Here is a 57671-nt window from a genome sequence, read left to right as displayed (position 1 = left end):
AACAGGATAAAAGAAAAAGGTTTAGCAATCGGCTAAATCTTTTTCTTTTTGTAGCTTAGATTGTATGCTAAACTGCATTAAGGAAAAGAACAATTTATTTCTGTGATATAATATTTTTTATAGAAATTAAGCAAGATTGGAAGGAGCGACATAAATGAGTGATATACAGGGGAAAGTAGATCGTTTCCAGATTTTGCTGCAACAATTGCAATTAACGGATGATTCATATATTTCCCATTTTCGCAACGCAAGTATAGAAAAAATTGTTGTCGAAAAACGGTCCAAAAAGTGGCATTTTCATTTTTTGTTTGATGATATCATTCCATTTCAAGTCTATCAATTATTTACTGCCAAGTTAAAAAGTAGTTTTTCTCATATTGCTACTATTACGTATGATATTCGAGTAAGAAATGGAATTGTTACAGATGTATTAATTCGAGACTATTGGTCTGCGTGTATAGAGGAGATGCAAGGAATTTCTCCACCGTTATTAAAACTATTAAATGAACAAGTGCCGCAATTAAATGGCAATAAGCTGACAATTCAGGTTAGAAATGAAATGGAAGGCTTAGCGATTAAGCGTAAATACGCGAACTTAATTACAGACGCTTATCAATATTTTGGTTTTCCTGCAATGAGTTTAGACACAGAGATAGCAGCAGAAAAATCAAATTCAGATTATGAGCAATTCTTGCTTGCGAAGCAAAAAGAGGATGAGGAAAGAGGAAAACAAGCTTTATTAGATATTCAGAAGATGGAAGCTGAAAAAGAAGCTGGTGATTCGCCAATCCCAAGTGGTCCATTAACAATTGGCTTAACGATCAAGGATGATAGCGATTATCGTCGTATGGAAGAGATTGTCGATGAAGAAAGACGTGTTACGATTCAAGGATATGTCTTCTTTGCAGAAACAAAAGAGCTGCGCAGTGGACGAACGCTATTAACCTTTAAAATAACAGATTATACAAGCTCTATCCTTGTCAAAATGTTCTCTCGTGACAAAGAGGATGCAGCTCTTTTTCAATTGGTAAAAAAAGGTATGTGGCTTAGAGCGCGCGGAAGCATTCAAAATGATACATTCGTTCGCGATTTAGTGATGATAGGAAATGACTTAAATGAAATTAAGCCTGTTGAGCGGAAGGATACCGCTAAAGAGGATGAAAAACGAGTTGAGTTGCATCTTCATACACCAATGAGTCAAATGGATGCAGTTTCATCTGTCGCAACTCTTGTCGGCCAAGCGAAAAAATGGGGACATAAAGCAATTGCTATCACGGATCATGCTGTTGCGCAATCATTCCCGGAAGCTTTTGGTGCTGGAAAGAAAAATGACGTTAAAATTCTTTACGGCGTAGAAATGAATCTAGTAGATGACGGTGTACCAATAGCTTATAATCCAAAGGATATCGATTTAGAGGATGCGACTTATGTAGTATTCGACGTAGAAACAACTGGACTTTCGGCTGTATATAACACGATTATTGAACTGGCGGCAGTGAAAATCCATAATGGAGAAATTATCGATCGATTTGAATCTTTTGCCAATCCACATCATCGTCTTTCTGCGACAACCATTAATTTAACAGGTATTACTGATGATATGGTAGAAAGCGCACCAGAAATTGATATTGTCTTACGCAAGTTTGCGGATTGGACAGGCGATAGTATTTTAGTTGCTCATAATGCATCCTTTGATGTCGGCTTTTTGAATGTCGGCTATCAGAAGGCAGGACTGCCTAAATCGACAAATGCGGTCATTGATACATTGGAACTGGGTAGATTTTTATATCCAGAAATGAAAAATCATCGTTTAAATACACTCGCGAAAAAATTTGATATCGAATTAACTCAGCATCACCGCGCCATTTATGATGCTGAGGCGACTGGATATCTCGCTTTAAAAATGTTGAAAGATGCTGCTGAAAGGGGCATCACCAATCATAATCAATTAAATGATAATATGGGACAAGGAAATGCCTATCAAAGGGCAAGACCATATCATTGTACAGTGCTAGCGCAAAATGAGGTAGGGCTTAAAAATCTCTTTAAACTCGTTTCGATTGCACATATTAATTATTTCTATCGGGTTCCTCGTATTCCGAGATCAGTCTTGCAAAAATACCGGGAAGGTTTGTTAGTAGGATCAGCTTGTGATAAAGGGGAAGTCTTTGAAGCAATGATGCAGAAGGCTCCAGAAGAAGTAGAAGATATTGCGCCATTTTATGATTATTTAGAAGTAATGCCAAAAGAGGTGTACGCTCATTTAATTGAAATGGAGTTAGTACAAGATGAAAAAGCCTTAGAAGAAATAATTGGTAATATCGTAAAACTTGGGGATAAATTAGATATACCAGTGGTTGCGACCGGGAATGTTCATTATCTGAATCCTAACGATAAAATCTATCGAGAAATTCTAGTCGGTTCACAAGGTGGAGCGAATCCGCTTAATCGCCATAAGCTTCCAGATGTCCATTTCCGTACAACAAATGAAATGCTGGACTGCTTCGGCTTCCTTGGAAAAGAAAAGGCAAAAGAGATAGTTGTAACAAATACTAATAAAATTGCCGATATGATTGATGTTATTAAACCAATCAAAGATGATCTTTATACACCGAAAATTGAAGGATCGGAAGAAGAGATGCGGGAAATGAGCTATGGCATGGCTAGACGTATTTATGGTGATGAATTACCTGAAATCGTAGAAGCACGCTTAGAAAAGGAACTAAAAAGTATCATCGGTCATGGATTTGCCGTAATTTATTTGATTTCCCATAAGCTCGTGAAAAAGTCGTTAGATGATGGATACCTAGTAGGTTCGCGTGGATCTGTTGGTTCTTCCTTTGTTGCTACTATGACAGAGATAACCGAGGTTAATCCATTGCCGCCACATTATATTTGTGCGGAATGTAAATACTCGGAGTTTTTTAACGATGGTTCGGTTGGATCTGGCTTTGACTTGCCAGATAAAAATTGTCCTAACTGTGGGGCTCGCTTGAAGAAAGATGGTCACGATATTCCATTTGAAACTTTCCTAGGATTTAAAGGAGATAAGGTTCCCGATATTGATTTGAACTTTTCTGGTGAATATCAGCCAAAAGCGCATAACTATACAAAAGTGCTCTTTGGTGAAGAGTATGTGTATCGCGCAGGTACAATTGGTACAGTTGCGGATAAAACAGCATACGGCTATGTAAAGGCATATCAAAATGATAATAATTTACAAATTCGCGGAGCAGAAATTGATCGATTAGCATCTGGATGTACTGGGGTTAAACGTACAACCGGGCAGCATCCAGGGGGAATCATTGTAATACCAGACTATATGGATGTCTACGATTTTACGCCAATTCAATTTCCGGCAGATGATCGGAATTCTGAATGGAAAACAACCCATTTTGATTTCCATTCCATCCATGACAATGTTCTAAAGCTTGATATTCTAGGGCACGATGATCCAACTGTTATTAGAATGCTTCAAGATTTAAGTGGAATTGATCCAAAGACCATTCCAACAGATGATCCTGAAGTAATGAAAATATTCAGTGGTACCGAGTCCCTTGGAGTAACACCAGAACAAATTTATTGCAAAACGGGAACATTTGGTATCCCTGAATTTGGAACAAAATTTGTTCGACAAATGTTAGAAGATACAAAGCCGACAACTTTTTCTGAATTAGTACAGATTTCTGGTTTGTCCCATGGTACAGATGTATGGCTAGGAAATGCACAAGAACTTATTCATAATAATATTTGTAACTTAAGTGAAGTAATCGGATGTCGTGATGATATTATGGTTTATTTGATATATCAAGGCCTTGATCCAAGTTTCGCTTTCAAGATTATGGAAAGCGTGCGTAAAGGAAAAGGCCTTACAGATGAAATGGAAGAGGAAATGAGAAAGAATGAAGTACCAGAATGGTATATTGATTCTTGTAAAAAAATAAAATACATGTTTCCTAAAGCCCATGCTGCGGCATACGTCTTAATGGCAGTAAGAATTGCCTATTTTAAAGTGCATCATGCCCTATTATATTATGCAGCTTATTTTACCGTTCGCGCCGATGATTTTGATATTGATGCAATGGTAAAAGGATCCCATAGTATTAAAGCGGTAATCGATGATATTACGGCAAAAGGGTTAGATGCATCAACGAAAGAGAAAAACTTATTAACGGTAATGGAGCTTGCTTTTGAAATGGTAGAAAGAGGATACACATTTAAGAAAGTGGACTTATATAAATCAAGTGCTACTGAATTTATTATTGAAGGAAACTCTCTTATCCCGCCATTTAACAGTATTCCTGGACTTGGGACAAATGCTGCCATTAATATTGTAGAAGCAAGAAAAGATGGTGAATTCTTATCAAAAGAGGATTTACAGCAACGTGGAAAAGTATCAAAAACAATTATGCAATATCTAGAGAATCATGGTTGCTTAGCTGATATGCCAGATCAAAACCAGCTTTCTTTATTCTAAAACTCTTTCTTAATAAGAGAAGAAACCTTGAAACTACGGACTTTCATTTGCATAAATGAAGTGGTTATGGTATAGTTTATTTGGAAATACTAAGGATAACTTTCGCGAATGGAGAGTGGGGCAACCCACTCTTTCCTGTTTGTATTAGGGTTTTTTTCCTAAAATCAAAGGAAAGGGTATCGCTGATTTGATGGATGAGCAACAAAGAGTACATATTTCAGGCTGCTAAGTTGACTCTAAAAACATAATAAGGTTCCTTGCTTAAGGAGGGAAAAATTTTGAGCAAAGTAACAGAAATAGTCGAAGAAATGGTACATCCTATTTTAGATGAACTACACTTAGAATTAGTAGATGTCGAATATGTAAAAGAGGGACCAAACTGGTTTTTACGGGTATATATTGACAAAGATACAGGTGTAGATATTGATGAATGTGCAGTCGTTAGTGAAAAACTTAGTGAGAAGTTAGATGAAGTCGATCCGATTTCAGAAAACTATTTTCTTGAGGTTTCTTCACCTGGAGCAGAGCGACCATTAAAAAAAGACAAAGACTTCGAAAAAGCGATTGGGAAAAATGTCTATATTAAAACATATGAACCGATTGAAAAGGAAAAAACATTCGAAGGAGTTTTAACAGCTTTTGATGGTAAAACAGTAACAGTTGAAGTGAAAATTAAAACTAGAAAGAAAACAATTGTGATACCGTACGAAAAAGTGGCAAAAGCAAGACTCGCAGTTAGTTTTTCATAATGTATAAAGAATCGATGAAATGTCTTTTGTAATCGATCATTATAATTTTTCATAAAAGAGAATAAAGGGGGATACACGCTCATGAGCAGTGAATTAGTTGATGCTCTAGTGTTACTTGAAAAAGAAAAAGGAATATCACGTGAAGTGATCATGGATGCCATGGAAGCAGCTTTGATTTCTGCTTACCGTCGTAATTTTAACCAAGCACAAAATGTACGAATTGATTTGAATCTAGGTGCTGGGTCTATGCGTGTATTTGCTAGAAAAGAAGTAGTAGATGAGGTGTTTGACCCACGTCTTGAAATTTCTTTAGAAGATGCACAAAGAATTAATCCGAACTATGAAGTGGAAGATGTAGTAGAGTTGGAAGTAACGCCAAAAGACTTTGGCAGAATTGCGGCACAAACTGCTAAACAAGTAGTAACACAAAGAGTTCGCGAAGCAGAAAGAGGAATTATTTATTCTGAATTTATTGATCGCGAAGAAGATATCATGACAGGCATTGTTCAACGCCAAGACAGTAAATTTATTTACGTCAGCTTAGGCAAAATTGAAGCGATTTTACCTACAAATGAACAAATGCCGAATGAGCATTATAAACCGCATGATCGCATCAAAGTTTTCCTGACAAAAGTGGAAAAGACAACAAAAGGTCCCCAAATCTTTGTGTCTAGAACACATCCTGGGCTACTTAAAAGATTATTCGAGATGGAAGTACCGGAAATTTATGATGGTACAGTTGAAATAAAATCAGTTGCCCGTGAAGCGGGAGATCGTTCTAAGATTTCCGTTCATTCTGAGAACGAAGAGGTAGATCCAGTAGGTTCATGTGTAGGGCCAAAAGGAACTCGTGTACAGACGATTGTTAATGAGCTAAAAGGGGAAAAGATTGATATTGTTAAGTGGTCAAGTGACCCTACTGTTTTCGTTGCAAATGCTCTTAGTCCTTCAAAGGTCTTAGAAGTTATTGTAAACGAAGAAGATAAAGCAACAACGGTTATTGTTCCTGATTATCAGTTGTCGCTGGCTATCGGAAAGCGAGGTCAAAATGCACGTCTGGCAGCAAAGCTGACAGGCTGGAAAATTGATATCAAATCCGAGTCAGAAGCAAGAGAAGCTGGAATTTATCCTACTGAAAATTCATTGATTAAGTTTGATGATGAAGTAGAAGAAGAGGATGATTTCCGCTTAAACACAGAAGATTTCGAGTGATAGAGGTGAATGTGTGTGAACAAACCAAGAAAAGTACCAATGCGTAAGTGTGTTGCTACTGGTGAAATGAAGCCGAAGAAAGAACTAGTTCGCATCGTTCGTTCCAAAGAAGGGGTTGTATCCGTCGATTTAACAGGAAAAAAATCTGGTCGAGGAGCATATCTCTCATTGGATAAAGAAGCAGTACTATTAGCCAAGAAGAAGAATATTCTTTCTAGCCAGCTTGAAGTTACTGTAGATGATACAGTTTATGACGAGCTGTTAGAACTAATAGATAAGGAGCAAAGACAATCCAAATGAACGATAACAAGTGGATGTCATTACTTGGCTTAGCAAATCGAGCACGGAAAATAACCTCAGGTGAGGAATTGACCGTTAAAGAAATTAGAAGCGGTAATGCAAAGCTAATATTATTGTCGGAAGATGCGTCACAAAACACGACAAAGAAAATCACTGATAAATGTCGTTCCTATAAAGTACCAGTGAAGCTTGTTTCAAATCGGGAAATCCTAGGTAAAGCAATAGGGAAAGAACAACGAGTGGTTGTCGCTGTTTTGGATAATGGATTTGCAAAAAAACTTTTAACGCTGCTCGATTAATTCTAGCGGGGGTGAAATGATGAGTAAAGTGCGAGTATACGAATACGCAAAAAAATATAACATTTCAAGCAAGGATGTTATTGCAAAATTAAAAGAGATGAACATAGAAGTCTCAAACCATATGACTACACTGGAAGAGGACGCAGTAAAAAAATTAGATAGCATATATAATAAAAAGAACGAAGAAAATAAGCCAAAAGCGCCAGCTGCAAAAGTGGCTGCTAAAAATATCGCGGACGAGTATGAAAAAGAAAGCGATGAAATGGCTGAAAAGGGGAAAGTAAATCAATCTGTGAAAAATACTAAAGATAATAAGCCAGGTTTTAACAAACCAAAAAATAATAATAATAATAACAACAATAAAAATAGAAACAACAATCGTAAAGGGAAGCAGAATACTGCTCCAGCTGCACCGCCAGCTCCGAAAAAGGAAAAAGAATTACCAGAGAAAATTACATTCAGTGAGTCTTTAACCGTTGCTGAATTAGCAAAGAAATTGCATCGTGAACCATCTGAAATCATCAAAAAATTATTCCTTCTTGGTGTGATGGCAACAATCAACCAAGAATTAGATAAAGATGCAATTGAATTAATCTGTACAGATTATGGTGTAGAGGTCGAAGAGGAAATCCAAATCGATACGACAGACCTAGAAGTATACTTTGCAGATGAAGAAGGCGCAGAATTAGTAGAGCGTCCATCTGTTGTGACCATTATGGGACACGTTGACCACGGGAAAACAACATTGCTTGACAGCATACGTAATACGAAAGTAACAGCAGGAGAAGCTGGTGGTATTACCCAGCATATTGGTGCATACCAAATTGAGGAGAATGGCAAGAAAATTACTTTCCTTGATACACCTGGACACGCAGCTTTTACTACAATGCGTGCACGTGGTGCGAAAATCACTGATATCACTATCCTTGTTGTTGCTGCTGATGATGGTGTTATGCCACAAACAATTGAAGCAATCAACCATGCCAAAGCAGCTGAGGTTCCAATTATCGTTGCTGTTAATAAAATGGATAAACCAACCGCTAATCCAGATCGCGTAATGCAAGAATTAACAGAACATGGATTAGTACCTGAAGCTTGGGGTGGGGATACTATCTTTGTTCCACTTTCCGCTTTAACAGGTGAAGGTATTGACTCTCTGCTTGAAATGATTCTTTTAGTAGGAGAAGTAGAAGAGTATAAAGCAAATCCAGACCGTAATGCAGTTGGTACTGTTATTGAAGCACAATTAGATAAAGGAAAAGGTTCGGTAGCAACATTGCTTGTACAAAATGGTACATTGCATATTTGGGATCCGATTGTAGTTGGGAACACATTTGGTCGTGTTCGTGCAATGGTTAATGATCTTGGCCGCCGAGTTAAAACAGCAGGACCATCAACACCAGTTGAAATCACTGGGTTAAACGATGTTCCTCAAGCTGGTGATCGTTTTGTTGTTTTCAAAGACGAGAAAACCGCAAGACAAATCGGGGAAGCTCGTTCCACGCAAGCGATTCAAGCGCAAAGATCTGAAAAAACAAGAATTAGCTTAGACAACCTGTTTGAACATATGAAACAAGGGGAAATGAAAGATATTAATATCGTTCTTAAAGCCGATGTTCAAGGTTCAGCAGAAGCGTTAGCAGCTGCTCTTTATAAAATCGAAGTAGAAGGCGTAAACGTAAAAATCATCCATACAGGTGTAGGGGCGATTAACGAATCCGATATTACCCTTGCTGCAGCATCAAATGCGATTGTAATTGGATTTAACGTACGTCCAGACGTAAACGCAAAAAGAGCCGCAGATGCTGAAGAAGTAGATGTACGCTTACACCGTATTATCTATAAGGTTATTGAAGAAATTGAAGCAGCGATGAAAGGGATGCTTGATCCTGAGTTCCAAGAAAAGATTATTGGTCAAGCGGAAATTCGTCAAACATTCAAGGTTTCTAAAATCGGTACCATTGCAGGTTCTTATGTAACGGACGGGAAAATTACAAGAGACAGCGGTATTCGTTTGATTCGTGATGGTGTTGTTATTTTCGAAGGGGAAATCGATGCATTAAAACGTTTCAAGGACGATGCAAAAGAAGTGGCTCAAGGTTACGAATGTGGTATTACCATCAAAAACTTTAACGATGTTAAAGAAGGCGATATTATCGAAGCATATGTAATGGAAGAAATTGAGCGTAAATGATTGTTGGATTAATGTCAGTGGAATGCATTATTTATGATGCCCACTCATTAAAAGAAAAGCGGGCGGTTCTGCAAAGAATTATGACCCGCTTAAAGCAAAGATTTAATATCTCTATTTCAGAAGTCGGGTATCAAGATACTTGGCAAAGAACAAAAATTGCTGTTGTTACCGTTGCTTCTGCGCGAGTTTCAGCTGAAGGTGTACTGCAGCAGACACAGCAGTTTATTGATTCTTTTCCTGAAATAGAGAGAACCATAACAGATATAGAATGGCTTTAAAAAAAATGAGGTGAATTGCGCGATGAGTCTAAGACCAAATCGTGTTGGTGAACAAATGAAGAAGGAACTAGGCGAGATTATTAGCCGTAAGATAAAGGATCCTCGCATTGGTTTCGTAACAGTTACAGATGTTAATGTTACTGGTGACCTTCAACAAGCAACTGTGTATATTTCTGTACTTGGCGACCAAGAGCAACGGGAAAATACACTAAAAGGGCTGGCAAAAGCGAAAGGATTTATCCGTTCTGAAATTGGACAAAGAATTCGTTTACGCAAAACGCCTGAAATTACGTTTGAATTTGATGAGTCGATAGATTACGGAAATAGAATTGATACATTATTGCATCAAATCGCAAAAGAAAATCCGTCCAGTGATGACGAAAGATAATGATGTAACATAAACTTGCTCCTATCGGACTTTTTCCATGATACTTATGGATGGGCGATAGGAGTTTTTTTATAAGCGGTGGAAATGGAGCCCGTTGAATTCCGCTCCAGGAACTTGCTTTTCTGCTGGACAGATAGGAGTCTCCTCGGCTATGCCTGTGGATTTCCCTCAATTCCAGCAGGAGTCAAAAGACTTTTAAATTATATTACAATTGAGGACTCAAGATTAAGCGTTTTTTTCCATAAAATGAATAAAGGATGAGGTATATGGAAGGGATTTTACCGTTATGGAAGCCTAAGGGGCTTACTTCCCATGATTGTGTTTTTCGTTTGCGGAAGATTTTACATATGAAACGAGTCGGTCATACTGGAACATTGGATCCGGATGTAACGGGTGTATTACCAATTTGTTTAGGAAGAGCAACAAAAGTAGCTGAATATATAACAGACGCAGGAAAAGAATATGTAGGAGAGGTAACGATAGGGTACTCTACAACAACAGAAGATCGTTCTGGCGAAAAGGTCGAGGAGAAAAAAGTAGCGGAAATTATTACGCGAGATAGAATAGAAGCGATTTTACGAGAGCTAACAGGAGAAATCACACAAACACCACCCATGTATTCTGCTGTTAAAGTAAATGGGAAAAGGCTTTATGAATATGCTAGACAAGGGATTGTGATTGACCGTCCTTCTAGGCAAGTAAACATTTACTCCTTAGAATTAATCGAAGAATGGCAAGTGTTACAGGGAGATACCGTATCTTTTCGTTTTAAAGTAAGCTGTAGTAAAGGTACCTATATTCGCACACTTGCTGTTATGATTGGAGAAAAATTAGGGTATCCTGCCCATATGTCAGACTTGTGCCGGACACGTTCTGCAGCCTTTACGAAACAAGAGTGTGTAACATTTGAAGAACTAGAGGAATATGTAGAAAATGGGAAGCTGAAAAACTTTATTTATCCGCTTGAAGACGCGCTTTTACATTTGCCGAAATATGAAATAAATGATACATTAGCAATGAAGGTACGAAACGGAACGGTATTAGAAACTCCTGCTCATCTACTAAATGAACAGGAACCAATTGTCATTCAAACAACAACAGGTGAAGCGTTAGCTATATATGTTCAGCATCCAGCAAAACAAGGATTAATCAAACCGTCCAAAATATTAAAAATCTTGGAGTAACCATTGATGCTCTCGTTCACCTTGAAAGAAAGTTTAACGACAAATGAGAAAAAAAGAAATTTGTTAGAAAAGGTGAGTAGCACAGTGAAGATAGTAAGAATAAACCATTCAGAACGAAATAAAGAGCATGATAATCCGCCAATTTCTATAGCATTAGGTTCCTTTGACGGAGTTCATCTTGGCCATCAAAAGGTCATTGGCGAAGCGAAAAGAGTGGCAGATGAAAATGGATGGAGCAGTGCGGTGATGACATTTGACCCCCATCCTTCTATCGTATTAGGTGGAAAAACAAAAAAAGTAGATTACTTAACATCTTTTGAAGCGAAAGTAGAACAATTAGCAAACTTGGGAATCGATTATTTATTTATTGTCGATTTTACGATTGAGTTTGCTAGCTTACCTCCTCAAGAATTCGTTGATTTGTATTTAATTGGTTTAAATGTGAAACATGTAGTAGCTGGTTTTGATTACACTTATGGAAAGAAAGCTCAAGGAACAGCTGAGACTCTTTCTATACATTCACGAGGTAAATACAAAACAACAATTATTGGGAAAGAGACCTTTGGAGGTGAGAAAGTAAGTTCTACTTTAATTCGCTCTCTTATAAATAATGGCGAAATGGAAAAGGTACCTGCTCTTTTAGGTAGATACTATTCAGTAAATGGTACGGTCATCCATGGCGACAAACGTGGTAGAACGATTGGTTTTCCTACTGCAAATGTGAAATCAACTAGCGATGTCATTTTGCCGCCGTTAGGTGTATATGCAGTACGATTCTTTGTCAATGATCAATGGTATGAGGGTGTATGTAACCTCGGTACAAAACCAACCTTCCAGCCTGATGAAAAAAAAATTAGTATCGAAGTCCATATTTTTGACTTTCATCAAGATATTTATGGTCATTCCGTAATCGTTGAATGGCATAAACGAATTAGAAGCGAACAAAAATTCAATGGCATAGATGAACTAGTAGCCCAAATTGAAAAAGACAAGCAAACCGCCTTAGAATATTTTTATGAAAAGGCACGATAAGAAAAAAGAAAAGTAACCTGAATATTTCTAAAAAGATTAGGATATACTAAAAAATATATCCTAATAAAAAATGGAAAGAAACTAATGAATAGCAGGACTGGCTAGAAATACAATAAGATGAAGTTTTTTCAGATTCTATTTTTATGTTCTTTGTTTATAAAAAAATAAAAGGTTATGTCTTGATTTTTCCAAAGAAAACAGTTATTCTTAAAGACGTACTAAAAACAACCTTTGCTTGGCAAAATCGAATCACCAACGTTTTGCTCGGTAATTGGGGATTAGTGTAATAGAATTAGGAGGTGAAACAGGATGGCAATCACTCAAGAACGTAAAAACGAACTTATCAATGAGTACAAAACGCATGAGAACGATACTGGATCTCCAGAAGTTCAAATCGCTGTCCTTACTGAGTCAATCAATAATTTGAATGAACATTTACGTACACATAAAAAGGATCATCACTCACGTCGTGGTCTTTTGAAAATGGTAGGTAGACGTCGTAATCTTTTAACTTACCTACGTAATAAAGACGTTCAACGTTACCGTGTTTTAATTAACAAACTTGGTCTACGTAGATAGTTAAAAAAAGCGGGATATTTTTCCCGCTTTTTTATTGTAAATAAATGCGAATTTAACATATGATTAGTATAGATTACATAAATTAATTTCGTTTTTTAGTTATATAAAATGTGTATACTAGTAGAAGAGAAATTTAAGGATAATATTTTTTATTTTATAAAATAACGCAGGTTTTAGGTAGTTCTTAACCGGAAACCTCCATGAAGTGAATGAGTAGAGAGGGGTTTATGAATGGGACAAGATAAGCATGTCTATTCCATTGACTGGGCTGGAAGAAAGCTCACAGTTGAAATTGGACAATTAGCAAAACAGGCAAATGGTGCAGTACTTGTACGATACGGTGATACGGCTGTATTAAGCACAGCAACTGCTTCAAAAGAACCAAAGAACTTAGACTTCTTTCCATTAACAGTAAATTATGAAGAGCGTCTATATGCGGTTGGTAAAATTCCCGGCGGTTTCATTAAAAGAGAAGGCCGCCCAAGTGAAAGAGCAATCCTTGCAAGCCGCTTAATCGATCGACCAATTCGACCATTATTTGCAGATGGCTTCCGTAATGAAGTGCAGGTAGTCAGCTTAGTAATGAGCGTGGATCAAGATTGTACATCAGAAATGGCCGCAATGTTTGGATCGTCATTAGCATTATCTGTTTCTGATATTCCATTTGGGGGACCAATTGCTGGTGTTTATGTTGGAAGAATCGATGGAGAATTTGTCATCAATCCAACGGTTGAGCAAGCAGAAAAAAGTGATATTAACCTTGCTGTTGCAGGTACAAAAGATGCAATCAACATGGTTGAAGCTGGTGCCGATGAAGTTCCAGAAGAAGTAATGCTTGAAGCAATTATGTTTGGACATGATGAGATTAAACGCCTAATTGCATTCCAAGAAAAAATTGCAGAAGAGATTGGCAAAGAAAAAATGGAAGTTGTACTATACGAATTAAATAAAGACATCGAAGCAGATGTGCGCGCATTATGTGAAAGCGAAATGCTAGATGCTATTCGTGTACAAGAAAAGCATGCTCGTGAAGCAGCTATTAAAGAAGTAAAAGATTCTGTCATTGCAAAATATGAAGCAGAAGAAACAGAAGAAGAAGATTTAAAACAAGTGAAAGCTATTTTAGATAAATTAGTGAAAAATGAAGTTCGTCGTCTTATTACAGAAGACAAGGTTCGTCCAGATGGACGTGGCTTGGAAGAAATTCGTCCACTATCTTCTGAAGTGCATTTATTACCGAGAACACACGGTTCAGGTCTATTTACTCGTGGACAAACTCAAGCATTAAGTATTTGTACATTAGGTGCTTTAGGAGATGTGCAAATACTGGATGGTCTTGGGGTAGAAGAAGAAAAAAGATTCATGCATCACTATAATTTCCCTAATTTTAGTGTTGGTGAAACAGGACCAATGCGTGGACCTGGACGAAGAGAAATCGGTCATGGTGCACTAGGGGAAAGAGCATTAGAACCAATTATCCCTTCTGAAAAAGATTTCCCATATACGATTCGCCTTGTATCAGAAGTATTAGAATCCAATGGTTCAACTTCACAGGCTAGTATTTGTGCAAGTACCCTTGCTATGATGGATGCTGGGGTGCCAATTAAAGCACCGGTTGCTGGTATTGCAATGGGACTGATTAAATCTGGTGAACATTACAGTATTTTAACAGATATTCAAGGGATGGAAGATCATCTAGGAGATATGGACTTTAAAGTAGCTGGTACTTCTAAAGGGGTAACGGCACTTCAAATGGATATTAAAATTGATGGATTGTCTCGTGAAATTTTAGAAGAAGCATTACAGCAAGCTAAGATTGGCCGCATGCAAATTCTTGAATCGATGCTGGCAACAATCAATACACCTAGAGAATCACTATCTTCTTATGCGCCAAAAATCTTAATGATGTCCATCAACCCAGACAAAATTCGTGATGTTATTGGACCAAGTGGTAAACAAATCAATAAAATTATTGAAGAAACTGGCGTTAAAATTGATATTGAGCAAGATGGCACAGTATTCATTTCTTCTGTCGATGATGAAATGAATAACAAAGCAAAACAAATTATCGAAGATATCGTTCGTGAAGTTGTTGTTGGACAAATGTATCTTGGTAAAGTAAAACGAATCGAGAAATTCGGTGCGTTCGTTGAAATCTTCAATGGAAAAGATGGACTTGTTCATATTTCAGAGCTTGCTGAAGAAAGAATTGGCAAAGTAGAAGATGTAGTAGCAATCGGTGATGAAATCCTTGTGAAAGTAACAGAAATTGATAAACAAGGAAGAGTAAATTTATCTCGTAAAGCTGTTTTGAAAGAACAAAAAGAACAAGCTGAGAATGCAAAAAACTAATAAAAGTATAATAAAGGGTACCCGCCAAAAAAGACTCATGTTTTTTAGCGGGTATTTTTTTATGGAATGAAAAGGAACATTTTGAACAAAATAATAGGGGAAAAGGATAAGCTAACTCCGTCATTCGGCGTTCTACCTTGTCCTTTCCTATCATATGGTAGTAACTAGGGAGGGAAAGGTGATGAAAAAAACAGTTTCACTTATAGGAATTCTGGTCATCTCTTGGTTTTTAGTTAATAATCCGTTGGCTGATACATATGTTAGTACTTTACAAGAAAACGCTGTCTCAGTGACAGCAAATAACTCTTTATATACGACGATAAGCGAGAAAGCAAAAGACTACGAAAAGAAGCCGATTGATGCCAAGCTAGATCCTGTATGGAAAGCTATTCCTGGATTAAATGGGCTGACTGTGGATATTGATGCTTCTTACAAGAATATGAAAAAAGAGAAGAAATTCAATGAACAAAAACTAATTTTTAAGCAAGTGAAACCAGAAGTTACACTAAATGATTTGCCACCTGCTCCTATTTATAAAGGAAATCCAGATAAAGAAATGGTAAGCTTTATTATAAATGTAGCATGGGGAAATGAATTTTTACCTGACATACTAGCAACCTTAAAAAAGCATCATGTCAAGGCGAGTTTTTTCTTGGAAGGCAGATGGGTTCAGAAAAATCCAGATCTTGCTAAAATGATTGCAGAAGCAGGACATGAACTCGGAAATCATTCCTATACCCATCCAGATATGAGTAAAATTAGCCGTAGTAAAATTCATGAGGAAATCGTAAAAACAAATGATGTCATTGAAGCTACAACTGGTAAGCAAATCACATTATTAGCACCGCCAAGTGGATATTTTAATAATGAAGTAGTGAAAATTGCCGCTCAACAAAAGCTTAAAACAGTAATATGGTCTGTGGATACGATTGATTGGCAAAAACCAAGTCCTGATACATTGCTTAAAAGAGTTACAGGAAAGGTCCATAATGGGGCTCTAATCCTTATGCATCCAACGGAAGTTACTACAAATAGCCTTGAACGTTTAATTACCGAAATCAAAAATAAAGGATATAAAATCGATACAGTTAGCGACATGCTTAGTGAAGAGCGAGAAAGCATAAAAACAAAAAAATAGTAGTTCGGTTCATCTTATAGTATTCTATAAGGAGAAAACGTTTTATTAGATGCTACTTCTTATAGAAGAAAAACAACATCTACATGAAAGAAAATGGAAAATAAAGGCTGTCCGTCCTTTTAAAAGGAACTATTCGCTATTTCATTTTTAAAACGGAGATATGTTATCATTATATTAAAACAATATTTTGGAAAAAATAAGAGGAATAAGATATACTAGCAGTCGCAGCTATTTTTTGCAACTTGGTAGAAGAACAGGAGGAACATAATTGATCAAAAGATATACTTGCCAAAATGGAGTAAGAATTGTATTGGAAAATATTCCAACAGTACGTTCCGTTGCTATTGGCGTATGGATTGGTACAGGATCTCGCAAAGAAGATGAAAAAAACAATGGGGTATCTCACTTTTTAGAGCATATGTTTTTTAAAGGAACAAAAACACGTAGTGCGAGAGAAATAGCAGAATCATTTGATAGTATTGGCGGCCAGGTAAATGCTTTTACTTCAAAAGAATATACTTGTTATTACGCAAAGGTGTTAGATACACATGCTGATATGGCGTTAGAAGTGTTAGCAGATATGTATTTTAACTCGACATTTGATGAGGAAGAATTAAAGAAAGAGAAAAATGTTGTCTGTGAAGAGATTAAAATGTATGATGATACACCTGATGATATTGTTCATGATTTATTGAGTCAGGCAATTTATGATAAACATCCACTTGGCTATCCGATTTTAGGAACAGAAGAGACACTTGCTACGTTTAATGGAGATACGCTAAGAGAGTATATGTTTAATCATTATACACCAGAGAATACGGTTATTTCGATTGCAGGGAATATTACCGAATCGTTTATTTCAGAAGTAGAAAAATACTTTGGGGCATATGAAGCCGGTAAATCCGAAGTAGAATTAGTAAAGCCTTCTTTCCATGCCAATAATTTTTCACGCAAAAAGGAAACAGAGCAAGCACATCTATGCTTAGGTTTTAATGGGTTGCAGGTGGGGCATGAGAAAATGTATACACTTGTTTCTTTGAATAATATTCTTGGGGGCAGTATGAGTAGTCGATTATTCCAAGATGTACGTGAACAAAAAGGTTTAGCTTATTCTGTATTTTCTTATCATTCCGCATACCAAGACAGTGGAATAGTAACAATTTATGGAGGTACAGGAGCTAAGCAGCTAGATGAATTATTTGATACCATTCAAAATACGCTTGCTATCTTGAAAAAAGAAGGAATTACCGAAAAGGAACTTCTTAATAGTAAAGAGCAGTTAAAAGGCAGCTTGATGCTAAGCTTAGAGAGCACTAATAGCCGCATGAGCAGAAATGGTAAAAATGAACTTTTATTAGGTAAACACCGTTCCTTAGATGATATCATTGCCGATATCGATCGTGTCACAAAAGAAGAAGTTGATCAAATGGCAAATGATATATTCACTGACACCTTTTCTGTCTCTTTAATCAGCCCAGACGGACAATTACCAAAAGCACTGCAATAAAAAGCTACATATTATATAAATAAAGAACTAGGAAACAGAATTCCCTTCTGAATCCTAGTTTTTTTATGTATGACCACTAACAAAATCATTTTTTTGCTACTCCCATTATAAAGGAGTTGCAATAACTCCCTTCTTAAAATACCTGTCCCCTAAAAGGAGATACCAACCAAATCATTCATTCTCATCGTTATCTATAATAGATAAGGAAAGTAACCATCTTTTTAAGGAATTGCGGTAAACAACTCACCTAATATTAGATAATCACATAAGATGTTGAAGTAGCGAGCTATGAAAAACAGGATCTTTAAAAAAGAAGGTGAAATATTCATGCTGAAAGGGATGAAAATCGCGGTTATCGGCGGTGATGCAAGGCAGCTTGAAATTGTTCGCAAATTAACAGAACTACAAGCAATCCTTTCATTAATTGGCTTCGAGCAATTGGACCATGCATTCACTGGTGCTACAAAAGAAAAAATCGATAACGTAGATTTTTCGAAAATAGATGCTATTATCTTACCCGTTCGAGGAACAGACCTAAATGGGCAAGTTGATACAATCTTTTCGAATGAGAAGGTTTTTTTAACGAAAAAAATAGTAGAAAAAACCCCTGAGCATTGCATCATATATTCAGGAATAACGAATGATTATTTAAATTTGCTTATTAAAGAAACGAATCGATCATTAGTTCAATTATTTAACCGAGATGATGTAGCAATTTTAAATTCTATTCCAACTGTCGAAGGTACAATAATGATGGCAATTCAACATACAGACACAACGATTCATGGCTCGAATGTTATTGTTCTCGGGCTAGGTCGTGTAGGCATGAGTGTTGCACGTGCTTTTCATGCCCTAGGAGCGAAAGTAAAGGTCGCAGCAAGTCAAAGTGAACATATTGCTCGCATTATCGAAATGGGATTAACCCCAGTACATTTAGATGATTTACAGATTGCGGTTGATGATATTGATATTTGTATAAATACAATTCCCCATCTTGTCGTAACTTCTGATGTCATTGAAAAAATGCCATTGCATACATTGGTGATTGATTTGGCATCTAAACCAGGCGGAACAGATTTTCAATACGCAGAAAAAAGAGGGGTTAAGGCATTACTTGCACCGAGCTTACCAGGTATTGTAGCTCCGAAAACAGCGGGAAATATATTGGCAGATGTCTTAGCTCAATTACTGGATGAACAATAGCAGGCAATGAGAGGAGAATAGAATCATGAGTTTACAAGGAAAAAGAATAGGGTTTGGAATTTCAGGTTCTCACTGTACGTATGAGGAAGTAGTACCACAAGTAGAAAAGTTAGTGGCACAAGGTGCTGAAGTTGTACCAGTTGTAACAGGAAATGTAAAAAATACGGATACTCGTTTTGGAAAAGGGAAAGATTGGGTTAGTAAAATAGAAGAAATAACAGGACAGAAAATAATCGATAGTATTGTAGCAGCAGAGCCGCTAGGACCGAAAGCACCTCTTGATTGTATGGTAATTGCCCCATTAACTGGAAATAGTATGAGTAAATTTGCAAATGCGATGACAGATAATGCAGTTTTGATGGCAGCAAAAGCGACATTAAGAAACCAAAAGCCTGTGGTATTGGGAATCTCTACTAATGATGCGTTAGGATTAAATGGGATTAATCTGATGCGATTAATGGCAACGAAGAATATTTTCTTTATTCCATTCGGTCAAGATGATCCTGAGAAAAAGCCAAATTCTATGGTTGCAAGAATGTCTATGCTTGCAGAAACTATTGAAGCAGCATTAGAATATAAACAGATTCAACCAGTAATAGTGGAAAAATATTTAGATTAACAGGAAAGTACATGATTATTTAAAAAAGGCATATAAATCACGTTCTTTGAAAAAGAATGGTAGACTGATAATAAGACGTACCGTAAAAGGCGCTTGTCGACTTCCACAAGGAACTTTATAGCGCCAATCGGTGTTTTTTGAAAGAATCTGATAAAAGTTTCTTTTATTGCTGCTTGAATATGTTAAAATAGATAATATTATTTAAGGCGGAGCGTAATGCTTGCCTATTATTATTAAGAGAAAGCCTTTGGAAGGAGAACCTTAAATGGAGCAATTAAAAGGATTTAACGTAGCAGTAGTGGGAGCAACAGGGGCTGTTGGTCAACAAATGATTAAAACATTAGAGAGCAGAGATTTTCCGATTTCGACTTTAACACTTTTGTCCTCTAAACGTTCAGCAGGAACAAAGGTTCAGTATAAAGATAAAGAAATTATCGTACAAGAAGCAACACCAGATAGCTTTAAAGGAATTGATATCGCACTATTCAGCGCTGGAGGTGGTGTATCGAAAGAACTTGCACCACATGCAGTAAGACATGGGGCAATTGTTGTTGATAATACAAGCGCATTCCGTATGGACAAAGACGTGCCATTAGTAGTTCCTGAAGTAAACGAAGAAGATCTTCGCAAGCACAATGGAATTATTGCAAATCCAAACTGCTCTACGATTCAAATGGTCGTAGCCTTACAGCCGTTAAAAGAAAAATTTGGTCTTTCGAAAGTATTAGTATCCACTTACCAAGCTGTATCTGGATCAGGTGCTGCTGCTGTCGAAGAGTTGAACAGCCAGACACAAGCAATTCTTAATAAAGAAGCGTTTGAGCCGAAGATTCTACCAGTTAAGAGTGATAAAAAGCACTACCAAATCGCATTCAATGCAGTACCGCAAATTGATGTATTTACTGATAATGGATTCACATATGAAGAAATGAAAATGATCAATGAAACAAAGAAAATAATGCATGCAGATGACTTAAAGGTTGCAGCAACATGTGTCCGCATTCCAGTAGCAACAGGTCATTCTGAATCTGTTTACTTTGAATTAGACAATGATCAAGTAACAGTAGAAGAAATTAAATCCTTGTTAGCTGATGCTCCTGGCATCGTGCTTCAAGACGATCCAAGTAATCAAGTATATCCGATGCCTGCAGATTGCGTAGGAAGCAATGATGTATTTGTCGGTCGTATTCGCCAAGATTTAGATGTGAAAAACGGTTTCCATATGTGGGTTGTTTCCGATAATCTATTAAAAGGTGCCGCATGGAACTCTGTACAAATTGCTGAAAGTCTAATTAAATTAGGGCTAGTTTAATGGACTAGTGAAGAAAGACAAGGCTGTAGAGGTTTAGTATGCAGGAAAATTACCTGTAAGTAGATTTCTATTTTATTCTACATACAGGAAGTACAAGTTTGGACACAAGCCTAAAGAATGGTGCCAAAATCTTGTCTTTCTTATTATTAAATGATTCCTTAAATAGAATCCTATTTAGGGAATCATTTAAATAAGTGTGCTCATTTTGGATGGAAAAAAATCATCAAAGTTAAAACAACAAGGGATCCTCCTAGTAAAATGATGGAAGGGGAAATCTTTTTAAAAGTAGATTCCCCAAATTTGTTTTAGAAAAGGCACCCTTATATTACACTCTTTAAGAAAGTGTTCAGAGGTGTTTATTGTGAAAATCATGGTTCAAAAATTTGGCGGAACATCCGTTAGAGATGAAAAAAGCCGAATTCAAGCAAAAGATCATATTAAGGATGCATTAAATGAAGGATATAAAGTAGTAGTAATTGTTTCTGCGATGGGACGAAAAGGAGAACCTTATGCAACAGATACATTGTTGTCTTTAGTCGGCGGATCAGAATCAAGTATCAGCAGAAGAGAAAACGACTTATTAATGTCATGCGGCGAAATTATTTCAAGTGTTGTGTTTACACAACTATTACTAGAAAATCAAATTTCGGCAACTGCATTAACAGGTGCTCAAGCTGGATTTAAGACAAATAATGATTTTACGAATGCAAGAATTATGGAAATGGATTGCAGCCGTGTTCTTGAAGAATTAAAAAATCATGATGTTGTAGTAGTAGCTGGTTTCCAAGGGGCAGCGCCAAATGGGGATACAACTACTTTAGGCAGAGGCGGAAGTGATACATCTGCGGCTGCTTTAGGATCAGCACTTCAAGCAGAATATATTGACATTTTTACAGATGTAGAAGGTATTATGACTGCAGATCCAAGAATTGCAGAAAATGCTCGTCCGCTATCTGTTGTTACCTATTCGGAAGTTTGCAATATGGCTTATCAAGGAGCAAAAGTTATTCACCCACGAGCAGTGGAAATAGCAATGCAAGCAAAAGTACCGATTAGAATACGGTCCACGTATTCAAAGGGGACTGGTACACTTGTCACCTCTAGTAATGCGGAGAGTCGAGGCAGTGACATAAAGGAAAGACCAGTCACAGGAATTGCTCATGTGGCAAACGTAACCCAAATTAAAGTTTTTGCAAAAAAAGATCAGTATGACTTACAATCGCAAGTCTTTAAAGCAATGGCAAATGAAGAAATCAGCGTAGACTTTATCAATATTTCACCTAACAGTGTCGTATATACTGTAACAAACGAAATGACAAACAAAGCAATTGCCGTTCTTGAAAATATGGGATATGAACCAGTTATCGAAAAAGAATGTGCAAAAGTATCAGTGGTTGGTGCTGGAATGGCCGGTGTACCTGGGGTGACATTTAAAATTGTTACTGCACTTTCAAATAAGGGAATTCGCATCCTCCAATCAGCGGATAGCCATGCAACGATTTGGGTGCTTGTGAAGCAGGATGATTTAGTAAGTGCAGTTAATGTATTACATGATGCGTTTGAGTTAGAAAAAGAAATAGAATAGAAAATAATAGATACAACGAGATCGAAATGAGAATAGGAGTGGAACGATGGGTTTATTTGGTAGGGTGTCAACGGCCATGATTACACCATTTGATGCCAAGGGACATATAGATTTTCCAAAAACAACACAGTTAATTAATCATTTACTTGAAAACGGAACAGATTCTTTAGTGGTAGCTGGTACTACTGGAGAATCGCCCACATTATCCAAACAAGAGAAGATTGCTTTATTTAAACATGTGGTAAAGGTAGTGGAAAAGAGAGTTCCAATCATTGCAGGAACAGGTAGTTATAACACATATGAGTCCATCGAATTAACGAAACAAGCAGAACTCGCAGGTGTGGACGCTGTTATGGTAGTTGGACCATACTATAACAAGCCGAACCAAGAGGGGTTGTATCAACATATTAAAGCAGTTGCAGAATCTACAAAACTACCCGTTATGATATATAATATTCCAGGTCGTTCTGTTGTTAATATTGAACCAGAAACTATTATTCGTTTGTCAGAAATTGATAATATTGTAGCTGTAAAAGAGGCTAGTGGAAATCTAAATAATATCACAAAAATTATTGCATCAACACCAGCTGATTTTAATGTATACAGTGGTGATGACAGCTTAACTTTACCAATTTTATCTGTAGGAGGAACGGGAGTAATTTCTGTAGCTTCGCATATTATTGGCAAAGAAATGAAAGAAATGGTGACTTCCTTTTTAGATGGAAAGGTAGAGGAAGCATCTAAAATGCATCAACAATTACTTCCTCTTATGTTAGTTTTATTTAAAGCACCTAACCCTGTTCCAGTAAAAACAGCATTACAATTAAAAGGATTTGATGTGGGTTCTGTTCGTTTACCTTTAGTGCCATTAACAGAGGAAGAACGAATCGAATTAGCGAAATTTATTTAAGGAATTAGAAGGATATCGTATATTTACGAGGACTATTGATAACAGTTTATTTGATTCTTTTTTGCTAGTTTTATAAATGTTTACGTGTCAGAAGAGCTTAGCTATCTCTTATTACGACGGATAAACCAAAGCAAAAATGGTTTATTCCTCCTGAGATAACTAGCTCTTCTGTCTTTTTTATTAGATATCTTTATTAAGAAAGACTTGTTTCTAAACTAGTTTTTGATTATGATTGGATACATCATCATATTTTTAAATAGCGCAATCATAAGTTTCTCATATATAAGAAACTAGAAGTTTGTGAAGTAGATGAGTGTTTAGCTATATTGTCTTGCGAATTTTTTGTTTGGCGGAAGTCCACATGTGAAGACGCAAACTGTCTTCTTAGTTTCCTCTATCGAAAAAACTGCGGTTTGGACAACGGCTAGTAAGAACACAAGAGTATTTAGATAAGGTTATATATAAGGAGGAGAAGTCATGGCGAATAATCAGTTGCAAAAAAACTTACTGCCAAGACATATAAGTTTAATGGCCATGGGAGGAGCTATTGGGACAGGGATATTTAAAGGTAGTGGAGAAACAGTTTCAATCGCAGGTCCAGGTGTTATTTTTACATACATATTTGCAGGACTTTTATTACTAGTAGTGATGGGCAGTATTGCGGAAATGGCTATTATTTATCCAAATACAAACATGAAGGGCTTTATTGGGAAGGCCTTTGGCAACCAGACGGCATTCGTTATTGGCTGGATGTACTGCATTTTATGGCTTGCTGTATGTGTGATTGAGGTAGTTGTAGCAGGAAGCTTTCTGCAGTTTTGGCTGCCAGATGTGCCGCTGTGGATATTAAGCATTCTTTGCGCAATAGGTTTAATTGTCGTTAATACAATGAATGTGAAAAATTATGGGGAATTTGAATTTTGGTTTGCTGGAATTAAAATTGGCATGATTATTATATTTATTATATTAGGAGCCGCTGTTTTATTTGGGCTTATTCCATCTGGGCAAACAAACTATCTGCAAAATTATACAGAGCATGGCGGCTTTTTCCCAAATGGATGGACATCTGTTTTTTCTGCTCTTTTAATTGTTATGTTTTCTTATGGAGGCTCCGAGCTCATTGGCGTAACCGTAACGGAAGCGAAAGATGCAGAAAAAGTACTGCCAAAAGTTATTAAAAGCTTTATTCTTCGCATTGTTTTATTTTACACATTGCCTATTTTAATTATTTGTGGACTAATTCCTTGGAATGAGTTAACAGAAGAATCCAGCCCTTTTGTACAAGTACTTTCGATTTCTGGATTATCTGGTGCAGCCCACATTATGAATTTTGTCTTAATTATTGCTGTGTTATCTGCAGCAAATTCGGGTATATATGGATGTACAAGAATGATGTACTCTCTTTCAACGGAGGGAGAAGGACCGAAAGCCTTTAGCAAAGTAAACCACAATGGAGTGCCGACTTATAGTTTAATGGTTACAGGTATTATCTTAATTGCTGGATCAATGATTGCTTTATTTAAACAAGATCAAGTATTTTCTTTACTTATGGCATTCCCAGGCTTTGTTGTATCGATTGTTTGGATTATGATTTGTCTAGCGCAGTTAAAGCTTAGAAAACAATATCCATTTCAGCCAAGTTTTAAAATATGGGGATATCCGTATATTCCGATATTTACTGTAATCTGCTTAGGCATCATAAGCATTAGTTTCTTATTTGATGAGGCGAATCGAATTAGTATACTAGCATGTTTAATTTGTTTTTTTGCTGTGACAGCTATTTCTATATTTAAGTTTAAATTGAATAAACGGTAAAAAAATTTATTATAGGAAAAAGCGTTGGAATGCTAGGCGAACTATAGAAAAATACCTCCTGATATTGTTATGAAATGAACCTGAAAAAGGAAGATTTCATAAAATTGGTTGTAAACAATTTTAAACATCAAGTATAATAATCATAACTGATCAATGGTCGGCTTAACTCAACATAGGAGGAAACAAAAATTGATGAAAAATGAAAAAATAAAGCTTGTCGCACTCGGCGGAGTGGGCGAGAACGGTAAAAATATGTTTGTAGTCGAAGTAGACGAAGATATATTTGTAATTGATGCTGGCTTAATGTACCCGCAAAATGAAATGCTCGGGATCGATATTGTTATTCCAGATATCGCGTATTTAAAGCAAAATAAAGAAAAAGTAAAAGGAATTTTCTTAACACATGCACATGAAGATCATATCGGAGGCTTATCTTATATTTTAAGAGATTTAGATGTACCGGTTTATACGACTTTATTAACAGCTGAACTAACAAAGGAAAAGATGAAAGAGCAAGATTTCAAAGGACAAGCACAATTTGAAATTGTGACATCGAAAACTGTTCTAACATTTGCTTCCTCAAAAGTGTCATTCTTTAAAACGAATCATAGTATCCCTGATAGCATTGGGATTGTTATTCATACATCAGAAGGTGCAATCGTACATACTGGTGATTTCAAATTCGATCAAACAGCAAGTGATCTTTACAAGCCAGATTATGGCGAGATGGCCAAAATAGGAGAAGAGGGAGTATTAGCTTTATTATCTGATAGTACGAATGCAGATAAACCAGGCTATTCCACAACAGATTTTGTTGTAACTCAAAGCTTAATTGAGTCATTTTTACACACAAATGGTCGGATTATTGCAGCTTGTTTTGCAACTGACTTAAATAGAATTCAACATATTATTGATGCAGCTGAAAAAACAAATCGAAAAGTTGCGATTATCGGCAAGAATTTACAAAGAGTGTTGCAAATTGCTTTAAAACACAACTATTTAGTAGTAGATGAAGAAACGATCGTTACCTATAACGAGCTTCAAGGATATACACAAGACCAAATGGTAATCATCACTACTGGTACAAAAGGGGAACCAATTGAAGCACTGCAAAAAATGATTAAGAAAAATCATAAGCAGGTAAGCATCATGGAAGGGGATACCGTTTTATTTGCAGCATCCTCTTTCCTAGGCAGTGAAGTATTTGTCGGAAAAACAATCGATAAATTATACAGAGCAGGTGCAACACTTCTTGCAGGCTACAAAACATTTAACAGCTCTAATCATGGCAGCCAAGAAGAATTAAAATTTATGATTAATATGATGAAGCCTAAATTCTTTTTGCCTATCCATGGGGAGTATCGCGTATTAAAGGCACATGAAAAAATTGCGATTGAATGTGGTGTACCACCGCAAAATATTTACCTTCCGGAACAAGGAGAGGTGCTTGAATTTAAAGAAGATACTCTTCGTGTAGGCGGAAAAATTCCAGCTGGAAATGTATTAATTGATGGCAGCGGTGTTGGCGATGTTGGGAATATTGTTTTAAGAGACCGCAAGCTGTTATCACAAGACGGAATTTTAACGGTTGTTGTAACTTTAAATAAAGCGGAAAGAAAAATCTCTGCTGGTCCTGAAATCATTACAAGAGGTTTTGTGTATGTTCGCGAATCAGAGAAGTTGCTAGAAGAAGCAGCAGACCGTGTAAGAGATATTGTAGAAAAAAGTATTAGTAAGGACAGCTTCGACTGGACTGGAATTAAGCAAGATATTAGAGATACGCTAAACCAGTTCTTATATGAAAAAACAAGACGTAGACCAATGATTTTGCCAATTATTATGGAAGTTAAGCCAGTTAGAAGATAAAAGTGAGAGCCTCCTTAAGATAAGGGGGCTTTTAGTTTGTTTGGGACTAGCCGTGCTTAAATCTAAGAAGAGTTTGAATTGAAAAAGGAGAAGCTTCCTTGGGATTTAGATGAACCGTGGGGACCGCTGCTTAGCCAAAGGTCGGAAGAGACTTCTAACAAGAATTTTTCTGAAAAGCTTTTAATTAGAATTTATTCCAGAAGTAAAAGCGACTTATTGACTTTTCGATTTCGCCCGCATGAAATAGTGTTTCTCGCTTCATACTAAGATTATTATGGTTTTAGGAAGGGAGAACTTTATGGTTTCAGTTAACAATAATAATCAGCCTGATGAAAAGCCAAATGAGGATAAACCATCAAGCTTAATGGAAAAAATTCAACAGCTGGGACAAACTAATGTACCACAGCTTTCTCAAGATTCAAAAATACATTGTTTAACCATTGTTGGTCAAATCGAAGGCCATTTACAATTACCGCCTCAAAATAAAACAACGAAATATGAGCATCTGATTCCACAAATTGTAGCAATCGAACAAAATCCTAAGATTGAAGGGGTTCTTGTCATTTTGAATACAGTAGGAGGGGATGTAGAAGCAGGATTAGCTATTTCTGAAATGCTTGCTTCTCTGTCTAAACCAACTGTTTCCCTTGTTTTAGGAGGTGGGCACTCAATTGGTGTTCCAATTGCTGTTTCCTGTGATTATTCCTATATTGCAGAAACAGCAACGATGACAATCCATCCTATTCGTTTAACAGGTCTGGTTATTGGAGTACCACAGACCTTTGAATACTTAGATAAAATGCAAGAGAGAGTGGTTAATTTTGTGACCAAGCATTCTAAAATTACAGAAGAAAATTTTAAAGACCTGATGTTTGCAAAAGGAAATTTAACAAGAGATATTGGAACAAATGTAATTGGAAATGATGCTGTTACTTCTGGACTTATTGACTCTGTTGGCGGAGTCGGGGATGCGATGAAAAAGCTCAATGAGTTGATTGATGTCAATAAAGAACAGAATGAAGGGATTATCCAATGATTATGTATACAATGATGCCAGAAGAATTGATTTTTCCAATGAGCCAAGATATCTATGAAAAACACCAAGTTATTCATTATAATGGCATTCCTTTATTAGTAGCTAGAAATGAGTCAAATGAATATGAAGTCATAAGAATACTTAGCACCGATCCCAATCATTTTCTGCAGACAGAAATGCAGCCAGGAGCAAAAATTCCAACCATTTAATTGCTTTTTTATTAAAAAAGTTGATAATAGGGAATGATAGGGGGAAAAACTTATCTAGTATTTTGCTTTTTTAGCTAGAGTTGGCAGGATATCAGCTGAAGCAGGCGGCAAATCAGCCAAATGAGCAAAATATCAGCCAAAACAGGCAGCAAATCAGCCAAACGAGCAAAATATCAGCCAAAACAGGCAGCAAATCAGCCAAACGAGCAAAATATCAGCCAAAACAGGCAGCAAATCAGCCAAACGAGCAAAATATCAGCCAAAACAGGCAGCAAATCAGCCAAACGAGCAAAATATCAGCCAAAGCACACAACAAATCAGCCAAACCAAAAAGCATGAGCAAACATACTTTTTTCTATAAGACAGCAAAGGATAAAAAAACTTCGGAAAGAAGTTTCCCTTTATAAACTATGTTATAATATAGGAACAACAAAGAAGCAGCCTAAGGCTGCTTCTTTACTACAAAAGAGAAAGATACTTTTTAAATATTAGGTGATCAAATGGCAAAAAGGAAAAAAAGAAAAACAAGAAAAAAACAACATCTTAAATTAACGATACAATATGAACTTGCAGCCCTGCTTCTTATGGCGTTGAGTTTTATCTCTATTTTACAACTCGGTGCGGTTGGGAAAACAATGGTTTCTTTTTTCCGTTTCTTTTTTGGAGAGTGGTATATGCTTTGCCTAATAGGCCTTATCGTATACAGTGGTTATTTAATGTGGAAAAGAGAAAAGCCTTATATGTTTCATACGAAATTAAATGGAATTTATTTAATTGTCAGTGCAATTTTATTACTTAGCCATGTAACACTATTTAAGTTGCTAGCAAGCCAAGGCGCTTTTCAAAACCCAAGTGTTATATTCAATACATGGGAATTATTTTGGATGGAAGTGAATAAAGAGGCTACTAATGTCGATTTAGGCGGTGGTATGATTGGTGCCGTTTTATTTGCATTATTTCATTATTTATTCGACACGGTAGGTACTCAGATTATCAGCTTTATCGTGATTGTGATCGGTTTTATCCTGCTTACTGGTAAAACGTTAAGTGGTGCTTTTAAAAAAGTTATATCAAGTATCTGGAATTTTTTCCAAGATCAATGGGAAGCGTTTAAGCAAGATATGAAAGACTGGAAAGAATCGATTCAAAAAAATAAAGAAAAGCGGAAGGCAGAAAAACAAGCAAGACGCGAAAATCAGCAGTCTAAGGAAAATACGAATGCTTCTATTATTGTGAACACTCCGCCTCAAGAGGAAGAGCCATACATACAAGAGCCAATTATTAATACCTTTGCCGAAAGAGCCTATCAGGAAGAAGTCATTCAGGAAGACTTGTTGGCAGATTCGCCAGAAGAACAAACCGATATAGGTGATGTCGTACCAATAACTTTTACAGAAGTAGAAAATAAGGATTATGAACTCCCGCCTTTAAAACTATTAACGTTGCCGAGAAAGGCAGATCAGAGTGGGGAATATGAGCAAATTCACGCAAACGCTGCTAAATTAGAAAGAACCTTTCATAGCTTTGGCGTAAAAGCTAGAGTAACAGAGGTTCACTTAGGACCTGCGGTAACGAAGTATGAAGTTCATCCAAGCGAAGGGGTAAAAGTAAGTAAAATTGTTAATTTAAGCGATGATTTAGCTTTAGCTCTTGCAGCAAAGGATATTCGCATTGAAGCACCTATTCCTGGAAAATCAGCAATCGGGATTGAAGTGCCCAACTCTGAAGTTGCTGTTGTGTCACTAAGAGAAGTATTGGAATCAAGTAAAAATGATAAGCCTGATTCGAAGCTGATGATTGCTTTTGGACGAGATATCACAGGGGAAGCCGTATGCGCGGAATTAAATAAAATGCCCCATTTACTTGTTGCCGGAGCAACAGGAAGTGGTAAATCTGTCTGTATTAACGGGATTATTACAAGTATATTGATGAGAGCAAAACCTCATGAAGTAAAGCTAATGATGATTGATCCGAAAATGGTTGAATTAAATGTATATAATGGAGTCCCTCATTTGCTTGCCCCTGTTGTGACAAATCCAAAAAAGGCATCACAGGCATTAATGAAGGTTGTTAGTGAAATGGAGAGAAGATACGACTTATTCTCCCATACAGGGACAAGAAATATAGAAGGCTATAATGAGTATATTAAACGAATAAATGCAGAGGAACAAGAAAAGCAGCCACTATTGCCATTTATCGTGGTGATTGTAGACGAGCTTGCTGACTTAATGATGGTAGCATCATCTGATGTAGAGGATGCCATTACACGACTTGCACAAATGGCCCGTGCAGCCGGAATTCATCTAATTATTGCCACTCAGCGACCTTCAGTTGATGTTATTACAGGAGTTATTAAAGCAAATATTCCATCACGAATTGCGTTCGCTGTTTCCTCTCAGACGGATTCTCGTACCATATTAGATATGGGAGGAGCCGAAAAGCTATTAGGAAGAGGAGATATGCTATTCTTCCCTTATGGGGCAAGCAAACCTGTGCGAGTACAAGGAGCGTTCTTGTCCGATGAAGAGGTGGAAGAAGTGGTTGATTTTGTGATTGGTCAGCAAAAAGCACAATATCAAGAGGAAATGATTCCAGATGAAATTGTGGAAGTTACAGGAGCTGTAGAAGACGAACTATATCATGAAGCAGTTGAACTAATTGTTGAAATGCAAACAGCTTCTGTTAGTATGTTACAAAGAAGGTTCCGGATTGGCTATACGAGAGCAGCTAGATTAATCGATGAAATGGAAGCCCGTGGGGTAGTTGGACCATATGAGGGCAGTAAACCAAGAACAGTTCTTGTGCCTAAAAGTTCCGAAGAAATAAATATGCAGTAATAATAGCAGATGAATTGAATTCAACCAACATATAGGACAAAAAATGAACCGGTTATGAGAGAAACAATCATATTTTTTAGAAAAGGACTTGAAATAGTATAACCTATTTCAAGTCCTTTTTTAGCGTATATTCTGAACATTCATTCAAGATATGTAAGAAAAAATAACAAAACAATGCATTATTTTTACAATAATATACAAAAGAAAACGGTTGATTTCCGAACAATTACTCATTTCTGTATTTTTTCGACGAAATTCTTAAAAGTCTATTTATTTATTAGGAAAAAAGTGTTATAGTATTTTCGATTAGTAGGAATGATTGAACATCAGAGGTCTGATGTCTTAGAAATGTTTGGAGGAACATCATATGCTAATTAAATCGGATACGAGACATTTATATTTGCAAGTAGTAGATCGTCTAAAAAAAGATATTGAGTTAGGAATTTATAAAGAAAAAGAAAAATTCCCCTCAGAATTCGAGCTTGCAAAAACTTTAGGTGTGAGCCGGGCCACTTTAAGAGAGGCACTGCGTACATTGGAAGAAGAAAATGTCATTGTCAGAAGACATGGTGTTGGCACTTTTGTTAACTGTAAACCATTGTTTAATTCTGGCATAGAACAATTGAATAGTGTCACGAATATGATTAAGCAGGCAGGTATGAATCCAGGCACTATATTTCTAAGCTCAAACACGATGTTCGCTACTGAAGAAGACTCGACACGCTTCTCTGCATTACAAGGGGATGAACTGCTCGTTATCGAAAGAGTTCGAACAGCTAATGGCGAACCGGTTGTTTATTGTATAGATAAATTGCCACAGAAATTTTTGCCTGAGCGATTTTCATACGATCAAGAATCGATTTTTCAGTTCTTGGAATCGGATAGTCAAAGACATATTACATACGCTGTTGCACAAATCGAGCCGATAGGATATCACGATAAGGTATCTCCCATTCTGCAATGTGAACCAGAAACTGCACTGCTTGTATTAAAACAGATGCATTATGATGAGAAGGATGAACCGATTCTTTATTCAGTAAATTATTTTCGATCCGATAAGTTTAGCTTTCAAGTATTAAGAAAACGAATATACTCGTAGAAGCTGAACAGACTAATCGTATAAAATTTGACTAAATAACAATAAAAAGTCTAGGGGGTACAAGCTTTGAAGAAGCGTAAATTTGGCTTAGCACTATCTTTAGTACTAGCTGCTGGAACTGTATTAAGTGCTTGCGGAAGTAATGACAAAGGTAACGATAAAGCAGCAGATGGGGATAAAGAGAAAGACTCATTTAAAGTTGCAATGGTAACAGATGTCGGTGGTGTTGATGATAAATCATTTAACCAATCAGCTTGGGAAGGTTTACAAGCATTTGGTAAAGAGAATGGCTTATCAAAAGGTAATGGTATTGATTACCAACAATCACAGTCAGATTCAGATTATGCTACTAATTTAAATAATTTATCTCGTCAAGGCTATAATTTGGTATTTGGAATCGGATTTTTAATGGAAGGTGCAATTTCAGAAATTTCTCAACAACAAAAAGATGCACATTTTGCAATTGTTGATGCTGTAGTTAACCAACCTAATGTAGCAAGCATTACTTTTAAAGAACAAGAAGCTTCTTTCTTAGCTGGTGTTGCAGCAGCTCATGCAACCGAATCTAAAAAGATTGGATTTATTGGCGGGGTAGAAGGAGATGTAATTGGACGCTTCGAAGCTGGATTCGTTGATGGCGTTAAAGCAGTAGACCCTAATATTAAGGTAGACGTACAATATGCTGGTGCATTTGATAAACCTGAACTTGGTAAAACAATTGCAAGTAAGATGTACTCTTCAGGCGCAGATGTAGTATTCCATGCTTCTGGTGGTACTGGTGCTGGATTATTCTCTGAAGCTCGTGATTTAAAAGAAAAAGACCCTTCAAAATATATTTGGGCAATCGGTGTTGACTCTGATCAAGCAGCAGAAGGTGTTGTAGGAGACCACAACATTGTGTTAACTTCTGCATTAAAAGGTGTTTCCACAGCGGTACAAGATATTTCAACTAAAGCAAAAGACGGTAAATTCCCAGGTGGCGAAACTACTGTTTATGGCTTAAAAGAAGATGGTGTTGGTCTTGCACCAATTAATGAAGAAGTTAAAAAGAAAGCTGAAATTGATGCTGCTGTTGAAGAATGGACTGCTAAAATTAAAAACGGTGAGTACACTGTTCCTGATACTGTTAAGTAAATAGCAATTGCTAATTTTCCAGGAATAAGTGGTTTGCATGGCAAACACTTATTCCTTTTTTACGACAAAAAATAGAATTTTAACTAAAGAGTAGAAGTTTAATTCTAGTCTTTATTAAAAATTTTATATGTCGAAATTATCGTAATATAAAAATTACATAATTTCCTTTGTGGATTGTTTTAGAAAATAAAATTCTTTGACATCATACGTGTATTTTAAGCTTTATAACATTTATCTTGTAAGGTAAGTAAGAAGGAGTGGATTAGATGGAATATGTAATCGAGATGTTAAATATTCGTAAAGAATTCCCTGGTATTGTTGCAAACAACAATATTACCCTTCAAGTAAAAAAAGGTGAGATTCACGCACTTTTAGGGGAAAATGGTGCAGGAAAATCTACGCTAATGAATGTTCTTTTTGGTCTATATCAGCCAGAAAAAGGGGAAATTCGTGCGCGTGGGAAAGTCGTAAATATTTCTAATCCAAATATTGCGAATGATTTAGGAATCGGAATGGTTCATCAGCATTTTATGTTGATTGACACCTTTACGGTGACGGAAAATATTATTTTAGGAAAAGAAACAGTCAGCAAAGGAAAAATCGATTTAAAAAAAGCAGAAAGAGAAGTACAGGAAATTTCAGAGCGTTATGGATTGGCAGTTGATCCGAAAGCGAAGATTGCTAATATTTCTGTTGGAATGCAACAAAGAGTAGAAATCTTAAAAACGTTATATCGCGGAGCAGAAATTTTGATTTTTGATGAGCCGACAGCTGTTTTAACTCCGCAGGAAATTGCCGAATTAATTGGTATCTTCCGTAAGTTAATTCAAGAGGGCAAGTCCATTATCCTCATTACCCATAAATTAAAAGAAATTATGGAAGTATGTGACCGTGTTACGGTTATCAGAAAAGGGGAAGGCATTGGCACTTATAATGTAAAAGATACAAACCAAAATGAGCTTGCAAACTTAATGGTTGGCCGTGAAGTTTCCTTTAAAACAGAAAAAAAAGCACCAAATCCGAAAGAAACAGTATTAAAAATTTCTGATTTAACTGTAAAAGATAGTCGTGGTGTCCATGTAGTCAACTCTCTTAACCTAGATGTTAAAGCAGGTGAGATTGTGGGGATTGCTGGGGTAGATGGCAATGGTCAATCAGAGTTGATTGAGGCGATTACTGGCTTAATGAAGAAAAACAGTGGAAGTATTACCCTTAACGGCAAAGAAATCAGTGTACTTTCTCCACGGAAAATTACAGAAAGTGGGATTGGTCATATTCCGCAGGATCGACATAAACACGGTTTAGTACTTGACTTTTCGATTGGACAAAATATGGCTTTACAGACCTATTACAAAAGCCCATTTTCTAAATATGGCTTTTTAAATCAAGGTGAAATCGAGAAAAAAGCGAGCAAGTTAATTGAAGAATTTGATGTCCGTACACCAAGTATACACACACCAGCGAGAGCTCTCTCTGGGGGTAACCAGCAGAAGGCAATCATTGGTAGAGAAGTAGATCGTGACCCTGATTTGCTTATTGCTGCCCAGCCAACTAGGGGACTGGATGTAGGTGCAATTGAATTTATTCATCGACGATTAATCGAACAAAGAGATAAAGGAAAAGCGGTATTATTAATATCCTTTGAATTAGATGAAATTTTAAATGTCAGTGACCGCATTGCTGTTATTTTTGATGGAGAAATTATTGCAACAGTGGATCCAAAAACAACAACAGAACAAGAGCTAGGTTTATTAATGGCAGGATCGAAAGCTAAAAAAGTGGGTGTGGAGAATAATGTCTAATACAATAAAGAAAATTAGTATTCCAATTATTGCCGTATTGTTAGGGGTTATTGTTGGGACGATTATCATGTTTGCAACAGGTTATAATCCTGCGGATGCATATACAGCCCTTTGGAATGGAGCGTTTGGAGATATTTATTTCACTGGAGAAGTAGTGCGCCAAATCACTCCGTTGATTCTTGCAGGTCTTGCAGTTGCCTTCGCTTTTCGCACCGGATTATTCAATATTGGGGTTGAAGGGCAATTAATTGTTGGCTGGCTTGCTGCAGTTTGGGTAGGGATTTCCTTTGATTTACCAAAAATTATTCATTTACCACTTGCTGTATTAGCTGCTGCTGCTGCTGGTGCGCTGTGGGCATTTGTACCAGGCTTTTTAAAGGCACGATTTAGAGTTCATGAAGTTATCGTAAGTATTATGATGAACTATGTCGCATTACATGTATCCAACTATTTAATCCGAAACGTGCTTACAGATAAAGCAGACCGTACAGAAAATATTGCGCCAACTGCTAGTCTGCGTTCTGGGTTCTTAGAAAGCTTAACAGACTATTCCCGTATGCACTGGGGAATTTTAATTGCGGTTGGATGCGCTATACTTATGTGGATTATCTTAGAGAAAACAGTAAAAGGATATGAATTAAAGTCTGTTGGTTTTAATCAGAATGCCTCCCAATATGCTGGTATGAATGTTAACCGTAATATCATTCTTTCTATGGTCATTTCTGGTGCTTTTGCAGGTCTTGCAGGAGCAATGGAAGGTTTAGGAACATTTGAATATGTGAGTAATAAAGGTGGATTTACAGGGGTTGGATTTGATGGGATTGCCGTTGCTTTACTTGGAGCAAATGGCCCAGTCGGAATCTTGCTTGCTGCATGCTTGTTCGGTTTCTTAAAAGTAGGGGCGCTAAATATGCCGCTTGAAGCTGGAGTACCGAATGAGATGGTTGATATCATTATTGCTTTAATCGTTTTCTTTGTTGCTTCAAGCTATATGATTCGCTTATTCTTAGAACGATTGAGTAAAAATAAAAGTAAAAAGGGGGAGAAGTAAATGGGATTAATGGACGTATTATTAATTGTCATACCTTCTTCGCTATTGTTTGCTGCTCCACTAATTTTTACTGCGCTTGGCGGGAATTTTTCTGAAAGAGCAGGGGTAGTTAATATTGGACTAGAGGGTTTAATGGTAATGGGAGCTTTCTCCTCCATTGTTTTTAATTTAACATTTGCTGATAGTCTTGGCGCTTGGACACCATGGGTTTCTTTGCTTGTCGCAATGGTTGTCGGTGCTCTATTCTCGATACTTCATGCAGTGGCAAGTATTACATTCCGTGCCGACCAAACGGTTTCTGGTGTAGCGATTAATCTACTAGCAGCTGGTCTTGCTATGTTCTTAGTAAAATTAATCTATGATGGAAAGGGACAAACAGGTACCATTCGTTATAGCTTTAAGAAAATTGATATTCCGCTATTAAAGGACATCCCTGTGATTGGAGACTTATTTTTCTCTAATACATATTGGACTTCTTACTTAGCAATTGTTGTTGCTGTTATTGTTTGGTTCGTTATGTATAAAACGCCATTCGGCTTGCGTCTTCGTTCTGTTGGAGAGCATCCGATGGCTGCAGATACAATGGGCATTAACGTAACCAAAATGCGTTATATTGCGGTTATTCTTTCTGGTGCATTTGGTGGAATCGGCGGCGGCGTATTTGCCCAGTCGATTACAAATGATTTTACCCATGCGACCATTAGCGGACAAGGATTCATGGCACTTGCCGCCCTGATCTTCGGAAAATGGAATCCGCTTGGAGCAATGGGAGCTGCGATTTTCTTTGGTTTTGCTCAAAGCTTAAGTATTGTTGGAAGCAGCTTACCGTTCTTAGAAAACATCCCGAGCGTTTACTTGTTAATTGCACCATATGTATTAACTATTATTGCATTAACAGGCTTTATCGGTCGTGCAGATGCACCAAAAGCTTCTGGTGTTCCTTATATTAAAGGTAGCAGATAATCCTTTGGGAAAATAAAAAAGAGACTTCTAATGATGTGCACCCCAAAAGTTAGACGAACCAATTCTAACTTTTGGGGTGTTTTTTATTCCTCATGTGTATTAATTGCCTTCGTTTTAATTTCTTTATCCAATAAATCAATTGGAATATGTTTAGGAATCACATCGGCAGGAACTTCGCCGTTCATATCTAAATAATAATGGCGAATAGGTTTTAAGGAATTATCATCTAATTCATATACTAATGGAATGCTTGTTGGAATGTTTAAAGACGCAATTCCGTCAGGTGAAACATTATCTAAATACTGAATAATAGCGCGAATTGTATTACCATGAGCTGCAATTATTACTTTTTTATTATTGTGTAGCATGGGTGCAATTTCTTGATCCCAGAAAGTTAGGACTCTTTTCTCCGTATCGGCAAGACTTTCTGTTAAAGGAAATTCGCCTTCTTCGAGCTGTTGATACCTTGGATCGTCGATATTGTAGCGGGGATCATCTTTATTTAAAGCTGGTGGTCTGATATCCATGGATCTTCTCCATTTTTGAACTTGGTCAAGCCCATATTGATCAGCTGTTTCTTTTTTATTTAATCCTTGCAAAGCACCATAATGCCGTTCATTTAATTTCCACGTTTTATGTATAGGAATCCACATGCTATCCATTTCATCGAGAATAATCCATAATGTCCGAATAGCTCTTTTTAAATAGGATGTATATGCAATATCAAATGTGTATCCGTTATGATTGAGAATAATTCCAGCTTCCCTTGCTTCTGTTAACCCTTTTTCTGATAGTTCAATATCTGTCCAACCAGTAAAGCGATTTTCCACATTCCAAAGACTTTCTCCATGGCGAATCAAAACAAGCTTTGGCATTGTGCATCTCTCCCTTTCTTCTTTTCTTTATTTTTTTCCTGTTTTCATGGAAATAATCGTCCTTTTAAAGGAAAAAGTATAATTTAGAATTATTTTCTTCGCTATTATTGAATAAACTTTTTTTTGATTGATAATTGATTTAATTAATTTTTTATAAAGTTAGGAAAATATATGAGCGTAAAAAATCTATTATTTTTATTTAGTAGTATATTGCTTATCCTTGTAATCGGACTATTATGGAATGGACCAATTTATGGTAATGATGAAGTTCTATTAAGAAGGTTGATTAAGGAACTAATCTGAAATTTATTGATATTTTCGATACAGAAAAGACTAGAATCGCTGGTTTTACAAATGGGGAGGGCTAGGGAGCTATTAAGTTTGAAAAACATTCCAAAGGCAACTATACCTAGCTTGGTAAGAGCTTTGATAGAGAGCTGAGTAAAGGAGTAACTAGCTACACGATTTCAATCGAGGGTGAACGAACACCACTCTTTCTTTTTATTATCAGATGGGGTGGGGCAAGTGTTCGTTCGATTGACTTAATCATTCATAATGAGTGGAAGGAGAGAAAAAGGTATCTTTAGGCAATTTTTCAATGGGAACGTCGATGAAAGACTTTCAGAAATAGAGGCAAAATCCTATTATTATAAGTTTAAGCTATATGATAAAGAAGGAATAGAAATAAGCAAAGGAGAAAGATATAAGTTTAGAGGAAAATCATCCTAATCTAGACTTTATGAGAATAACCATATAAATAGAGTTAATACTAGTAAGTAGTGTATGATTAGTGTAAGTATATGAGGAGGTATGTTATGAGCATAGCAACGGAAAAAATTACAAAATATAGCGGCTTTCAATTACATACAGTCAAGACTGAAAAATTTAAAACGAATACGATTGTGGTGAAATGGCGGACCCCTATTACAAAAGAAAATTCCACACACAGGGCCCTTCTTCCTTATGTGATGCAAAATAGTACAAAGAAATATCCGACAACGGCAAAGCTTCGTTCCTTTATAGAAGAATTGTACGGAGCTACTTTTTTTATCGATCTTGCTAAAAAAGGGGAATACCACATTGTTTCTTTCTCCTTAGAAATTGCAAATGAAAAGTTTCTCTCAGACCCAGCTCCTTTATTAAAAAAAGGCTTGGAATTTTTATCTGAGGTAATCTTTCAGCCAAATGTATCAGAAAGTGGTTTTGACCAAAATGTTATAGAGAATGAAAAACGTGCATTAAAGCAAAGAATTCAATCCATCTATGACGATAAAATGCGATATTCGAATCAACGGGTAATTGATGTTATGTGTGAAAACGAGCCTTATGCACTAAGTGTGTACGGTGAAAAGGATGAGGTTGACAGCATTACCCCACAATCCCTTTACGCCTATTATACAAAAGCGTTAGCAGAGGATCAGATTGATTTGTATATGGTCGGCGATATTAAAGAAGAAGAGATAGGAGCATATATTGAGGATTTATTTCCATTTAAAGAAAGAACTGCACAATCAATTGATCGTAGAAAAACGTATGAAACTAGGGAAGTAAAAGAGGTTCGTGAAGTTCAAGATATTAAACAAGGAAAACTAAATATGGGATTCCGCACAAATATAGTTTATGGAGATCCTGAATATTTTGCCCTTCAAGTACTTAATGGTATTTATGGCGGGTTCTCGCATTCTAAGCTATTTATTAATGTCAGGGAAAAAGAAAGTCTTGCCTATTATGCAGCAAGTCGTTTAGAGAGTCATAAAGGATTGCTTTTAGTAATGTCAGGAATAGATAATAACAATTATGATAAGGCAGTAAAGATTATTAAGGAACAAATGGAGTTAATGAAAAAAGGCGAATTTTCCGATCAAGAAATAATGCAGACAAAAGCGGTGATTCATAATCAAATGCTGGAAACATTGGATACATCCCGTGGCATGATTGAACTGTTCTACCATAATAGCGTAAGTGATAATTATGTAGAGATGGGTGATTGGCTTCAATATATGAGTAAAGTTTCCAGAGAGGAAATCATTGCTGCCGCTAAAAAGATCGAACTAGACACCATTTATTTCTTAACGGGATCGGAGGGAAATGCATAATGGAAAAAATAGAATTTGCTCAATTGCAAGAAGAGCTATATTATGAAAAATTAGCAAATGGCTTAAAGGTATATATTTTGCCGAAAAAAGGGTTTAATAAGACGTTTTGTACATTCACAACAAACTATGGTTCTGTAGATAACACCTTTATTCCTCTTGAGGGATCCGAATTCACTCAAGTTCCTGATGGAATTGCTCATTTCTTAGAGCATAAGCTTTTTGAAAAAGAAGAAGGTGACGTTTTTCAAGATTTTAGTAAACAGGGGGCAAGTGCTAACGCTTTTACGTCTTTTACAAGAACAGCCTATTTGTTTTCTAGTACCTCTAATGTAGCGAAAAATCTGGAAACGCTTATTAATTTTGTACAGGAGCCATACTTTACGGAGAAAACGGTAGAAAAAGAAAAAGGAATTATCGGACAAGAAATTACGATGTATGATGATAATCCAGATTGGCGCCTTTATTTTGGATTAATTGAAAATATGTATGTCCATCATCCTGTGAAAATTGATATTGCTGGAACGATTGAATCCATCTCACATATCACAAAAGATATGTTGTATGAGTGCTATAATACGTTCTACCACCCAAGCAATATGCTTCTTTTCATTGTAGGACCTGTTGATCCAGAGGAATATATGGCTCAGATAAGAGAAAATCAAAGTAAAAAAGACTATACAAATCATAGTGAAATTCAACGTAAATTTAAAGAAGAGCCTGCACATGTTAATAAGGACAAGCAAGTTTTAAAAATGAACGTCCACACTTCTAAATGTCTTGTTGGGATAAAAGGAATCAATGTAGAGCAGTCCGGAAAAGAAATGATGAAACAAGAGTGGAGCATCAATTTATTATTAGATTTCCTATTTAGTGAAAGCTCTGAAAACTACCAAAATCTTTTCCAAGAAGGCTTAATTGATGATACTTTTTCTTATGATTACACACAGGAGCACGGATTTGGATTTGCGATGATTGGTGGGGATACGAGTGATCCTGATCGGTTAGAAGCTGCAATTAAAGAAATTTTAATGAAAGCTAAAACAATGGATTTCGCCAGCGAGACGTTAGAAAGAACGAAGAAAAAGAAAATTGGCGCTTTCTTACGTGCGATTAATTCACCAGAATATATCGCTAACCAATTTACACGCTATGCTTTCAATGAAATGAATTTATTTGATGTGGTGCCTGCTGTCGAAGAAATAACAGTAGAGGATATAAAAAATGCGGCTAATAAATTTTTAGCAGAAGAAAGACTAACATCTTGCCAAGTAGTGCCGAAATAATGATGGCAGACACAAAGAAATTTATTTCTTTGTGTCTGTTGCTGTTTAGATTTATAGGTAAAAGTATATGGAGTGAGAAAAAAATGGGGAAATGGATTTTAATTACCGGTGCATCTGGTGGGATTGGACAAGCAATTGCAAAACAATTAGCAAAAGAAGGCTATTCTCTTTACTTACATTATCATCAAAATGAAAAAGCAATAAAGGAATTATTAGAAGTTCTAGCAGTGAATGGCGGAGAATACTTACCTATACAAGCAGATTTACAACAAGAAAATGACTATCAAAAAATTCTCGAAAGTATTTTCACAATAGATGGAATCGTTCACGCAAGTGGTATAAGTACATATGGTTTATTGACGGATTTGGAAGAAGGGGAAATGAAAGCCCTATGGAATGTCCATGTTCATTCATTAATGTGTATAACAAAAGCATTATTACCGAAAATGCTTTCTAGACAATATGGTAATATTATCGTGATCACCAGTATATGGGGCCAAGTAGGAGCAGCAATGGAAGTTGCTTATTCAACTGTAAAGGGCGCCCAGATTAGCTTTGTGAAGGCATTAAGTAAAGAGGTTGCCTTTAATGGTATTCGAGTGAATGCAGTAGCTCCTGGCGCTATTGAAACGAACATGCTTCAATCTTTTTCGCCTGAAGAAATGCAGTTGATGGCAGAGGAAATCCCGATGGGGAGATTAGGAAGTCCGCAAGAAGTAGCAGAAAGCGTAGCCTTTCTATTATCGGAAAAATCTTCTTATATGACAGGACAAGTCCTTTCACTTAATGGGGGATGGCATGTATAGATAGCTTTTCCAAAAGATTTTCATGCATATTATTTCATCGAACAAACCAAAATAATGATGTAATTCACTTAAGCAATGGAAGGAGTAATTCATGATGTCTATTTTAGAAAATTGGGATCAATGGAAAGACTTTTTAGCAGATCGTCTTCATCATGCTGAAAATGAGGGAATGAATCAGGAAGCAATAGGAGATCTTGCTTTTCAAATTGGAGATTATCTGTCTAATCAAGTTCAACCTAAGAATGAACAAGAAAAGATTTTATCCGATTTATGGTCAGTTGCAGATGAAAAAGAACAGCATGCGATTGCAAATATGATGGTAAAATTAGTGCATAATAACGGAACAAAATAATTATTAGTGGCAATCATAGAAGCTCGATAAATAGAAAAGCTATTTATCGAGCTTCTTTCTTTTGTTATGTAAAAATATTCTAATCAAGATGATATGCTTAATAGATGGGAATCCTGTCTGACCAAAAGCAAGAAAGCAAAATAGAAAAGGAAATAGGGAGAAAAGCTCCTCTATTAAAAAGGTATATCTCCACACTGTTCATTTAAATAAAGGAAGAAACAAATAGAAGCAATTGCCTGCAAATAAATCAAGTAACAATAGCAGAAACCAATGATTTTAGATAAAAAAGAATACCTTATTTTCCTAGAATGCACCCTTTCTATAAAAAGTCCATCTTTTTTTCTATTTTGACCCCTTTTTTCTTGATTATTTATACTATTGCTATATGATAGAAGTTAAAAGACTAGAAAATTTCACTTGCTAGTTGTAGGAGGATTTTTTTGGAACAGAAGGAATGGTATCTAGAATACGAAATTCAAAAAAACCGACCTGGCCTACTAGGGGAGATTTCCTCATTACTAGGGATGCTTTCAATCAATATTATCACCATTAATGGGGTAGACGATGGACGGCGTGGCTTATTAATGTTAGCCAAAAATAAGGAACAAATAAAAAGGTTAGAATCTATTCTCTATACAATGGACACAATAAAAGTAATCAAGCTTAGAGAACCTTCTTTAAGAGATAAACTTGCAGTTAGACATGGTCGTTATATTCAGAGAGATGCAGATGACAAAAAAACATTTCGCTTTGTTCGTTATGAGCTAGGATTGTTAGTAGATTTTATGGCCGAATTATTTAAGACAGAAGGCCATAAATTAATAGGTATTAGAGGGATGCCGCGGGTAGGTAAAACGGAGTCCATAGTAGCTGCAAGCGTTTGTGCAAATAAGAGATGGCTTTTAGTAAGTTCTACTTTGCTAAAGCAGACTATCCGCCATTCCTTAATGCAGGGAGAATATAATGAAAACAATTTATTTATCATTGATGGAATTGTTTCTTCTAAACAGATTAATGAGCGACATTGGGCGGTTGTTCGAGAAGTGATGCGCCTGCCATGTATAAAAGTAGTAGAACATCCTGATGCCTTTGTACATAATACAGAATACACTTTAGATGATTTTGATTATATTATTGAGCTAAGACATGAGCCAGGCGAGGAGATTCTTTATGATGTTCATAAAAAAAATACTCTTGCCTTAGAAAGTGAATTCGAGGGTTTTGATTTTTAGTAGTTGGAAGGTGTTATCTTGTGAGTGAATTAGGAAATCGATTAAAAGAAGCTAGAGAAGCTAAAGGACTAACGTTAGAAGAATTACAAGAGATTACCAAAATTCAAGTCCGTTATTTAGTTGGCATTGAAGAAGGTAACTATAGTATGATGCCAGGTAAATTTTATACACGGGCATTTATCAAACAATATGCAGAAGCAGTAGATTTGGTTCCAGAAGAAATATTTGAAGAGTATAAAGCCGAGGTACCAACAACGGTAAATGATGAGTTACCGCAAAATTTATCGAGAGTAAATTCAAGAAGCGCAATAGACGGAGCCACTTCTAAAGTATTTGATATCTTGCCAACTATTCTTATTGCTATTCTTGTATTGGCTGTTGCTTTCCTGGTTTGGTATTTTGTGTATGCAAAAGATTCAAATCCAGAAAAACAGTCTAGTAGTGATACGGAACCGAATTCTGTTTATATGAAATCAGATGCATTAAATAAAAAGGAAAAAGAAAAAGCAATTGATGAGGATGCTAATAAAGAGGAAGAACAAGTAGTTGAAGAAGAAGAGAAGAAAGTAGAAGAAGAGGCACCAAAACAAGAGATTACCAAAAAAGAAACAGCGGGAAGAACGACAACATATGAAGTGAAAAATGCTGAGAAGTTTGTTGTTAAGCTTGTAGCAACAGGAAAAGTTTGGGTTGATATCCAAAATGGCAAAAACTATTCTTTTTTCCAAGGTATCCTTGAAAAGGGTGGAGCTGAATCACACGAAGAAGATTTATCAAAAGAGACAGAAGCACGTATTGTAATTGGAAATAGTCAAGTTGATGTTTTTGTCAATGATGAAAAATTAGAGCTTGGTGATTCATCCTCTAGACAAGATCTTGTTATTAAAAATATAAAAGAAGAATAGTCATCGATTCGATGACTATTTTTCGCTATTATATCGTAATTAGGTTATAATACTAATGTTTTTAATTTATTTTTAATGAAAGTGACGATTAACGTCATGGTAATGGAGGATGTAAGATGAATTTGCCAAATAAGATTACCGTAGCAAGAATTTTATTAATTCCCGTCTTTCTAGTCATCATGCTAGTGGACTTTCAATGGGGAGAACTAACATTTTTAGGTGTTACCTTACCGATGACACATTTTATCGGAGCCTTGATTTTTATTCTAGCATCGACAACGGATTGGATTGATGGACACTTTGCGAGAAAGTATAATCTAGTAACCGATTTAGGGAAGTTTTTAGATCCTTTAGCAGATAAATTATTAGTTTCGTCTGCATTAATTGTTTTAGTAGGATTGCAGATGGCACCTGCATGGATTACGATTGTTATTATCAGCAGAGAATTCGCAGTAACCGGTTTACGTTTAATATTAGCTGGCGGCGGAGAGGTAGTCGCAGCAAATATGCTTGGGAAAATTAAAACTTGGGCTCAAATAGTTGCGATTTCAGCCCTTTTACTACATAATATGATTTTTGAACTTGTCTCACTGCCGTTTGATAAGCTTGCACTATGGGTTGCTTTGATCTTTACAATTTGGTCTGGCTGGGATTATTTTGCAAAAAACAAACAGGCTTTTGTTTCATCCAAATAAAATAGAGGAATAAAAATAAGGACATCTATTTATGACAAGCGAATATTGCTTTATAAAGAGACGTCCTTTCTTTATGAACAGACAAAAAGGGGGAGCACTACATGAATGCAGAGATTATTGCTGTTGGCTCAGAATTATTACTTGGACAAATTGCTAATACAAATGCTCAATTTATATCCAAGCATTTAGCCGACTTAGGAGTAAATGTTTATTATCATACAGTAGTTGGAGATAATGCAGCTCGTTTAGAGGAAGCGATAAAAATCGCTGAAAATCGAGCGCAATTGCTTATTTTCTCCGGCGGATTAGGTCCAACAAAGGATGATTTAACGAAAGAAACGATTGCCAAGCATATAGGGAAAGAGTTGGTTTTTGATAAAACAGCTTTAGCTTCCATTGAAGACTATTTTGTCAAAACGAAACGCACTATGACGGAAAACAATAAAAAACAAGCATTGGTATTAGAGGGAAGCGACGTTCTTCCAAATGACCATGGGATGGCACCAGGGATGTTTTTAAAAAAAGACAATCGTTTTTATATGCTTTTACCAGGACCACCGAAAGAAATTCAGCCAATGTTTGTCAAATATGGATTTCCAGCTATACAAAAGCAAATGACAAGCAAAGATGTCATCGTTTCGCGCGTGCTTCGCTTCTTCGGCATTGGAGAATCGCTGCTGGAAACAAAAATAGAAGACTTAATTGATGCCCAGACTAATCCGACTATTGCCCCGCTCGCAGGAGATGGAGAGGTAACATTACGTATCACATGTAAACATGATTCTGTAGAAGAAGCAGATAAATTGATTGCCAAAACAGAAGAAGAAATATTCGCACGCGTAGGAGAATTTTTCTATGGATATGAGGACACTACATTAATGAATGAGCTTTCCCATATTTTATTAAAGAAAAATTTAACAGTAGCAGCAGCAGAGAGTCTGACAGGAGGACTGTTTCAGAAGGAGATAACAGGAATTCCAGGTGCTGGGAATATTTTTAAAGGGGGAATTGTTTGCTATACAAATGAAGTAAAGCATCAAATCCTGCAAGTAAAAGAGTCGACGATTAAAGAACATGGTGTGGTAAGCGAGCAATGTGCGAAAGAGCTTGCAGAGAATGTGGCACGTTTATTAAATGCCGATATTGGGATAAGCTTCACAGGTGTTGCAGGCCCAAATGAATTAGAAGGAAACCCAGTAGGTACCGTTTATATTGGGATTGCTAAAAGCGGGGAGCCGACAAAAGTAGAGAAGTTAGCATTAAGTGGAACAAGAGCAGGTAATCGAGTTCGAAGTGTGAGATACGGTCAATATTTCTTATTAAAAATGTTAGAAGATAAATAGTAGGGTGTCTTTTACTTAAAAGCTTCCTTTCAGCTGGAAAATAAAAAAAACGAATGAATGTTCGATTTTTTACTGTACAAATGAAAGGAAAAAAGGTATATTAAGTATATAATCTTTTAAACAACGAATGAATCATGATTAGTGAGATTCATTTTTTATATAAGGAGGAGAACGTATTTGAGTGATCGTCAAGCTGCATTAGAAATGGCGTTAAAACAAATAGAAAAGCAATTTGGTAAAGGTAGTATTATGAAGCTGGGAGAGCAAGCAGATAGAGTCATTTCTACTAGTCCAAGTGGATCTTTAGCTTTAGATGCAGCCCTAGGTGTTGGTGGATATCCAAGAGGTCGTATTGTGGAAATTTATGGTCCTGAAAGTTCAGGTAAAACAACAGTAGCGCTACATGCTATTGCTGAGGTTCAGGCAAATGGCGGACAAGCAGCATTTATTGATGCAGAGCATGCATTGGATCCAGTTTATGCACAAAAGCTTGGCGTTAATATTGATGAATTATTACTTTCTCAACCAGATACCGGAGAACAAGCATTAGAAATCGCGGAGGCCTTAGTACGAAGCGGGGCAGTGGATATTTTAGTTATTGACTCTGTAGCAGCACTTGTACCAAAAGCAGAAATTGAAGGCGAAATGGGAGATTCTCACGTTGGACTTCAAGCACGTTTAATGTCACAGGCGCTTCGTAAGTTATCTGGGGCTATTAATAAATCCAAAACAATTGCTATTTTCATTAACCAAATTCGTGAAAAAGTTGGAGTAATGTTCGGAAATCCTGAAACAACTCCTGGTGGTCGTGCGCTAAAATTCTATTCATCTGTCCGACTAGAAGTTCGTCGTGCTGAAACGTTAAAACAAGGAACAGATATGGTAGGAAACAAAACAAAAATCAAAGTGGTAAAAAATAAAGTAGCACCACCTTTCAAAGTAGCGGAAGTTGATATCATGTATGGAGAAGGTATCTCTAAAGAAGGAGAAATTATTGACCTTGGTTCAGAACTTGATATTGTTCAAAAAAGTGGAGCTTGGTATTCTTACAATGACGAAAGATTAGGCCAAGGCCGTGAAAATGCGAAGCAATTCTTAAAAGAAAATCCAGAAATGCGCTTAGAGATTCAAAAGAAAATTCGTGATCATTATGGGCTGGATAAAGAAGTAACATTACAGCCTGATAATGACGACCAAGAACAATTCGAATTAATCGATTAATCATTAAGAAAAGATGGGAGACGGTTTTTCCGTTTGCCATCTTTTTTGTTACTATTCTATAAAAGTATATGTTTCGATACCATTCGTGTGCTTGAAGCTAACTAATCCAAAAACACGCAATTATTGGCCATCTTGTAAGCTGAAAAGTAAAAAAAACTCTGTAATCGACTTAGGCATTTTTAAAGAGGCTGTGGGATATAGGTCTCCACAGGTTTAATAAGCTTAGTTTCTGACTATAATACGGATGATAGGTTAGATTTAGCTTTAAATAAGGTGAAATTCATACATATATAGGAAGTAAAGAGCAATTGTTAGAGGAAAATGATAACGAGATAGCCAATGAGAATTAGGTTAATCCTACTAGTTCAAAGTCTTGACAATAAATTGGTACAACTATACAATTGAATTGTATATTTTACATTTTTATAAGTATGAAAACCTAGAAAACATTTTTATAAGACTAGGGAAAATTTCGATTGAAAAAAGGAACATTTTAAGCCAATACTTTTAAAATCGTAACAAACACAATTTGATAGCAAGAGGAGGTGAAAATGATGGATTTAATAAAAATCATCTCCATTTTGCTTATTCTAATCGTTATTGCCGTTGTTGGCTTTGTTGTATATTTTATTCGAAAGTCCAATGCTAATGCAAAAATTAGCAATGCAACGTTGACTGCTGAACAAATTATGGAGAATGCAAAGCGTGAAGCAGACGCATTGAAAAAAGAAGCTTTGTTAGAAGCAAAGGATGAGATTCACAAGCTTCGTAGTGAAGCAGAACTAGAAGTTCGTGATCGAAGAAATGAACTACAAAAACAAGAAAATCGTTTATTGCAAAAAGAGGAAAATCTTGATCGCAAGGGAGAAGCGTTAGATAAACGCGAATCAGTGTTAGAAAAGAGGGACGATTCTCTTAATAAAAGACAACAGCATATGGAAGAGATGGAAAGCAAAGTGGACGAGATGGTTCGCAAGCAGCAAACAGAACTAGAGCGCATTTCTGGATTAACCCGAGAAGAGGCGAAGTCCATCATTTTAGAGCGTACAGAGCAAGAAGTTGCTCATGATATTGCGATAATGATTAAAGAAAGTGACACTAGAGCGAAAGAAGAAGCAGATAAAAAGGCTAAAGAAATTTTGTCACTTGCAATCCAACGTTGTGCAGCTGATCATGTTGCAGAAACTACAGTTTCCGTTGTTAACCTTCCAAATGATGAAATGAAAGGGCGAATTATCGGCCGTGAAGGACGAAATATTCGAACGCTTGAAACATTAACAGGAATTGACTTAATTATTGATGATACACCAGAAGCAGTAATTTTATCTGGTTTTGATCCAATAAGACGTGAAACTGCTAGACTTGCGTTAGATAAGCTCGTCCAAGATGGACGTATTCATCCAGCTCGTATTGAAGAAATGGTTGATAAAGCTCGCCGAGAAGTGGATGAACATATTCGTGAGATCGGAGAACAAACTACGTTTGAGGTCGGAGTTCATGGATTACATCCAGATTTAATTAAAATTCTCGGCCGTCTAAAATTCCGTACAAGCTATGGACAAAATGTATTAAAGCACAGTATGGAAGTGGCACAATTATCAGGAATTTTAGCTGCTGAACTTGGTGAGGATCAAACTCTTGCCCGCAGAGCTGGCTTACTTCATGATATAGGGAAAGCAATTGATCATGAAGTAGAAGGAAGCCATGTGGAAATTGGTGTCGAACTTGCTACCAAGTATAAAGAACATCCAGTTGTGATCAATAGTATCGCATCCCATCATGGTGATACGGAACCAACTTCAATTATCGCTGTACTAGTAGCTGCTGCTGACGCACTTTCAGCTGCAAGACCAGGAGCGCGAAGAGAAACATTAGAAAACTATATTCGCCGACTTGAGAAGCTTGAAGAAATTTCAGAGTCTTATGATGGAGTAGAGAAATCATTCGCTATTCAAGCAGGTCGTGAGATTCGAATCATGGTGAAACCTGATCTTGTGGATGATTTAGAATCCCATCGATTAGCACGTGATATTCGTAAGAAAATCGAAGAGGAATTAGATTATCCAGGTCATATCAAAGTAACCGTCATTCGTGAAACAAGAGCGGTTGAATATGCAAAATAAAAACGGTGCGTTTGCACCGTTTTTTTTATTGCTTGGCAACATTATTTTCAAAAAGCTTTTAGAAGGAAAATCGAGTTAGGAACGCAAGCAATAATATGTTACACTGTTACATAGTGAAGATTAGAAAGTAGGAAAAAAGACATGCATATTTTATTTATTGGGGATGTCGTAGGCTCTATGGGCCGAGATATGATTAAAGAGTACGTACCAAAGCTGAAGGAGAAATACCGTCCTCAGATGACGATTATAAATGGCGAAAATGCTGCTGGCGGAAAAGGAATCACCGAGAAAATCTATCGAAGCTTTCTGGAAATTGGTGCTCAAGCAATAACAATGGGAAACCATACATGGGATAACCGTGAAATATTTGAATTCATCGATCAGGCAAAATATTTAGTACGACCTGCCAATTTTCCCGAAAATAATCCAGGAAAAGGCATGGTATTTGTTAAAATTAATGATATTGAAATAGCTGTTATCAATTTACAAGGCCGAACATTTATGAATCCGAGTGATGATCCATTTATCGTGATTGATGGCTTAGTTGAGGAAGCAAAAAAACGCACCGATATTATTTTTGTTGATTTCCACGGAGAGGCGACAAGTGAAAAGCAAGCAATGGGATGGTATTTAGATGGGAAAGTAACAGCCGTTGTGGGAACACATACACATGTGCAAACTGCAGATAACCGTATTCTTCCAAATGGAACTGCCTTTATGGCAGATGTTGGGATGACAGGACCATATGACGCGATTCTTGGGATGCAGAAGGAATTAGTATTGAATCGTTTCTTAACCAATTTGCCAACACGCTTCGAGCCGCCGAAGAGTGGGAGAGCACAATTAAGCGGCTGTCTAATCGAAGTAGATAAAAAGACTGGGAAAGCAAAGAAAATAGAACGTATATTGATCAATGATGATCATCCATTTTTCTCGTAATAAATGGATGATGATTAGGAGAACTAGCTCTTCTTGTATTAACAAATATTTTCTAATTTTTTATGTCCAAGCTGGAATATGTGTATGAAACTTGGAATATAGTAACATTGGAATGATATATATCCTGATATGTTCATTATTACTTAATGTAACATGCGGGGGGGTTAAACAAGGAGGAGCTAGAAATGGAGATATTAAAGGTTTCAGCAAAGTCTAGTCCCAATTCTGTAGCTGGTGCGCTTGCAGGTGTTCTACGTGAAAGAGGTGGAGCAGAAATCCAAGCTATTGGTGCAGGTGCATTAAATCAAGCGGTTAAAGCAGTTGCTATCGCAAGAGGGTTTGTAGCACCTAGCGGAGTGGATTTAATCTGTATCCCTGCCTTCACTGATATCGTCATTGACGGTGAGGAACGAACAGCCATCAAGCTCATTGTGGAGCCTAGATAAAGAGAAAACAAGATTTGATAAAAAGTAGAAAAGCATGTAATTACATGCTTTTCCATTTATTCTGATCTTAATGGACAGTAAGAGGAAAGCGGCAGAACTTGCAGAACTTCTTGATATTCGCAGAAGCAGGTTTGAAGTCAGCTGTCTATTTAGTACTGAATGATTAACTATGATGAGTTGGAGAAGAAAAAATCTTCTCTGATCATAGTTTCGCTGTAACCCTTCTCTGATTGGTATGCTTGTTTGTGTTCTCTGATCTTTTTGGACCTGAATAGAGCAACCTTCAAAAAGGAAGGGGGATGTCTCCTCAATACGGTTTAGGCCCCGCAGTAAGGATTAAGTTGAAGAATAAACTTTTTCCTAAGCTATTACTTGAAACTGTGGAGAGTAAACCAAATGAGTGAGGCATCCTTTTTTTATAACTATAGTCAATTGATATCTTGAGGGATAGGAATAGCCATCAAGATTTACATAAAAAGAACATCTTTGTATGGGAGTGAATGGTTTGAATTACTTTGATGGACATTGTGACGTATTATTTAAAATGTTTATGGATAAAACAATAAATTTTCAGAATAGTAACAAACTTCATGTGACGAAGAGAGATTTACAAAAAGGGGGAGCAAAAATTCAATGCTTTGCTATTTATGTTCCAGAATCTGTCCATCCTGATATGCGGTTTGAAGCAGCTTTATCGATGACAAATATCTTTTATGAAAAAATCTTACAGCCGAATTCAGATTTAAAATTTATACGCTCACAAAAAGATATAAATGAATTAAAAGATGGAGAAATTGGTGCACTCCTAACATTGGAAGGCTGTGATGCAATTGGAGGAGATCTGCTAAAATTAAAAACATTGCTTCGATTAGGTGTTTCAGCAGTAGGGCTTACTTGGAACTATGCGAATGCTGTTGCGGATGGAGCACTAGAACCCAGAGGTGCAGGTTTATCTTTATTCGGGAGAGAAACAGTGAAGCTTTTGAATAAACAATCGATTTGGGTAGATGTTTCCCATTTATCGGAAAATGCTTTCTGGGATATTATGGAGCATGCTGATCATCCATATGCATCACATTCGAATACATATAATCTTTGTCCACATCCTCGTAATTTACGTGACGATCAAATTAAAGCAATGGTAGAAGCAGACAGTGTAATCGGAATTACTTTTGTACCACAGTTTTTAAGTGGAACAAATTCAGCCACTATTACAGATATTCTGCGCCATCTTGATTATATTTGTTCGCTTGGAGGAGAGGATCATGTCGGTTTTGGTTCCGATTTCGATGGAATCGACCAAACGGTAAAAGGTCTAGCCTCTACTGCTGATTATCCTAATCTAATAAATGAGCTAACAAGATATTATACAAGTATGCAAGTAGAAAAATTCTTATATACGAATATGGCAAAAAGGTTTCCGAAATAAAGGAAATCATCAGCTTCTTTTTGAGGAGGAGGGTGAAAGTCTCTTTCTAGTTAAACAATAAGAAAATAGTAGAATGATATCTTTAAAACGTTGCTATTGTTTTCAAAAGATGAAAGGCTTATACTAGAATAATGAAAATATGTCTATAAAGAATAGTACATATGAAACAGCAGCTATTATATGGATGGATGTTTTTCTTGTCTAAGCAGCTTTAATCAATTCACTCTGATGGGTGGAGAGAAGGAAACACCAATCAATAAGAAGCCTAAACATGTATTTTAACAAACTTATGGATGAAATAAAAATCATCGATAAGAGAGGAGTAGATGAAATGAACGAAAACCAACGTTTAGAAGGACAACAAATCGGAAGCAATAATTCTTCGGACAAAAAATCCGAAAAGGATTATAGCAAATATTTCGAAACAGTATATAAAGCGCCTTCCTTAAAAGATGCAAAAAGACGAGGAAAAGAAGAAGTTCGTTATGAAAAGGATTTCTCTATTTCCGAACAATTCCGCGGAATGGGTGAAGGACGTAAATTCTACATTCGTACATATGGCTGTCAAATGAATGAACATGACACAGAAGTAATGGCAGGGATTTTCTTAGCTTTAGGCTATGAAGCAACAGATTCAGTCAATGACGCCAATGTTATTCTTCTTAATACTTGTGCGATTCGTGAAAATGCCGAAAATAAAGTATTTGGTGAATTAGGGCATTTAAAACATTTAAAAACGGAAAAGCCGGACCTTTTAATAGGTGTTTGTGGATGTATGTCACAAGAAGAATCTGTCGTAAACAAAATCTTAAAAACATACACACAAGTAGATATGATATTTGGTACACATAATATTCACCGTTTACCAAATATTCTTCATGAAGCATATATGTCAAAAGAAATGGTCGTAGAAGTTTGGTCTAAAGAAGGGGATGTAATCGAGAACCTTCCTAAAGTACGTAATGGAAAAATTAAAGCATGGGTAAACATTATGTATGGCTGCGACAAATTTTGTACCTATTGTATTGTTCCATATACTCGCGGAAAAGAGCGAAGCCGCCGTCCAGAGGATATTATTCAAGAAGTGCGTCATTTAGCTGCACAAGGGTATAAAGAAATTACTTTGCTTGGTCAAAACGTAAACGCCTATGGAAAAGATTTCACAGATATCGATTTCCGTTTCGGAGATTTAATGGAAGAAATGCGCAAAATTGATATTCCGCGTGTTCGTTTTACAACAAGTCACCCACGTGATTTCGATGATCATTTAATTGAAGTGCTTGCTAAAGGCGGTAACCTAGTGGAACATATTCACTTACCAGTTCAGTCTGGTTCATCTGATGTGTTAAAAATTATGGCACGTAAATATACAAGAGAGCAGTATTTAGAATTAGTTCGCAAAATGAAAGCGGCTATTCCTAATTTAACTCTTACAACAGATATTATTGTTGGTTATCCAAATGAAACAGATGAGCAATTTGAAGAAACATTATCTCTTTATAAAGAGGTTGGTTTTGAAGCGGCTTATACATTCATCTATTCTCCACGTGAAGGAACACCTGCAGCACGAATGAAAGATAATGTTCCGATGGAAGTTAAAAAGGAACGCCTACAGCGCCTAAATGCTTTAGTTAATGAGTATTCTGCTAATTCCATGAAGAATTATCAAGGCCAAACGGTAGAGGTTCTTGTAGAAGGAGAAAGCAAGAATAACCCAGATGTGCTTGCTGGTTATACACGTAAAAACAAGCTAGTAAACTTTGTTGGACCAAAATCGGCAATTGGCAAACTTGTTTCTGTGAAAATTACCGATGCAAAAACATGGTCATTAAATGGAGAAATGATCGAGGTATTAGAAGCAGAAGCTGTTGAGGCAAACTAATGGCGAAATTCACACGAGAAGAAATTATTGAACGAACAGAGCAGCTTGCCAAAATGATTCGTGAGACAGAAGAAGTGGAATTTTACCAACGTGCCGAAAAACAAATCAATCAAAACCAAAAAGTAAATGATCGAATTGCCCAGATTAAAAAGCTGCAAAAACAAGCAGTTAATCTTCAGCACTATGGCAAAATTGCTGCTTTAAAAGATACTGAAGCAAAAATTGATGCATTACAAAAAGAAATTGATGAACTGCCAATCGTCAGTGAATTTAAAGAATCACAAGAAATTGTCAATGATATGCTGCAAATGGTAACAAAAACGATCGCGGAAACAGTAGAAACAGAAATTCTTTCTTCTAATGAGAAGACGAAAGAACAATAAAACACTGAGATTCTCCGAAACAAGCGGAAAGAGGGTAAAAACATCCTCAAGAGTACCGCTGGCAGTTTTGGTAAATACAATGTAAACATATAAATGAAAACCAAGCATATTTTTGCTTGGTTTTTACTTGTTTTGATTATTTAAAATATTGATCGCCCGTAAGAATGCTTTCCGATATTCCTGTTGTTCCTTCATAGCTGTTTGCAAGGTTGAAAGCAATGCTTTATTAAGCTGTTTCGTTTCTTTGTCTTTTGCATTTCCGTTATTAACTGTTTGCAATAGAAATGTATACACAAGAAATAAGACAGAGTAATTGTCTACATAAGTTAGACTGACGGCACTTCCGCCATTTCCTCCTTCCGCATGTGTGTTAACAGAAGGCCCCCCTGTTTCTAGAATTTTATCGATAAGCTCCTCTGGTACTCCAAGCTCCTTTAATTTCTCGGCAGTTAACCCAATATTTTTTTCTTTAGCCATTCTTTAGCCTCCTTTTATTAGGTATGTAAAAAGAAAAGGGCAATCATCAAGAAGATGTTGCCCTTTATTATATGCTTATCTCTTATAGGAGTGATTATCTTAAAGGTGATTAACCTTCATTCACCATTTCAGGGCTATTTTCGTTGTAAGATACAGCAGTAGCAGCACCAGCAACGTTAGCATTAACTAAAATACCACCAACAAAGAAGTTTAATAAGTTAACACCTACAGCAGCACCACCAGCAGCACCAGCAGCAGAAAATTGGTTAGCTAGGTTACCGTTTCCTTGAGTAGCATTAGTGAATCCGCGAAGTTCTGCTCCTTTGTTTCCAATGCCTTTACCTTTAGCAGTAACATCAGTACCAGCAAGGCCAGTACCCTTACCTTCGTGACAATCAGATGTGCATTTAGACAACATTTGACTTCACCTCCTTTCAAGAAAAGATTCTTTACTTATTTTTTGATGAAATCTGAAAGATCTAGTGAAAAAATAGGCTTGCCGTTAACATTTAATTTAAGGTTCCCATCATCATTTGAAGCATCAATGACAGGTAATTTCTCTTGCAGCTTGCTTAGGGTGTCTTCACTTACTATACTTTTTAGCGTTTCGGGATTAAGATGTGGTTTTACTTTTTCTTTAATTGAATCTAAATCAACCGCACTTGCAACTTTCTCCTTCATCGCATCCATTGTAGTTCCAGCTACATTCTCAGAAACACCTTTGGTTAACTTTTGGACTAATCCACCCATTTCTGAAGATAATTTAGTAATTAATTCTTGTGCGTATTTAGCTCCGTCCTCACCAGTAACCTCTTTACCATTAACATTGAATTTAAAATCAAACTGATCGTTTTTATTAAATAACCCTGCCAACTTCCTCACCCCCTTACCGTATACTACAGTATATAGAGATTAGAACAAGCTGTATCCGCGAATGTATTAATACAAACGCATATTTTTTTTAAAAGCTTAAAAAAGAGCTGAATGGTAAGGTTCTTTCATAAAAAAAAGAAATATTGGAAAGTTTTTTTAAGAATCGATAAAAAGTAGGATAGATGTCTAGAAAAAACGCTAATATCGGCACACTTACCCAAGTTTTACATACAATGAAGTAGATTTAAGCATTACTTATCGTCTTTAAAAATTATCGCACACTAGACTCCTATCCCGCATAGGATGAAATGAAAATGAATGAGGAGGTTTCGCTCGAACATGGGAGAATATAGAGAGATTATTACAAAGGCAGTCGTAGCGAAAGGACGTAAATTTACAAAATCCAATCATACCATCTGCCCAGACAACAGCCCATCAAGTATCTTGGGCTGCTGGATTATCAACCATACGTATGAAGCAGAAAAGGTTGGTAAAACAGTAGAAATTAGTGGATACTTTGATATTAACGTTTGGTATTCTTATAATGACAATACACAAACGGAAGTAGTAACAGAGCGTGTAAAATATACAGATGTCATTAAATTAAAATATCGTGATCCTGACTGCTTAGAAGACCACGATGTAATTGCACGCGTCTTGCAACAACCAAACTGCATTGAAGCAGTGATTTCGCCAAATGGCAATAAAATAATTGTCCATGTAGAAAAAGAATTTATCGTTGAAGTTATCGGAGAAACAAAAATCTGTGTAGAGGTTTGCACAGACGAATGTGGCAAAGAAGATGACGATGAATGGTTTAAAGATGAAGTAGAAGATGAAGAATTTGAGGAATTAAATCCAGACTTCCTTGTAGGCGGGGAAGAAGAGTAAAGGCTAGGAGCTTTTCCTAGTCTTTTTTTCTATTAATGATTCCTCATAATCAATAATAGAAAAGCCTTTTTCCTATTTGCGTAAGAAAAAGGCAGGAAGATTATCTTTCACAAGCAATTCCGTCTTTATCACGGTCCATTTTTTTGTTTGCGTCATATAAGGCTTTAGATACATAAGGTTTGTATTTTGTTTTTCCACCTTTATTTTTGGTGCTTTTTGATTTAGCAACGCCACCCTTATAATCCTTGTTAAGGGCTGTACAATTTTTGTACTTTTTAACTTTTGTTTTT

Annotated in this window: 51 protein-coding genes (1 of these 51 only partly in view); 46 read left to right on the top strand and 5 right to left on the bottom strand. The window is 36.4% G+C overall.

The features are described from left to right. Nucleotides 1-154 precede the first annotated feature (154 nt). From BCI01S_RS02990 to BCI01S_RS02840, 30 genes are all read left to right on the top strand, one after another. Nucleotides 155-4477 (top strand): PolC-type DNA polymerase III, encoded by a 4323-nt coding sequence (locus BCI01S_RS02990; RefSeq protein WP_047940034.1) that lies wholly within the window; start codon nt 155-157, stop codon nt 4475-4477. A 275-nt stretch (nt 4478-4752) separates the two neighbouring features. Then, nucleotides 4753-5226: a ribosome maturation factor RimP gene (rimP, locus tag BCI01S_RS02985; RefSeq protein WP_172866010.1), complete on the top strand. Its 474-nt coding sequence runs from the start codon at nt 4753-4755 to the stop codon at nt 5224-5226. 81 nt (nt 5227-5307) lie between these two features. Further along, complete coding sequence (gene nusA / locus BCI01S_RS02980; RefSeq protein WP_047940036.1) at nt 5308-6438, top strand: transcription termination factor NusA; 1131 nt, start codon at nt 5308-5310, stop codon at nt 6436-6438. Nucleotides 6439-6453: 15 nt separating this feature from the next. Beyond that, nucleotides 6454-6738: an RNase P modulator RnpM gene (gene rnpM / locus BCI01S_RS02975; protein WP_047940037.1), complete on the top strand. Its 285-nt coding sequence runs from the start codon at nt 6454-6456 to the stop codon at nt 6736-6738. After that, nucleotides 6735-7037: a YlxQ family RNA-binding protein gene (locus BCI01S_RS02970; RefSeq protein ID WP_016201165.1), complete on the top strand. Its 303-nt coding sequence runs from the start codon at nt 6735-6737 to the stop codon at nt 7035-7037. The genes rnpM and BCI01S_RS02970 overlap by 4 nt, the downstream gene beginning before the upstream one ends. Before the next feature lie 19 nt (nt 7038-7056). Beyond that, nucleotides 7057-9231 (top strand): translation initiation factor IF-2, encoded by a 2175-nt coding sequence (gene infB, locus BCI01S_RS02965; protein WP_061796663.1) that lies wholly within the window; start codon nt 7057-7059, stop codon nt 9229-9231. Continuing rightward, the gene (locus BCI01S_RS02960) at nt 9228-9509 is read left to right on the top strand and encodes a DUF503 domain-containing protein (RefSeq protein WP_047940039.1); all 282 of its coding nucleotides are present in this window, start codon (nt 9228-9230) and stop codon (nt 9507-9509) included. Before infB ends, BCI01S_RS02960 begins: the two co-directional genes overlap by 4 nt. A 22-nt stretch (nt 9510-9531) precedes the next feature. Continuing rightward, nucleotides 9532-9897, top strand: a complete 366-nt coding sequence (gene rbfA / locus BCI01S_RS02955; protein WP_047940040.1) for a 30S ribosome-binding factor RbfA — start codon at nt 9532-9534, stop codon at nt 9895-9897. A 266-nt stretch (nt 9898-10163) separates the two neighbouring features. Then, the gene (truB, locus tag BCI01S_RS02945; protein WP_047940042.1) at nt 10164-11081 is read left to right on the top strand and encodes a tRNA pseudouridine(55) synthase TruB; all 918 of its coding nucleotides are present in this window, start codon (nt 10164-10166) and stop codon (nt 11079-11081) included. Nucleotides 11082-11165: 84 nt separating this feature from the next. Continuing rightward, nucleotides 11166-12113 carry a bifunctional riboflavin kinase/FAD synthetase gene (gene ribF, locus BCI01S_RS02940; protein WP_047940276.1) on the top strand — a complete coding sequence of 316 codons (948 nt, stop codon included), beginning with the start codon at nt 11166-11168 and terminating at the stop codon, nt 12111-12113. 309 nt (nt 12114-12422) lie between these two features. Then, a complete protein-coding gene (rpsO, locus tag BCI01S_RS02935) occupies nt 12423-12692 on the top strand; it encodes a 30S ribosomal protein S15 (protein ID WP_016201171.1) in 270 nt (89 codons plus the stop codon). 231 nt (nt 12693-12923) lie between these two features. Further along, nucleotides 12924-15044, top strand: a complete 2121-nt coding sequence (gene pnp, locus BCI01S_RS02930; RefSeq protein ID WP_047940043.1) for a polyribonucleotide nucleotidyltransferase — start codon at nt 12924-12926, stop codon at nt 15042-15044. Nucleotides 15045-15225: 181 nt separating this feature from the next. Continuing rightward, on the top strand, nt 15226-16182 hold the full coding sequence (locus BCI01S_RS02925; protein ID WP_061796661.1) for a polysaccharide deacetylase family protein: 957 nt from the start codon (nt 15226-15228) through the stop codon (nt 16180-16182). Nucleotides 16183-16450: 268 nt separating this feature from the next. Then, nucleotides 16451-17689: a M16 family metallopeptidase gene (locus BCI01S_RS02920; RefSeq protein ID WP_047940045.1), complete on the top strand. Its 1239-nt coding sequence runs from the start codon at nt 16451-16453 to the stop codon at nt 17687-17689. A 327-nt stretch (nt 17690-18016) separates the two neighbouring features. Further along, complete coding sequence (gene dpaA / locus BCI01S_RS02915) at nt 18017-18892, top strand: dipicolinic acid synthetase subunit A (protein ID WP_047940046.1); 876 nt, start codon at nt 18017-18019, stop codon at nt 18890-18892. Between the two features lie 25 nt (nt 18893-18917). Further along, nucleotides 18918-19511: a dipicolinate synthase subunit B gene (locus BCI01S_RS02910; RefSeq protein ID WP_047940047.1), complete on the top strand. Its 594-nt coding sequence runs from the start codon at nt 18918-18920 to the stop codon at nt 19509-19511. A gap of 265 nt (nt 19512-19776) precedes the next feature. Beyond that, nucleotides 19777-20823, top strand: coding sequence for an aspartate-semialdehyde dehydrogenase (gene asd, locus BCI01S_RS02905; RefSeq protein ID WP_047940048.1), 1047 nt, complete (start codon nt 19777-19779; stop codon nt 20821-20823). Nucleotides 20824-21184: 361 nt separating this feature from the next. Further along, nucleotides 21185-22408, top strand: a complete 1224-nt coding sequence (dapG, locus tag BCI01S_RS02900; protein ID WP_047940049.1) for an aspartate kinase — start codon at nt 21185-21187, stop codon at nt 22406-22408. Nucleotides 22409-22454: 46 nt separating this feature from the next. Beyond that, nucleotides 22455-23318, top strand: coding sequence for a 4-hydroxy-tetrahydrodipicolinate synthase (gene dapA / locus BCI01S_RS02895; protein ID WP_047940050.1), 864 nt, complete (start codon nt 22455-22457; stop codon nt 23316-23318). A 477-nt stretch (nt 23319-23795) separates the two neighbouring features. Beyond that, complete coding sequence (locus BCI01S_RS02890) at nt 23796-25133, top strand: amino acid permease (RefSeq protein WP_047940051.1); 1338 nt, start codon at nt 23796-23798, stop codon at nt 25131-25133. A 192-nt stretch (nt 25134-25325) separates the two neighbouring features. Next, entirely contained in the window at nt 25326-26999 is a 1674-nt protein-coding gene (locus BCI01S_RS02885) for a ribonuclease J (RefSeq protein ID WP_047940277.1), read from the top strand. 298 nt (nt 27000-27297) lie between these two features. Next, nucleotides 27298-28035, top strand: coding sequence for a ClpP family protease (locus tag BCI01S_RS02880; protein ID WP_047940052.1), 738 nt, complete (start codon nt 27298-27300; stop codon nt 28033-28035). After that, on the top strand, nt 28032-28244 hold the full coding sequence (locus tag BCI01S_RS02875) for a YlzJ-like family protein (RefSeq protein ID WP_047940053.1): 213 nt from the start codon (nt 28032-28034) through the stop codon (nt 28242-28244). The genes BCI01S_RS02880 and BCI01S_RS02875 overlap by 4 nt, the downstream gene beginning before the upstream one ends. Nucleotides 28245-28364: 120 nt before the next feature. Beyond that, nucleotides 28365-28583, top strand: a complete 219-nt coding sequence (locus BCI01S_RS02870; RefSeq protein WP_061796656.1) for a hypothetical protein — start codon at nt 28365-28367, stop codon at nt 28581-28583. A 161-nt stretch (nt 28584-28744) separates the two neighbouring features. Then, the gene (locus BCI01S_RS02865) at nt 28745-31081 is read left to right on the top strand and encodes a DNA translocase FtsK (protein ID WP_061796651.1); all 2337 of its coding nucleotides are present in this window, start codon (nt 28745-28747) and stop codon (nt 31079-31081) included. Nucleotides 31082-31448: 367 nt separating this feature from the next. Next, the gene (locus BCI01S_RS02860) at nt 31449-32180 is read left to right on the top strand and encodes a GntR family transcriptional regulator (RefSeq protein WP_047940055.1); all 732 of its coding nucleotides are present in this window, start codon (nt 31449-31451) and stop codon (nt 32178-32180) included. 66 nt (nt 32181-32246) lie between these two features. After that, nucleotides 32247-33314 (top strand): BMP family lipoprotein, encoded by a 1068-nt coding sequence (locus BCI01S_RS02855; protein WP_061796650.1) that lies wholly within the window; start codon nt 32247-32249, stop codon nt 33312-33314. A 266-nt stretch (nt 33315-33580) separates the two neighbouring features. After that, nucleotides 33581-35116 (top strand): ABC transporter ATP-binding protein, encoded by a 1536-nt coding sequence (locus BCI01S_RS02850; protein ID WP_047940057.1) that lies wholly within the window; start codon nt 33581-33583, stop codon nt 35114-35116. Next, nucleotides 35109-36167, top strand: a complete 1059-nt coding sequence (locus BCI01S_RS02845; protein ID WP_047940058.1) for an ABC transporter permease — start codon at nt 35109-35111, stop codon at nt 36165-36167. The genes BCI01S_RS02850 and BCI01S_RS02845 overlap by 8 nt, the downstream gene beginning before the upstream one ends. Next, nucleotides 36168-37130: an ABC transporter permease gene (locus BCI01S_RS02840; RefSeq protein WP_061796649.1), complete on the top strand. Its 963-nt coding sequence runs from the start codon at nt 36168-36170 to the stop codon at nt 37128-37130. 83 nt (nt 37131-37213) lie between these two features. On the opposite strand, the gene gpmA is transcribed toward BCI01S_RS02840, so the two are convergent. Beyond that, nucleotides 37214-38005: a 2,3-diphosphoglycerate-dependent phosphoglycerate mutase gene (gene gpmA, locus BCI01S_RS02835; protein WP_047940061.1), complete on the bottom strand. Its 792-nt coding sequence runs from the start codon at nt 38003-38005 to the stop codon at nt 37214-37216. Nucleotides 38006-38820: 815 nt separating this feature from the next. Between gpmA and yfmF the strand changes: the two genes are divergently transcribed. The 15 genes from yfmF (at nt 38821) to BCI01S_RS02760 (ending at nt 55140) form a co-directional block, all read left to right on the top strand. Next, nucleotides 38821-40101: an EF-P 5-aminopentanol modification-associated protein YfmF gene (gene yfmF, locus BCI01S_RS02830; RefSeq protein WP_061796648.1), complete on the top strand. Its 1281-nt coding sequence runs from the start codon at nt 38821-38823 to the stop codon at nt 40099-40101. Beyond that, on the top strand, nt 40101-41384 hold the full coding sequence (yfmH, locus tag BCI01S_RS02825) for an EF-P 5-aminopentanol modification-associated protein YfmH (protein WP_061796646.1): 1284 nt from the start codon (nt 40101-40103) through the stop codon (nt 41382-41384). Before yfmF ends, yfmH begins: the two co-directional genes overlap by 1 nt. 83 nt (nt 41385-41467) lie before the next feature. Next, complete coding sequence (ymfI, locus tag BCI01S_RS02820; RefSeq protein WP_047940064.1) at nt 41468-42190, top strand: elongation factor P 5-aminopentanone reductase; 723 nt, start codon at nt 41468-41470, stop codon at nt 42188-42190. 94 nt (nt 42191-42284) lie between these two features. Further along, nucleotides 42285-42542, top strand: a complete 258-nt coding sequence (locus BCI01S_RS02815; RefSeq protein ID WP_047940065.1) for a DUF3243 domain-containing protein — start codon at nt 42285-42287, stop codon at nt 42540-42542. Nucleotides 42543-42982: 440 nt separating this feature from the next. Next, nucleotides 42983-43774, top strand: a complete 792-nt coding sequence (locus BCI01S_RS02810) for a YmfK family protein (RefSeq protein ID WP_047940066.1) — start codon at nt 42983-42985, stop codon at nt 43772-43774. Nucleotides 43775-43794: 20 nt separating this feature from the next. Then, nucleotides 43795-44679 carry a helix-turn-helix domain-containing protein gene (locus BCI01S_RS02805; RefSeq protein WP_047940067.1) on the top strand — a complete coding sequence of 295 codons (885 nt, stop codon included), beginning with the start codon at nt 43795-43797 and terminating at the stop codon, nt 44677-44679. Between the two features lie 116 nt (nt 44680-44795). Then, on the top strand, nt 44796-45374 hold the full coding sequence (gene pgsA / locus BCI01S_RS02800) for a CDP-diacylglycerol--glycerol-3-phosphate 3-phosphatidyltransferase (RefSeq protein WP_047940068.1): 579 nt from the start codon (nt 44796-44798) through the stop codon (nt 45372-45374). Nucleotides 45375-45475: 101 nt separating this feature from the next. After that, nucleotides 45476-46717 carry a competence/damage-inducible protein A gene (locus BCI01S_RS02795; protein WP_047940069.1) on the top strand — a complete coding sequence of 414 codons (1242 nt, stop codon included), beginning with the start codon at nt 45476-45478 and terminating at the stop codon, nt 46715-46717. Nucleotides 46718-46894: 177 nt separating this feature from the next. Further along, nucleotides 46895-47938 carry a recombinase RecA gene (gene recA / locus BCI01S_RS02790; RefSeq protein WP_047940070.1) on the top strand — a complete coding sequence of 348 codons (1044 nt, stop codon included), beginning with the start codon at nt 46895-46897 and terminating at the stop codon, nt 47936-47938. 554 nt (nt 47939-48492) lie between these two features. Further along, the gene (gene rny, locus BCI01S_RS02785; RefSeq protein ID WP_047940071.1) at nt 48493-50061 is read left to right on the top strand and encodes a ribonuclease Y; all 1569 of its coding nucleotides are present in this window, start codon (nt 48493-48495) and stop codon (nt 50059-50061) included. A gap of 141 nt (nt 50062-50202) precedes the next feature. Beyond that, nucleotides 50203-51000: a TIGR00282 family metallophosphoesterase gene (locus BCI01S_RS02780; protein WP_061796644.1), complete on the top strand. Its 798-nt coding sequence runs from the start codon at nt 50203-50205 to the stop codon at nt 50998-51000. Nucleotides 51001-51185: 185 nt separating this feature from the next. Next, complete coding sequence (gene spoVS, locus BCI01S_RS02775) at nt 51186-51446, top strand: stage V sporulation protein SpoVS (RefSeq protein ID WP_016201204.1); 261 nt, start codon at nt 51186-51188, stop codon at nt 51444-51446. Nucleotides 51447-51951: 505 nt separating this feature from the next. Beyond that, nucleotides 51952-52875: a dipeptidase gene (locus BCI01S_RS02770; RefSeq protein ID WP_156485383.1), complete on the top strand. Its 924-nt coding sequence runs from the start codon at nt 51952-51954 to the stop codon at nt 52873-52875. A gap of 331 nt (nt 52876-53206) precedes the next feature. Beyond that, complete coding sequence (gene miaB / locus BCI01S_RS02765; protein WP_047940278.1) at nt 53207-54757, top strand: tRNA (N6-isopentenyl adenosine(37)-C2)-methylthiotransferase MiaB; 1551 nt, start codon at nt 53207-53209, stop codon at nt 54755-54757. Beyond that, nucleotides 54757-55140 carry a YlbF/YmcA family competence regulator gene (locus BCI01S_RS02760; protein WP_047940074.1) on the top strand — a complete coding sequence of 128 codons (384 nt, stop codon included), beginning with the start codon at nt 54757-54759 and terminating at the stop codon, nt 55138-55140. Before miaB ends, BCI01S_RS02760 begins: the two co-directional genes overlap by 1 nt. A gap of 123 nt (nt 55141-55263) precedes the next feature. Here BCI01S_RS02760 and BCI01S_RS02755 read toward each other — a convergent pair whose 3' ends face one another. The 3 genes from BCI01S_RS02755 to BCI01S_RS02745 all read right to left on the bottom strand — a co-directional run bounded on the left by BCI01S_RS02755 (nt 55264) and on the right by BCI01S_RS02745 (nt 56490). Beyond that, a complete protein-coding gene (locus BCI01S_RS02755) occupies nt 55264-55617 on the bottom strand; it encodes a hypothetical protein (RefSeq protein ID WP_047940075.1) in 354 nt (117 codons plus the stop codon). A 109-nt stretch (nt 55618-55726) separates the two neighbouring features. Then, nucleotides 55727-56035 carry a hypothetical protein gene (locus BCI01S_RS02750; protein ID WP_047940076.1) on the bottom strand — a complete coding sequence of 103 codons (309 nt, stop codon included), beginning with the start codon at nt 56033-56035 and terminating at the stop codon, nt 55727-55729. A 35-nt stretch (nt 56036-56070) separates the two neighbouring features. Continuing rightward, the gene (locus BCI01S_RS02745; protein ID WP_047940077.1) at nt 56071-56490 is read right to left on the bottom strand and encodes a hypothetical protein; all 420 of its coding nucleotides are present in this window, start codon (nt 56488-56490) and stop codon (nt 56071-56073) included. 339 nt (nt 56491-56829) lie between these two features. Between BCI01S_RS02745 and BCI01S_RS02740 the strand changes: the two genes are divergently transcribed. After that, nucleotides 56830-57381 carry an outer spore coat protein CotE gene (locus BCI01S_RS02740; RefSeq protein ID WP_047940078.1) on the top strand — a complete coding sequence of 184 codons (552 nt, stop codon included), beginning with the start codon at nt 56830-56832 and terminating at the stop codon, nt 57379-57381. A 100-nt stretch (nt 57382-57481) separates the two neighbouring features. Here the strand turns inward: BCI01S_RS02740 and BCI01S_RS02735 are convergent, their stop codons facing one another. Beyond that, nucleotides 57482-57671, bottom strand: partial view of an excalibur calcium-binding domain-containing protein gene (locus BCI01S_RS02735; protein ID WP_095257593.1) — the 3' portion only. 35 nt of this gene lie beyond the right edge of the window; only the last 190 of its 225 coding nucleotides appear in the window; its start codon lies off the right edge, out of view; it ends in the stop codon at nt 57482-57484.

It is taken from the genome of Niallia circulans NBRC 13626 (genome assembly GCF_001591585.1).
In the GTDB taxonomy this organism is placed as follows: Bacteria; Bacillota; Bacilli; order Bacillales; family Cytobacillaceae; genus Niallia; species Niallia circulans.
Note: the sequence above shows the minus strand (reverse complement) of the source record. Positions and strands in the feature narration are given on the sequence as shown.

Excerpts from the sequence above, each read along its gene's own strand:
- BCI01S_RS02990 (WP_047940034.1), top strand. The coding sequence starts at position 155 with ATGAGTGATATACAGGGGAAAGTAGATCGTTTCCAGATTTTGCTGCAA.
- nusA (WP_047940036.1), top strand. The coding sequence starts at position 5,308 with ATGAGCAGTGAATTAGTTGATGCTCTAGTGTTACTTGAAAAAGAAAAA.
- BCI01S_RS02970 (WP_016201165.1), top strand. The coding sequence starts at position 6,735 with ATGAACGATAACAAGTGGATGTCATTACTTGGCTTAGCAAATCGAGCA.
- infB (WP_061796663.1), top strand. The coding sequence starts at position 7,057 with ATGAGTAAAGTGCGAGTATACGAATACGCAAAAAAATATAACATTTCA.
- BCI01S_RS02960 (WP_047940039.1), top strand. The coding sequence starts at position 9,228 with ATGATTGTTGGATTAATGTCAGTGGAATGCATTATTTATGATGCCCAC.
- rbfA (WP_047940040.1), top strand. The coding sequence starts at position 9,532 with ATGAGTCTAAGACCAAATCGTGTTGGTGAACAAATGAAGAAGGAACTA.
- truB (WP_047940042.1), top strand. The coding sequence starts at position 10,164 with ATGGAAGGGATTTTACCGTTATGGAAGCCTAAGGGGCTTACTTCCCAT.
- rpsO (WP_016201171.1), top strand. The coding sequence starts at position 12,423 with ATGGCAATCACTCAAGAACGTAAAAACGAACTTATCAATGAGTACAAA.
- pnp (WP_047940043.1), top strand. The coding sequence starts at position 12,924 with ATGGGACAAGATAAGCATGTCTATTCCATTGACTGGGCTGGAAGAAAG.
- BCI01S_RS02925 (WP_061796661.1), top strand. The coding sequence starts at position 15,226 with ATGAAAAAAACAGTTTCACTTATAGGAATTCTGGTCATCTCTTGGTTT.
- dpaA (WP_047940046.1), top strand. The coding sequence starts at position 18,017 with ATGCTGAAAGGGATGAAAATCGCGGTTATCGGCGGTGATGCAAGGCAG.
- BCI01S_RS02910 (WP_047940047.1), top strand. The coding sequence starts at position 18,918 with ATGAGTTTACAAGGAAAAAGAATAGGGTTTGGAATTTCAGGTTCTCAC.
- asd (WP_047940048.1), top strand. The coding sequence starts at position 19,777 with ATGGAGCAATTAAAAGGATTTAACGTAGCAGTAGTGGGAGCAACAGGG.
- dapA (WP_047940050.1), top strand. The coding sequence starts at position 22,455 with ATGGGTTTATTTGGTAGGGTGTCAACGGCCATGATTACACCATTTGAT.
- BCI01S_RS02890 (WP_047940051.1), top strand. The coding sequence starts at position 23,796 with ATGGCGAATAATCAGTTGCAAAAAAACTTACTGCCAAGACATATAAGT.
- BCI01S_RS02885 (WP_047940277.1), top strand. The coding sequence starts at position 25,326 with ATGAAAAATGAAAAAATAAAGCTTGTCGCACTCGGCGGAGTGGGCGAG.
- BCI01S_RS02880 (WP_047940052.1), top strand. The coding sequence starts at position 27,298 with ATGGTTTCAGTTAACAATAATAATCAGCCTGATGAAAAGCCAAATGAG.
- BCI01S_RS02875 (WP_047940053.1), top strand. The coding sequence starts at position 28,032 with ATGATTATGTATACAATGATGCCAGAAGAATTGATTTTTCCAATGAGC.
- BCI01S_RS02870 (WP_061796656.1), top strand. The coding sequence starts at position 28,365 with ATGAGCAAAATATCAGCCAAAACAGGCAGCAAATCAGCCAAACGAGCA.
- BCI01S_RS02865 (WP_061796651.1), top strand. The coding sequence starts at position 28,745 with ATGGCAAAAAGGAAAAAAAGAAAAACAAGAAAAAAACAACATCTTAAA.
- BCI01S_RS02860 (WP_047940055.1), top strand. The coding sequence starts at position 31,449 with ATGCTAATTAAATCGGATACGAGACATTTATATTTGCAAGTAGTAGAT.
- BCI01S_RS02850 (WP_047940057.1), top strand. The coding sequence starts at position 33,581 with ATGGAATATGTAATCGAGATGTTAAATATTCGTAAAGAATTCCCTGGT.
- BCI01S_RS02845 (WP_047940058.1), top strand. The coding sequence starts at position 35,109 with ATGTCTAATACAATAAAGAAAATTAGTATTCCAATTATTGCCGTATTG.
- BCI01S_RS02840 (WP_061796649.1), top strand. The coding sequence starts at position 36,168 with ATGGGATTAATGGACGTATTATTAATTGTCATACCTTCTTCGCTATTG.
- gpmA (WP_047940061.1), bottom strand. The coding sequence starts at position 38,005 with ATGCCAAAGCTTGTTTTGATTCGCCATGGAGAAAGTCTTTGGAATGTG.
- yfmF (WP_061796648.1), top strand. The coding sequence starts at position 38,821 with ATGAGCATAGCAACGGAAAAAATTACAAAATATAGCGGCTTTCAATTA.
- yfmH (WP_061796646.1), top strand. The coding sequence starts at position 40,101 with ATGGAAAAAATAGAATTTGCTCAATTGCAAGAAGAGCTATATTATGAA.
- ymfI (WP_047940064.1), top strand. The coding sequence starts at position 41,468 with ATGGGGAAATGGATTTTAATTACCGGTGCATCTGGTGGGATTGGACAA.
- BCI01S_RS02815 (WP_047940065.1), top strand. The coding sequence starts at position 42,285 with ATGTCTATTTTAGAAAATTGGGATCAATGGAAAGACTTTTTAGCAGAT.
- pgsA (WP_047940068.1), top strand. The coding sequence starts at position 44,796 with ATGAATTTGCCAAATAAGATTACCGTAGCAAGAATTTTATTAATTCCC.
- BCI01S_RS02795 (WP_047940069.1), top strand. The coding sequence starts at position 45,476 with ATGAATGCAGAGATTATTGCTGTTGGCTCAGAATTATTACTTGGACAA.
- rny (WP_047940071.1), top strand. The coding sequence starts at position 48,493 with ATGGATTTAATAAAAATCATCTCCATTTTGCTTATTCTAATCGTTATT.
- BCI01S_RS02780 (WP_061796644.1), top strand. The coding sequence starts at position 50,203 with ATGCATATTTTATTTATTGGGGATGTCGTAGGCTCTATGGGCCGAGAT.
- spoVS (WP_016201204.1), top strand. The coding sequence starts at position 51,186 with ATGGAGATATTAAAGGTTTCAGCAAAGTCTAGTCCCAATTCTGTAGCT.
- miaB (WP_047940278.1), top strand. The coding sequence starts at position 53,207 with ATGAACGAAAACCAACGTTTAGAAGGACAACAAATCGGAAGCAATAAT.
- BCI01S_RS02760 (WP_047940074.1), top strand. The coding sequence starts at position 54,757 with ATGGCGAAATTCACACGAGAAGAAATTATTGAACGAACAGAGCAGCTT.
- BCI01S_RS02755 (WP_047940075.1), bottom strand. The coding sequence starts at position 55,617 with ATGGCTAAAGAAAAAAATATTGGGTTAACTGCCGAGAAATTAAAGGAG.
- BCI01S_RS02750 (WP_047940076.1), bottom strand. The coding sequence starts at position 56,035 with ATGTTGTCTAAATGCACATCTGATTGTCACGAAGGTAAGGGTACTGGC.
- BCI01S_RS02740 (WP_047940078.1), top strand. The coding sequence starts at position 56,830 with ATGGGAGAATATAGAGAGATTATTACAAAGGCAGTCGTAGCGAAAGGA.